General features: G+C 71.5%; 58 protein-coding genes, 1 pseudogene and 1 riboswitch (2 of these 60 only partly in view). Of the genes and pseudogenes, 29 read left to right on the forward strand and 30 right to left on the reverse strand.

Annotated elements, in window-relative coordinates; translation table 11 throughout:
• Positions 1-509, forward strand: the final stretch of a protein-coding gene (locus EV684_RS01890; RefSeq protein WP_165908362.1) for a PAS domain S-box protein. Its footprint begins 4,099 nt before the window's first position; 509 of the gene's 4,608 nt are visible here — the last part of the coding sequence; its start codon lies beyond the left edge, outside the window; it ends in the stop codon at positions 507-509.
• 47 nt (positions 510-556) lie between these two features.
• Positions 557-721 (forward strand): hypothetical protein, encoded by a 165-nt coding sequence (locus EV684_RS23885; RefSeq protein WP_165908363.1) that lies wholly within the window; start codon positions 557-559, stop codon positions 719-721.
• A gap of 18 nt (positions 722-739) precedes the next feature.
• Here the strand turns inward: EV684_RS23885 and EV684_RS01895 are convergent, their stop codons facing one another.
• From EV684_RS01895 to EV684_RS01905, 3 genes and pseudogenes are all read right to left on the reverse strand, one after another.
• On the reverse strand, positions 740-1,168 hold the full coding sequence (locus EV684_RS01895; protein WP_132644502.1) for a VOC family protein: 429 nt from the start codon (positions 1,166-1,168) through the stop codon (positions 740-742).
• Between the two features lie 144 nt (positions 1,169-1,312).
• Positions 1,313-1,534 carry a hypothetical protein gene (locus EV684_RS01900; RefSeq protein ID WP_132644503.1) on the reverse strand — a complete coding sequence of 74 codons (222 nt, stop codon included), beginning with the start codon at positions 1,532-1,534 and terminating at the stop codon, positions 1,313-1,315.
• Positions 1,531-1,824, reverse strand: a pseudogene (locus tag EV684_RS01905) (DUF2188 domain-containing protein). Before EV684_RS01905 ends, EV684_RS01900 begins: the two are co-directional and overlap by 4 nt.
• 32 nt (positions 1,825-1,856) lie before the next feature.
• Here EV684_RS01905 and EV684_RS01910 point away from each other — a divergent pair.
• Both EV684_RS01910 and EV684_RS01915 read left to right on the forward strand, forming a co-directional pair.
• Positions 1,857-2,924 (forward strand): XRE family transcriptional regulator, encoded by a 1,068-nt coding sequence (locus EV684_RS01910; protein ID WP_132644504.1) that lies wholly within the window; start codon positions 1,857-1,859, stop codon positions 2,922-2,924.
• A gap of 6 nt (positions 2,925-2,930) precedes the next feature.
• Positions 2,931-3,425, forward strand: a complete 495-nt coding sequence (locus tag EV684_RS01915) for a type II toxin-antitoxin system VapC family toxin (protein ID WP_132644505.1) — start codon at positions 2,931-2,933, stop codon at positions 3,423-3,425.
• A gap of 24 nt (positions 3,426-3,449) precedes the next feature.
• On the opposite strand, the gene glmS is transcribed toward EV684_RS01915, so the two are convergent.
• The gene (gene glmS, locus EV684_RS01920; protein ID WP_132644506.1) at positions 3,450-5,300 is read right to left on the reverse strand and encodes a glutamine--fructose-6-phosphate transaminase (isomerizing); all 1,851 of its coding nucleotides are present in this window, start codon (positions 5,298-5,300) and stop codon (positions 3,450-3,452) included.
• Positions 5,301-5,437: 137 nt separating this feature from the next.
• Here glmS and EV684_RS01925 point away from each other — a divergent pair, with 137 nt between their 5' ends.
• On the forward strand, positions 5,438-5,929 hold the full coding sequence (locus EV684_RS01925) for an Lrp/AsnC family transcriptional regulator (RefSeq protein ID WP_132644507.1): 492 nt from the start codon (positions 5,438-5,440) through the stop codon (positions 5,927-5,929).
• A 76-nt stretch (positions 5,930-6,005) separates the two neighbouring features.
• Entirely contained in the window at positions 6,006-6,944 is a 939-nt protein-coding gene (locus tag EV684_RS01930; protein ID WP_132644508.1) for a YcjF family protein, read from the forward strand.
• 8 nt (positions 6,945-6,952) lie between these two features.
• Here EV684_RS01930 and EV684_RS01935 read toward each other — a convergent pair whose 3' ends face one another.
• From EV684_RS01935 to EV684_RS01960, 6 genes are read right to left on the reverse strand one after another with little or no spacing between them, the layout of a single operon-like run.
• Positions 6,953-8,134: a class I SAM-dependent rRNA methyltransferase gene (locus EV684_RS01935; RefSeq protein ID WP_132644509.1), complete on the reverse strand. Its 1,182-nt coding sequence runs from the start codon at positions 8,132-8,134 to the stop codon at positions 6,953-6,955.
• A gap of 35 nt (positions 8,135-8,169) precedes the next feature.
• A complete protein-coding gene (gene xerC / locus EV684_RS01940; RefSeq protein WP_132644510.1) occupies positions 8,170-9,111 on the reverse strand; it encodes a tyrosine recombinase XerC in 942 nt (313 codons plus the stop codon).
• An 8-nt stretch (positions 9,112-9,119) separates the two neighbouring features.
• Positions 9,120-9,785, reverse strand: a complete 666-nt coding sequence (locus tag EV684_RS01945; protein WP_132644511.1) for a DUF484 family protein — start codon at positions 9,783-9,785, stop codon at positions 9,120-9,122.
• A complete protein-coding gene (gene dapF / locus EV684_RS01950; RefSeq protein WP_132644512.1) occupies positions 9,782-10,627 on the reverse strand; it encodes a diaminopimelate epimerase in 846 nt (281 codons plus the stop codon). The genes EV684_RS01945 and dapF overlap by 4 nt, the downstream gene beginning before the upstream one ends.
• 7 nt (positions 10,628-10,634) lie before the next feature.
• Positions 10,635-11,525: a lysophospholipid acyltransferase family protein gene (locus EV684_RS01955; RefSeq protein WP_132644513.1), complete on the reverse strand. Its 891-nt coding sequence runs from the start codon at positions 11,523-11,525 to the stop codon at positions 10,635-10,637.
• Positions 11,522-12,376: a lysophospholipid acyltransferase family protein gene (locus EV684_RS01960; RefSeq protein WP_132644514.1), complete on the reverse strand. Its 855-nt coding sequence runs from the start codon at positions 12,374-12,376 to the stop codon at positions 11,522-11,524. Before EV684_RS01960 ends, EV684_RS01955 begins: the two co-directional genes overlap by 4 nt.
• Positions 12,377-12,590: 214 nt before the next feature.
• On the opposite strand from EV684_RS01960, the gene metK reads away from it, so the two are divergent.
• The 4 genes from metK (at position 12,591) to EV684_RS01980 (ending at position 17,212) form a co-directional block, all read left to right on the forward strand.
• Positions 12,591-13,772: a methionine adenosyltransferase gene (gene metK, locus EV684_RS01965; protein WP_132644515.1), complete on the forward strand. Its 1,182-nt coding sequence runs from the start codon at positions 12,591-12,593 to the stop codon at positions 13,770-13,772.
• A 673-nt stretch (positions 13,773-14,445) separates the two neighbouring features.
• Positions 14,446-14,763 (forward strand): helix-turn-helix domain-containing protein, encoded by a 318-nt coding sequence (locus EV684_RS01970; protein ID WP_132644516.1) that lies wholly within the window; start codon positions 14,446-14,448, stop codon positions 14,761-14,763.
• Positions 14,760-16,088, forward strand: a complete 1,329-nt coding sequence (locus EV684_RS01975) for a type II toxin-antitoxin system HipA family toxin (RefSeq protein ID WP_132644517.1) — start codon at positions 14,760-14,762, stop codon at positions 16,086-16,088. Before EV684_RS01970 ends, EV684_RS01975 begins: the two co-directional genes overlap by 4 nt.
• Before the next feature lie 68 nt (positions 16,089-16,156).
• Complete coding sequence (locus EV684_RS01980; protein ID WP_165908364.1) at positions 16,157-17,212, forward strand: S66 family peptidase; 1,056 nt, start codon at positions 16,157-16,159, stop codon at positions 17,210-17,212.
• Positions 17,213-17,224: 12 nt separating this feature from the next.
• On the opposite strand, the gene EV684_RS01985 is transcribed toward EV684_RS01980, so the two are convergent.
• The 3 genes from EV684_RS01985 to purT form a co-directional block, all read right to left on the reverse strand.
• Complete coding sequence (locus EV684_RS01985; RefSeq protein ID WP_132644519.1) at positions 17,225-17,596, reverse strand: response regulator; 372 nt, start codon at positions 17,594-17,596, stop codon at positions 17,225-17,227.
• Positions 17,597-17,634: 38 nt separating this feature from the next.
• Positions 17,635-18,594 (reverse strand): chemotaxis protein CheX, encoded by a 960-nt coding sequence (locus EV684_RS01990; RefSeq protein WP_165908365.1) that lies wholly within the window; start codon positions 18,592-18,594, stop codon positions 17,635-17,637.
• A 167-nt stretch (positions 18,595-18,761) separates the two neighbouring features.
• The gene (gene purT, locus EV684_RS01995; protein WP_132644521.1) at positions 18,762-19,967 is read right to left on the reverse strand and encodes a formate-dependent phosphoribosylglycinamide formyltransferase; all 1,206 of its coding nucleotides are present in this window, start codon (positions 19,965-19,967) and stop codon (positions 18,762-18,764) included.
• Between the two features lie 138 nt (positions 19,968-20,105).
• Here purT and EV684_RS02000 point away from each other — a divergent pair, with 138 nt between their 5' ends.
• Positions 20,106-20,603 carry a hypothetical protein gene (locus tag EV684_RS02000; RefSeq protein WP_132644522.1) on the forward strand — a complete coding sequence of 166 codons (498 nt, stop codon included), beginning with the start codon at positions 20,106-20,108 and terminating at the stop codon, positions 20,601-20,603.
• Here EV684_RS02000 and EV684_RS02005 read toward each other — a convergent pair whose 3' ends face one another.
• The gene (locus EV684_RS02005) at positions 20,604-21,428 is read right to left on the reverse strand and encodes an HAD-IIB family hydrolase (protein WP_132644523.1); all 825 of its coding nucleotides are present in this window, start codon (positions 21,426-21,428) and stop codon (positions 20,604-20,606) included.
• 30 nt (positions 21,429-21,458) lie between these two features.
• On the opposite strand from EV684_RS02005, the gene ppk2 reads away from it, so the two are divergent.
• From ppk2 to EV684_RS02025, 4 genes are all read left to right on the forward strand, one after another.
• Positions 21,459-22,622 (forward strand): polyphosphate kinase 2, encoded by a 1,164-nt coding sequence (ppk2, locus tag EV684_RS02010; protein WP_132644524.1) that lies wholly within the window; start codon positions 21,459-21,461, stop codon positions 22,620-22,622.
• A 60-nt stretch (positions 22,623-22,682) separates the two neighbouring features.
• Positions 22,683-22,762: riboswitch (S-adenosyl-L-homocysteine riboswitch) on the forward strand.
• 84 nt (positions 22,763-22,846) lie between these two features.
• Positions 22,847-24,283, forward strand: coding sequence for an adenosylhomocysteinase (ahcY, locus tag EV684_RS02015; protein ID WP_132644525.1), 1,437 nt, complete (start codon positions 22,847-22,849; stop codon positions 24,281-24,283).
• A gap of 133 nt (positions 24,284-24,416) precedes the next feature.
• On the forward strand, positions 24,417-25,259 hold the full coding sequence (gene metF, locus EV684_RS02020) for a methylenetetrahydrofolate reductase [NAD(P)H] (RefSeq protein ID WP_132644526.1): 843 nt from the start codon (positions 24,417-24,419) through the stop codon (positions 25,257-25,259).
• A 139-nt stretch (positions 25,260-25,398) separates the two neighbouring features.
• Complete coding sequence (locus EV684_RS02025) at positions 25,399-26,001, forward strand: OmpW/AlkL family protein (protein ID WP_132644527.1); 603 nt, start codon at positions 25,399-25,401, stop codon at positions 25,999-26,001.
• Positions 26,002-26,053: 52 nt separating this feature from the next.
• On the opposite strand, the gene EV684_RS02030 is transcribed toward EV684_RS02025, so the two are convergent.
• Positions 26,054-28,738: a S8 family serine peptidase gene (locus EV684_RS02030; RefSeq protein ID WP_132644528.1), complete on the reverse strand. Its 2,685-nt coding sequence runs from the start codon at positions 28,736-28,738 to the stop codon at positions 26,054-26,056.
• 73 nt (positions 28,739-28,811) lie between these two features.
• The gene (locus EV684_RS02035) at positions 28,812-29,411 is read right to left on the reverse strand and encodes a 5-formyltetrahydrofolate cyclo-ligase (RefSeq protein WP_132644529.1); all 600 of its coding nucleotides are present in this window, start codon (positions 29,409-29,411) and stop codon (positions 28,812-28,814) included.
• A 54-nt stretch (positions 29,412-29,465) separates the two neighbouring features.
• Here EV684_RS02035 and EV684_RS02040 point away from each other — a divergent pair, with 54 nt between their 5' ends.
• A complete protein-coding gene (locus tag EV684_RS02040; RefSeq protein WP_132644530.1) occupies positions 29,466-29,822 on the forward strand; it encodes a TfoX/Sxy family protein in 357 nt (118 codons plus the stop codon).
• Here EV684_RS02040 and EV684_RS02045 read toward each other — a convergent pair whose 3' ends face one another.
• Complete coding sequence (locus tag EV684_RS02045) at positions 29,823-30,164, reverse strand: DUF2917 domain-containing protein (RefSeq protein WP_132644531.1); 342 nt, start codon at positions 30,162-30,164, stop codon at positions 29,823-29,825. It abuts the gene before it with no gap.
• Between the two features lie 95 nt (positions 30,165-30,259).
• Between EV684_RS02045 and EV684_RS02050 the strand changes: the two genes are divergently transcribed.
• From EV684_RS02050 to EV684_RS02070, 5 genes are read left to right on the forward strand one after another with little or no spacing between them, the layout of a single operon-like run.
• Entirely contained in the window at positions 30,260-31,189 is a 930-nt protein-coding gene (locus EV684_RS02050; RefSeq protein ID WP_132644532.1) for a LysR substrate-binding domain-containing protein, read from the forward strand.
• A gap of 49 nt (positions 31,190-31,238) precedes the next feature.
• Positions 31,239-33,263 (forward strand): lytic transglycosylase domain-containing protein, encoded by a 2,025-nt coding sequence (locus EV684_RS02055; RefSeq protein WP_132644533.1) that lies wholly within the window; start codon positions 31,239-31,241, stop codon positions 33,261-33,263.
• A 3-nt stretch (positions 33,264-33,266) separates the two neighbouring features.
• Positions 33,267-34,223 carry a complex I NDUFA9 subunit family protein gene (locus EV684_RS02060; protein WP_132644534.1) on the forward strand — a complete coding sequence of 319 codons (957 nt, stop codon included), beginning with the start codon at positions 33,267-33,269 and terminating at the stop codon, positions 34,221-34,223.
• A gap of 27 nt (positions 34,224-34,250) precedes the next feature.
• Entirely contained in the window at positions 34,251-34,934 is a 684-nt protein-coding gene (locus EV684_RS02065) for a glutathione S-transferase family protein (RefSeq protein WP_132644535.1), read from the forward strand.
• Positions 34,931-36,157, forward strand: coding sequence for a multifunctional CCA addition/repair protein (locus EV684_RS02070; RefSeq protein WP_132644536.1), 1,227 nt, complete (start codon positions 34,931-34,933; stop codon positions 36,155-36,157). The genes EV684_RS02065 and EV684_RS02070 overlap by 4 nt, the downstream gene beginning before the upstream one ends.
• 7 nt (positions 36,158-36,164) lie before the next feature.
• Here EV684_RS02070 and EV684_RS02075 read toward each other — a convergent pair whose 3' ends face one another.
• Positions 36,165-36,356 (reverse strand): DUF2905 domain-containing protein, encoded by a 192-nt coding sequence (locus EV684_RS02075; protein ID WP_132644537.1) that lies wholly within the window; start codon positions 36,354-36,356, stop codon positions 36,165-36,167.
• A 5-nt stretch (positions 36,357-36,361) separates the two neighbouring features.
• Entirely contained in the window at positions 36,362-37,447 is a 1,086-nt protein-coding gene (locus EV684_RS02080) for a class I SAM-dependent methyltransferase (protein ID WP_132644538.1), read from the reverse strand.
• Between the two features lie 18 nt (positions 37,448-37,465).
• Between EV684_RS02080 and EV684_RS02085 the strand changes: the two genes are divergently transcribed.
• From EV684_RS02085 to EV684_RS02100, 4 genes are read left to right on the forward strand one after another with little or no spacing between them, the layout of a single operon-like run.
• Positions 37,466-38,269 (forward strand): SDR family oxidoreductase, encoded by an 804-nt coding sequence (locus EV684_RS02085; RefSeq protein WP_132644539.1) that lies wholly within the window; start codon positions 37,466-37,468, stop codon positions 38,267-38,269.
• A gap of 7 nt (positions 38,270-38,276) precedes the next feature.
• Positions 38,277-38,669, forward strand: a complete 393-nt coding sequence (locus EV684_RS02090) for a dihydroneopterin aldolase (protein WP_132644540.1) — start codon at positions 38,277-38,279, stop codon at positions 38,667-38,669.
• 8 nt (positions 38,670-38,677) lie between these two features.
• Positions 38,678-39,601: a tRNA 2-thiocytidine(32) synthetase TtcA gene (gene ttcA / locus EV684_RS02095; RefSeq protein WP_132644541.1), complete on the forward strand. Its 924-nt coding sequence runs from the start codon at positions 38,678-38,680 to the stop codon at positions 39,599-39,601.
• The gene (locus EV684_RS02100) at positions 39,598-40,209 is read left to right on the forward strand and encodes a DUF4136 domain-containing protein (protein WP_132644542.1); all 612 of its coding nucleotides are present in this window, start codon (positions 39,598-39,600) and stop codon (positions 40,207-40,209) included. The genes ttcA and EV684_RS02100 overlap by 4 nt, the downstream gene beginning before the upstream one ends.
• A gap of 10 nt (positions 40,210-40,219) precedes the next feature.
• On the opposite strand, the gene EV684_RS02105 is transcribed toward EV684_RS02100, so the two are convergent.
• Complete coding sequence (locus tag EV684_RS02105; protein ID WP_242478563.1) at positions 40,220-41,092, reverse strand: DUF6279 family lipoprotein; 873 nt, start codon at positions 41,090-41,092, stop codon at positions 40,220-40,222.
• A 13-nt stretch (positions 41,093-41,105) separates the two neighbouring features.
• On the opposite strand from EV684_RS02105, the gene glmU reads away from it, so the two are divergent.
• Positions 41,106-42,482 (forward strand): bifunctional UDP-N-acetylglucosamine diphosphorylase/glucosamine-1-phosphate N-acetyltransferase GlmU, encoded by a 1,377-nt coding sequence (gene glmU / locus EV684_RS02110; RefSeq protein ID WP_132644544.1) that lies wholly within the window; start codon positions 41,106-41,108, stop codon positions 42,480-42,482.
• Positions 42,483-42,526: 44 nt separating this feature from the next.
• On the forward strand, positions 42,527-44,002 hold the full coding sequence (locus tag EV684_RS02115; protein WP_132644545.1) for a sensor histidine kinase: 1,476 nt from the start codon (positions 42,527-42,529) through the stop codon (positions 44,000-44,002).
• A gap of 26 nt (positions 44,003-44,028) precedes the next feature.
• On the opposite strand, the gene EV684_RS02120 is transcribed toward EV684_RS02115, so the two are convergent.
• Genes EV684_RS02120 through tsaB form a run of 3 tightly spaced genes read right to left on the reverse strand, consistent with a single transcriptional unit; the run spans position 44,029 to position 46,110 of the window.
• A complete protein-coding gene (locus EV684_RS02120; protein ID WP_132644546.1) occupies positions 44,029-44,868 on the reverse strand; it encodes a uracil-DNA glycosylase in 840 nt (279 codons plus the stop codon).
• Complete coding sequence (gene rimI, locus EV684_RS02125; RefSeq protein ID WP_132644547.1) at positions 44,858-45,328, reverse strand: ribosomal protein S18-alanine N-acetyltransferase; 471 nt, start codon at positions 45,326-45,328, stop codon at positions 44,858-44,860. Before rimI ends, EV684_RS02120 begins: the two co-directional genes overlap by 11 nt.
• Positions 45,325-46,110, reverse strand: coding sequence for a tRNA (adenosine(37)-N6)-threonylcarbamoyltransferase complex dimerization subunit type 1 TsaB (tsaB, locus tag EV684_RS02130; protein WP_132644548.1), 786 nt, complete (start codon positions 46,108-46,110; stop codon positions 45,325-45,327). Before tsaB ends, rimI begins: the two co-directional genes overlap by 4 nt.
• A 31-nt stretch (positions 46,111-46,141) precedes the next feature.
• Between tsaB and dacB the strand changes: the two genes are divergently transcribed.
• Both dacB and EV684_RS02140 read left to right on the forward strand, forming a co-directional pair.
• Positions 46,142-47,563: a D-alanyl-D-alanine carboxypeptidase/D-alanyl-D-alanine endopeptidase gene (dacB, locus tag EV684_RS02135; RefSeq protein WP_132644549.1), complete on the forward strand. Its 1,422-nt coding sequence runs from the start codon at positions 46,142-46,144 to the stop codon at positions 47,561-47,563.
• On the forward strand, positions 47,560-47,841 hold the full coding sequence (locus EV684_RS02140) for a SemiSWEET transporter (RefSeq protein ID WP_132644550.1): 282 nt from the start codon (positions 47,560-47,562) through the stop codon (positions 47,839-47,841). The genes dacB and EV684_RS02140 overlap by 4 nt, the downstream gene beginning before the upstream one ends.
• A 72-nt stretch (positions 47,842-47,913) precedes the next feature.
• On the opposite strand, the gene EV684_RS02145 is transcribed toward EV684_RS02140, so the two are convergent.
• The 7 genes from EV684_RS02145 to EV684_RS02175 all read right to left on the reverse strand — a co-directional run.
• Complete coding sequence (locus tag EV684_RS02145; RefSeq protein ID WP_132644551.1) at positions 47,914-48,558, reverse strand: OmpW/AlkL family protein; 645 nt, start codon at positions 48,556-48,558, stop codon at positions 47,914-47,916.
• 34 nt (positions 48,559-48,592) lie between these two features.
• A complete protein-coding gene (locus EV684_RS02150) occupies positions 48,593-49,792 on the reverse strand; it encodes an SGNH/GDSL hydrolase family protein (RefSeq protein ID WP_242478564.1) in 1,200 nt (399 codons plus the stop codon).
• A gap of 127 nt (positions 49,793-49,919) precedes the next feature.
• Entirely contained in the window at positions 49,920-50,885 is a 966-nt protein-coding gene (locus EV684_RS02155) for an SGNH/GDSL hydrolase family protein (RefSeq protein WP_132644553.1), read from the reverse strand.
• Positions 50,886-50,925: 40 nt separating this feature from the next.
• A complete protein-coding gene (locus EV684_RS02160) occupies positions 50,926-51,900 on the reverse strand; it encodes an L-threonylcarbamoyladenylate synthase (protein WP_132644554.1) in 975 nt (324 codons plus the stop codon).
• Positions 51,901-51,908: 8 nt separating this feature from the next.
• The gene (locus tag EV684_RS02165; protein ID WP_132644555.1) at positions 51,909-53,072 is read right to left on the reverse strand and encodes a 5-(carboxyamino)imidazole ribonucleotide synthase; all 1,164 of its coding nucleotides are present in this window, start codon (positions 53,070-53,072) and stop codon (positions 51,909-51,911) included.
• The gene (purE, locus tag EV684_RS02170) at positions 53,069-53,581 is read right to left on the reverse strand and encodes a 5-(carboxyamino)imidazole ribonucleotide mutase (RefSeq protein WP_132644556.1); all 513 of its coding nucleotides are present in this window, start codon (positions 53,579-53,581) and stop codon (positions 53,069-53,071) included. Before purE ends, EV684_RS02165 begins: the two co-directional genes overlap by 4 nt.
• A gap of 19 nt (positions 53,582-53,600) precedes the next feature.
• A protein-coding gene (locus tag EV684_RS02175; RefSeq protein ID WP_132644557.1) for a hypothetical protein crosses the window boundary here: on the reverse strand, positions 53,601-53,856 show its end. Its footprint extends 848 nt past the window's final position; 256 of the gene's 1,104 nt are visible here — the last part of the coding sequence; its start codon lies off the right edge, out of view; it ends in the stop codon at positions 53,601-53,603.

Below are 53,856 nucleotides of genomic sequence, written 5' to 3' on the forward strand. Positions count from 1 at the left end.
ACGACCACATCGCCAAACCCGTCGAGGCGATGACGCTTTACGAAACCCTGCTGCGCTGGCTGCCGCCGGGCGAGGCCGCCGCAGCCGCCGCCGGCGCGACACGCGGCGGCGCGGCCGGCCTGGCCGCGTCGCTGCAGGAGACCGGGGCGCTGGACGTGCAGGCGGCCCTGCGCCACACCGCGGGGAACACCCGGGCGTTGGCGCGCGTACTGCAGCGTTTCGTCGAGCGTTATGGCCAGGGCATCCCGGCCTGGCGCACGGCGCCGGCCGATGATCAGCGCCGGCCCTGGCAGGACCAGGCGCACTCGCTGCGCGGCGCCTGCGCGACCGTCGGCGCCACCGCGCTGGCCGACGAGGTCGGCCGCTTCGAGGCGGCGCTGGCAGGCGGGTCAGGCTCCGACGACGAACTGCTGGCGCAGGCGCGGGCGATCGACGGGCAGCTGATCGATCTGGCTGAACGCGTCGCGCAGGCGCTGGCGCAGGGCGGCGGCACGACCGCGGCCGGCTGAGCTTCAGGCGACAGGCGCCCCGCTCGCGCAGCAGCGGCGACCAGCTCATGGCGCGGCGCGAAGCCGCGGCCGCCGAACGCGAGGGCAGGCCCGTGCGCACTTTGCGCGAAGTGGACTTCCTGCTCGGCGTGCACGACGAGGCCCGCATGGGGGCACTGCGCCTTCGGACGATGAGCTGGCCGAGCCGGCGCAGGGCATTGGAGGCGCGGTGATGCCGCCCGCCGCCGCGGTCAGAACTCGATCACGACCGACGCAGCGCTGCGTTTGGCTTCACCGTGATAGACGGCTTCGATGTTGTTGCCGTCCGGGTCCAGGACAAAAGCCGCGTAATAACCAGGATGGTAGGCACGCTCGCCGGGAGCGCCATGGTCCTGGCCGCCATGGGCGAGTGCGGCCTTGTAGAACTTGTCCACCATCGCCCTGTCCTGCGCCTGGAAGGCCAGGTGATGGCGCCCGGTCAGCACCCCCAGCGCAGCCGGGCTGTCGACGGCGGTGACGAAGAGCTCGTCGGCCCAGAAGTAGCCTTCGCCCGTGCCGCCCATCGGCACGCCGAGCGACTCGAGGATGGCGGCGTAAAAGGCTTGACTGGCCGGGAGATCCCGCACCACGAGTTGGATGTGATCGATCAATCGGCCACGATGCAGGGCCTGCGTTTCCATGGACAGCTCGCGTGATTCAGTCGACAAAGACTGGTGACGAGCATAGCGCTCGAGGGTGGCTATCCAGCGTCGGCGAAGGCGGCGCTGATGGGGAATGACAGAGCACCACCCACACATCTTGGAGCCTTTCGCCCATTAGCCCCATCAGCAGTTGAGGGCGGCCTGAGCCGCCTCGATCGCCGCCTCGGTACCCTGCAGATTGATGGTCTTGAGGGTGCCATCGGCCTCGCGCTCGACCTTCACCGCGACGCCACCAAAAGGCACCGCCGCTGGGCGTACCTTCTCGGTCAGGTCCTTCTCGACCTCCGCCATGGCTTCACGCAGCACGGCGTCCACATCCGGCATCTGGAAGTCGAACCTGATCACTTGGCGTCCTTCGGCGGGCAGGGATCGTTGCCGTAGGAATCACGGGCCCGGATGCGCCCGTCCTGCCCGTGGATCAGCAACTCGCCCTGCCCCTGCCGAGCCATCTACCGTCCGGCCTGGATGGCCTGGGCCTGGGTGTCGAACACCTGCGTCGCCCGCTGCCCGCCTTCGCGCAGCGTGCCCCAGCCGTTGTCACGCTGGACGACATGAACGTTGTTCCGGTTAGCCATCACGAACCTCCGGTCGGAGAAGTTGACGCGAGAGAGTTTACAAACAACAATCCTCATCATCAATCTGTAAACCAAAGGCCGCGGAGAACACCATGATCGGAAACCGACTCAAGAGAGCGCGAGAGGCTCTCGGGTTGTCGCTGCGCGAGCTGGAAGCGGCCATCCAGGGACAGGTCTCGGCGCAGGCCATCGGCAAGTACGAACGCGACGAGATGATGCCCAGCTCCACCATCCTGCTGGCCATGGCCAAGGCCCTGCGCGTCTCGCCCGAGTACCTGCTGAGCGAGCGCGAGATCGAGCTGACGGGCGTGGACTTTCGCAAGGCGCCGCATGCCGGCGTCAAGGAGGAGCGCGCCGTGCAAGCGTCCGTGCTGGATCAGGTCGAGCGCTACCTGGAACTGGAAGAGCTGCTGCCCGGCGTGGAGCAGGCCTGGGCTGCACCCGAAGACGAGGCGTTCGACATCGCACGCGTCGAGGATGCGGAACAGGCCGCCGACGCCTTGCGCCGCCTGTGGAAGCTGGGCATCGACCCGATCCCCTTCATGGCCGAACTGCTGGAAGACAAGGGCGTCAAGGTGATCGCCCTGGACCTGCCGGAGAACGTGTCGGGCTCCAAAGCGTTCGTGCAGCGGCCCGACCGCCAGGACGTGCCGGTGATCGTGGTGAATCAGGGCCACAACGGCGAGCGGCAGCGGTTCACGCTGGCCCACGAACTGGCGCACCTGGTGCTGCGCTTCAGCGGCCTCAGCGACGCCGAGCAGGAGAAGGCCGCCGACCGCTTTGCCGGCGCGTTCCTGATGGCCCGTGACATGGTGTTCAGGCTGCTGGGCCCGCACCGGACGTCGATCTCGATCGGCGAGCTGGCCGAGCTGAAGAAGCTGTTCAAGGTCAGCATCGCGTCACTGGCGGTGCGATGTGCCCAGCTGGGGATCATCACCAAGGCGGTCTACGGCCGCCTGTGGGCCCAGATCAAGGATCTGGGCTGGAACAGCCAGGCCTCCGGTGAACCGGGCATGCTGATGCCCGAAGTGCCGCAGCGCATGGAGCGCCTGTGTCTGCGCGCCGTCGCCGAGGGCGCCATCTCGGAGGCACGCGCGGCCGAGCTGCTGCGTATCAGCGTGCGTGAACTGGACCGCCGGCTGGCGGGGCAGCCTGGCTGACCGGCCATGATCATCCTGGTCTCGGACACATCCGTCCTGATCGACCTGGAGCGGGGTGGGCTCCTGGAGCCTGCCTTCTCCTGCGACCTGACGATGGTGGTGCCGGACCTTCTGTTTGCACGCGAGCTGGAGGCAGAGAACGGCCCCTTGCTGCGCACGCTCGGCCTGGGCGTCGTGGCGCTGAACCCCGACGAGGTCGACTTCGCACAGCAGCTTCGCAAGCTGCGCCCCGGTCTCTCGTTGCCGGACTGCTTTGCCCTCAGCTGCGCCCGACGCCAGGGCCACGCCCTGGTGTCGGGTGACAAGCTTCTGCGGGCCGAGGCCCAGGCGCGCCACTGCGTCGTCTACGGCTTGCTGTGGGTCCTGGACCAGATGGAAGCATCAGGCAAGGTCGGGGCCGCGACGCTGCATGAAGGGCTCTCGCGCATATGGGCTCACCCGCGCCGGCGGCTGCCGAAAGCCGAGGTGATGGAGCGACTTCATCGCTGGTCGCCTGGCTGACGGCGGTGCCGCCAGCGCAGCCCCTCACTCCACCGTCACCGACTTAGCCAGATTCCTCGGCTTGTCCACATCCGTCCCCCGCGCACAAGCCGCGTGGTACGCCAGCAGCTGCAGCGGCACCACGTGCAGGATCGGCGACAGCCGCCCGTAGTGCTCGGGCATGCGGATGACGTGCACGCCGGGTTCGCTGGCGATGTGGGTGTCGGCGTCGGCAAAGACGTAGAGCTGGCCGGCGCGGGCGCGCACTTCCTGCATGTTGCTCTTCAGCTTCTCCAGCAGCGCGTCGTTCGGCGCCACCGTCACCACCGGCATCTGCTCGGTCACCAGGGCCAGCGGGCCGTGCTTCAGCTCGCCGGCCGGGTAGGCCTCGGCGTGGATGTAGCTGATCTCCTTGAGCTTCAGCGCGCCTTCCAGCGCAATCGGGTAGTGCAGCCCGCGGCCCAGGAACAGCGCGTTCTCCTTGCGCGAGAAGTCTTCGCTCCAGGCGATGACCTGCGGCTCCAGCGCCAGCACGGCCTGCAGCGCCAGCGGCAGGTGGCGCAGCGCCTTCAGCTCCGCGGCTTCCTGCTCGTCGGTCAGCCGGCCCTTCACCTGCGCCAGCGCCAGCGTCAGCAGGTACAGCGCGACGAGCTGGGTCGTGAAGGCCTTGGTGCTGGCGACACCGATCTCGACGCCGGCGCGCGTGACGTAGGCCAGCTCGCACTCGCGCACCATCGCGCTGGTGGCGACGTTGCAGATCGTCAGCGTGTGCTTCATGCCCAGGCTGCGTGCGTGTTTCAGCGCGGCCAGCGTGTCGGCGGTCTCGCCGCTCTGGCTGATGGTGACGACCAGCGTGCGCGGGTCGGGCACGCTGTCGCGGTAGCGGTACTCGCTGGCGATCTCCACCGTCGTCGGGATGCCGGCCACCGACTCCAGCCAGTAGCGCGCGGTGCTGCCGGCGTAGTAGCTGGTGCCGCAGGCCAGGATCAGCACGCGGTCGACTTCCTTGAAGATGCGGTACGCGCCGTCGCCGAACAGCTCGGGGCTGATGCCGGGCACCGCGTCCAGCGTGTCGGCGATGGCCTTGGGCTGCTCGAAGATCTCCTTCTGCATGTAGTGCCGGTACGGCCCCAGCTCGGCGGCGCCGCTGTAGGCGGCGACGGTGCGCACCGGGCGCTCCACCGGGCGGTAGCGGCCCTGCTCGTCGGCGGCGCTGATCCACACCCGGCCCAGTTGCAGGTCGACGACGTCGCCTTCTTCCAGGTAGACGATGCGTTCGGTGACGCCGGCCAGCGCCATCGCGTCGGAGGCGACGAAGTTCTCGCCTTCGCCGACCCCCAGCACCAGCGGCGACCCCTGGCGCGCGCCGATCACGCGGTGCGGCTCGTCACGGCAGAAGACGGCGATCGCATAGGCGCCACGCAGCCGCGGCAGCGCACGCTGCACCGCTTCCAGCAGGTCGCCTTCGTAGTAGCGGTGCACCAGGTGGGCGATGACCTCGGTGTCGGTCTGGCTGGTGAAGACGTAGCCGCGCTGCTGCAGCTCGGCGCGCAGCTCGTCGTGGTTCTCGATGATGCCGTTGTGCACCAGCGCGATCCGGCCCGGGCCGTCGGCGCCGGGGCCGGACGAGAAATGCGGGTGGGCGTTGTGCACCAGCGGCGCGCCGTGCGTGGCCCAGCGCGTGTGGGCGATGCCGGTGGTGGCGGCGATGCCGTCACGCTCGACGTTGGCTTCCAGCTCGGCCACACGCGAGGTGCTGCGCGCCCGGCGCAGCTCGCCGTCCTGGTGCACGGCCACGCCGCAGGAGTCGTAGCCGCGGTACTCCAGCCGCTTCAGGCCTTCGATCAGGATCGGGACGATGTTGCGCGTGCTGACCGCGCCGACGATGCCGCACATGGGATTCGACCTTTTGAACTTCGGTGGCGGGATGCTAGGCCGGGGCGGATGAAGTTTTCGTTCATTGATGGCCGACTTGTGAACGATTCACCCACGCGAATGAGGTGCCGACCTTTTCTTTCATCGGAAGAACTACGATGGCATATCCTTTCGCCATGGATCTCGACGCCACCGACTACCGCCTGCTCGACCTGCTGCAAGACGACGCTTCGCTCTCCAACCAGGCGCTGGCCGAACGTGCCCACACCTCGCCGGCCACGGCGCTGCGGCGCGTGCGCCGGCTGGTCGATGGCGGTGTCATCGAGCGCCGCGTCGCCCTGCTCTCGCCCGAACGCCTGGGCGCCGGGCTGACGGCGCTGGTGGAGATCACGCTCGACCGCCAGGGCGCCGAGCACCTCGACGCGTTCGAAGCGCGTGTGGCCGCCGACGCCGCGGTGCAGCAGTGCTACCGCGTCTCGCCGGGGCCGGACTTCGTGCTCGTGGTGCATGCCGCCGACATGGCCGGTTACCACGCGCTGGTGCAGCGCCTGTTCACGCAGGACGCCAACGTGCGCAACGTGAAAGCCTTCTTCAGCGTCAAACGCGCCAAGTTCGACCCGCGGCTGCCGCTGCCGGCGCCGGCACGCTGAGCGCCAAGCACCCGCGGCGCAGCGGACAAAGCACGCTCGCTAGAGTGCGCGCGTCACCACCTGTCACCACCGCCCGATGAACACCGCCGACACCCGCGCCGTCCTGACGATCGCCCTGCTCGCCGCCTTCGCCGACGGCCGCAAGCACGAACGCGAGCGCGAACAGATCCGCCGCATCGCCGAAGGCCTGGCGCACGACGCCGCCGTCGACCTGCCCTCGCTGGTGCAGGACGTGCTGCTCAAGCGCGTGGACGTCGCCGCTGCCGCCGCGGCGCTGGGCAGCGCCGAGGCACGCCAGCTGGCCTACGAGATGGCGGTGGGCGTCTGCGACGCCGACGGCGCGCAGAGCGATGCCGAACGCGCCTTCCTCGCCGACCTGGCGCAGCGCCTGGGGCTGGACGTCGGCGAGGCCGACGCCTACGCCGCGCAGGCCGACACGCTGGCCGCCGAGGCCGTGCCGGCCAGCGCCGCGCCAGCCGCGGCCGCCGCGGCCGCCCGGCCGGCCGTCGACGAATCCGAGCTCGACCGCGCGATCCTCAACGCCGCCATCCTCAACGGCGCGCTGGAGCTGCTGCCCGAGTCGCTGTCCACGCTGGCCATCATCCCGCTGCAGATGAAGCTGGTGCACCGCGTCGGCCTGGCCTACGGCTACCCGCTGGACAGCGGCCACGTGAAGGACTTCCTGGCCACCGCCGGCGTGGGCCTGACCTCGCAATACCTGGAGCAGGCCGGGCGCAAGCTGCTCGGCGGGCTGCTGGGCAAGGGGCTGTTCGGCGGCCTGGGCAAGCAGGCCGTCAGCTCGGGGCTGAGCTTCGCGACGACCTGGGCGCTGGGCCAGGTCGCCAAGCGCTACTACGCCGGCGGGCGCACGTTCTCCACCGAGATGCTGCGCAGCACCTACACCGACCTGCTGCAGCAGGCGCGTGGGCTGCAGGCGCAGTACGGCCCGCAGATCCAGCAGCAGGCGCGCACGCTCGACACCACCAAGGTGATGGCGCTGGTGCGCGGGCGCTGAACGCCGCGCTACTGCTTGACGATCGCCAGGCCCTTCAGGTACTCGCCCTCGGGGAAGAACAGCGTCGTCGGGTGGTCGGGCGCACTTTCCAGCCGCGCCAGGATGGCGCCGTCGACGCCGGCGTCCATCGCCGCGCCGGCGACGATCTTGTGGAACAGGTCGGCGCTGATGCCGCCCGAGCAGCTGAAGGTCAGCAGCAGGCCACCCGGCTCCAGCAGCTTCAGCGCCAGGCGGTTGATGTCCTTGTAGGCGCGTGACGCGCGTTCGGCGTGCGCGGCCGTGGGCGCGTACTTGGGCGGGTCCAGCACGATGGCGTCGTAGCTGCGGCCGGCCTTGATCTCGTCGCGCAGGAACTGGTTGACGTCGGCGTCCTGCGTCTGGCTGCGCGCGCCGTCGAAACCGTTCAGCTCGACGTGGGCACGCACGCGCTCCAGCGCCGGGGCCGAGGAGTCGATGCTGGTGACGTGGCGGGCACCGCCGGCCAGCGCCGCGACGCTGAAGCCGCCCGTGTAGCTGAAGCAGTTCAGCACCCGGCGTGCGCCCTGCTGGCGCACCATCTCGGCAAAACGCGCGCGGTTGTCGCGCTGGTCGAGGTAGAAGCCGGTCTTGTGGCCGGTGGCCACGTCCAGCGACAGCTTCCAGCCGTGTTCGCGGATCGTCAGCTCGGTGCCGCCGCCGCCGCGCAGCCAGCCGGTGACGGGCTCCAGGCCTTCGAGCGAACGCACGCTGGAGTCGGAGCGCTCGTACAGCCCGCGTGCGCCGGTCTGTGTCATCAGCGCGTCGGCGATCACGTCCTTCCAGCGCACGCTGCCCACCGACAGGAACTGCACCGACAGCAGGTCGCCGTAACGGTCGACGACCAGGCCCGGCAGGCCGTCGGCTTCGCCGTGCACCAGGCGCACGCCGTCGCTGGCCACCGGCAGGCGCGCACGCAGCGCCAGCGCACGCGCGATGCGGCGCTCGAAGAAGTCGGCGTCGATGCGCTCGCTGGCTTCGAAGCTCCAGGCGCGCACGCGAATCGTCGAGTTCGGGCTGTAGGCGCCCCAGGCCAGGAAGCTGCCGTCGGCGGCCTCCACGCGCACGGTCTCGCCGGCGTCGGCCTTGCCCTTCTCGATGCTGCCCTGGAACACCCAGGGGTGGTGGCGCTGCAGCGAGCGCTCCTTGCCTTCGCGCAGTCTGATCGTTTTCATGGGCGCGATTGTCGCCGCGCCCGGCCGTGCGGCCTTCAGCCGCCTTCGGGCGTCTTGCGTTTGGCGCGTGGGTGCGCGGCGTCGTAGGCGCGCGCCAGGTGCTGGAAGTCGAGCTGGGTGTAGACCTGGGTCGTCGAGATGCTGGCGTGGCCCAGCAGCTCCTGCACCGCACGCAGGTCGCCGCTGCTCTGCAGCAGATGGCTGGCGTAGCTGTGGCGCAGCATGTGCGGGTGCACGTGCGTCGGCAGCCCCGCCTGCAGCGCGATCTGCTTGAGCCGGGCGCGCAAGGCGCCTTGCGACAGGCGCTCGCCGCGCCGGCTGACGAAGAGCGCCGGCTCGCCGGCGGCGGCCAGCTGCGCCCGCAACGCCAGCCAGGCCGCCAGCGCTTCCAGCGCCTTGGCGCCCACCGGCACGCTGCGGCGTTTGCGGCCCTTGCCCAGCACGTGGGCGCTGGCGTCGTCGACGTCGATCCAGCCCGCCGCCGTGGCCGAGGGCGCCAGGTCCAGCGCCAGCAGCTCGCCGATGCGCAGCCCGCAGCCGTAGAGCAGTTCGACGATGGCGTGGTCGCGCGCCGCCAGGCGGGCGTCGCCGTCTTCGTTCTCGTGTTCGGCCAGCGCCACCGCGTGGTCGACCGACAGCGCCTTGGGCAGCGGTTTGGGCGCCTTGGGCGCACGCAGGCCGTCGACCGGGTTCGCCGGCACCAGGCCTTCGCGGCCCCACCAGCGGTATAGCCCGCGCCAGGCCGACAGCACCAGCGCGATGCTGCGCGGCGCCAGGCCGCTGGTGCGCAGCTGCGCCATCCAGCGGCGCACGTGGTGCGGCTGGGCGGCGCGCAGTTCGACGCCGTCGGCGGCGGCCGAGGCCGCCAGCCGGCCGAGGGCGTCGCGGTACAGCGTCAGCGTGCGCGCCGACAGGCGGCGCTCGACGCTCAGGTGGTCCAGCCAGCGCTGCGCGTCGTCGGGCAGCGTGGCGTCCATCGTCGGGATCAGGCCGTCAAACGGGACAAGGCTGCGCCCGCGGTGTCGCCGATGCGCACCAGGAACTCGGTGCCCATGTCGGCGCTGTAGCGTGTCGGGTCGGGCGAGCCCAGGATCAGCAGGCCGAAGCTGCCGCCCGCCGTACGCAGCGGGATCAAGGCCACCGAGGCGATGGCGCTGGGCTCGGGCAGCCAGCCGACGGCCTCGAAGCCGGCGTTCACGCCGCAGTAGGGCTGCGACAGGCTGTCGGCGAAGCTCTTCACGTCCTCGCTGACCGCCTCGCTGAAGCGCTGGCCTTCGTGCGCCGGGGCGACGTTCCACAGCCGCAGCGCCGCCTGCGGGATCATGAACTGGTGCTGCAGCTCGTCGACCAGCACCGCGGGCAGCGCGGCGGCGTCGGCGGTGACGAGCAGCGCGCGTGTCCAGCGGTGCAGGCGTTCGGCGATGCCGACGTTCTCCTGGCTGTGCCGGATCATCTCGACGATGCGCATCTCCAGGCCCTTGATGCGGTCGCGCAGCATTTCCATCTGCCGCTCCTGCAGCGAGACGGCACGCTGGCCGTGCGGGCTGGTGAGCTGCACGCTGGACAGCAGCTCGGCGTGGCGCTCGAAGAAGCCGGGCGTGTTGGCCAGGTACTCGGCGATGTCGTTCTCGGTGATGCCCTGGAGGTTCACAGCTCGATTTCTCCTTCGAAGACGGTCACGGCAGGGCCCGTCATCAGCACCGAGGCGCTGTCGTCGGGCCACTCGATCAGCAGGTCGCCACCGCGCGCGTGCACCTCGACGCGCCGGTCCAGCCAGCCCAGGCGGATGCCGGCGACGACCGCGGCGCAGGCGCCGCTGCCGCAGGCCAGGGTCTCGCCGGCGTCGCGTTCATAGACGCGCAGCCGCACCTCGGCGCGCGACAGCAGCTGCAGGAAGCCGGCGTTGACGCGGCGCGGGAAGCGCGCATGGCTCTCGATGCGCGGGCCGACGGCGGCCACCGGCGCGCTGTCGACGTCGTCGACGCGCATCACCGCGTGCGGGTTGCCCATCGACAGCACCGCCACCTCGACGCCGGCGTCGGCCAGCGGCCAGAGCTCGACGCCGTTGACGAGGCGCGGCGTCAGCCCGCTGGCGTCGAAGGGCACACGCGCCAGGTCGAAGACCGGGCGGTTCATGTCCACGCGCACGCGGCCGTCGGCGGCCAGCGACAGCTCGAGCAGGTTGTTGACGGTCTCGACGCGGATCGTCGTCTTGTCGGTCAGCCCGTGCTCGACGACGTAGCGCACGAAGCAGCGCGAGCCGTTGCCGCACTGCTCGACCTCGTCGCCGGTGTTGTTGAAGATGCGGTAGCGGAAGTCGACGCCCGGCGTCGCGCTGCGCTCGATGACGAGGATCTGGTCGGCGCCGACGCCCAAGCGCCGGTCGCCCAGCCGGCGGATCTGCTCGCGCGACAGCGCCAGCGGCGCGCCGCTGGCGTCGAGCACGACGAAGTCGTTGCCGGCGCCGTGCATCTTGGTGAAGCGCAGTCGCATCGCCGGATTATCGCTTCGGGTACAGCTTGGGCTCGCCCTTGGGGCGGGTCTTGAAGCGCTTGTGCACCCACAGGTACTGCGAGGGGTTGCGCAGGATCTCGCTCTCGATCCACTCGTTCATGCGGCGCGCGTCGGCTTCGGGGTCGCCGGCGGGCCAGTCGGTGAACGGGGGCAGGAAACGCACGCGGTAGCCGGCGCCGCCGGGCAGGAACTCGGCGACCACCGGCTGCACGATCATCTTCAAGGACGCAGCCATCTTGGCCGGCGCCATCAGCGTCGCCGCCGGCACGCCGAAGAAGGGCACGAAGACCGCCTCGCGGCGGCCGAAGTCCATGTCGGGCAGGTTGAAGAACGCGGCGCCGCGCTTGATCGCGCGGATCAGCGGCAGCACGCTCTCGTGGCGCGAGAAGACCTCGCCCTGCTTGAAGCGCAGCCGGCCGGCGCGCATCGCGGCGTCGAAGGCGGGGATGCTCTGGCGCTGGTAGATCGAGGCCACCCAGCGCTTCTGGAACAGCTGCGTCGCGGCGCCGGCGACGTCCAGCGCCATGAAGTGCGGCACCAGCCACATCACCGGGCGCTCGCTCTCGTCGGCCAGGTGCACCTCGCCCTCGACGTGGATCAGGCGCTTCAGGCGCTCCGGGCTGGCGTACCAGAGCAGGCCGCGCTCGATGAGGCTGCGGCCCAGCCAGCCGAAGTGCTCGCGCGCGATGCGCTCGCGCTCGGCGGCCGGCCTGTCGGGGAAACACAGCTCCAGGTTGCGCAGCGCGATGCGCCGGCGCTGGCCGGCGAAACGGTAGAACAGGGCGCCGAGGCCGCGGCCGAGCGCGGCCTGCACCCCCAGCGGCAGCCAGTGCAGCAGCCAGACGAGCGCCAGCACGGCGCGGGCGAACAGGTTCATGAGGACGCGACGCGACGCGGCGCCTTGTAGCGGTGGTAGCCCCACAGGTACTGCGTGGGCTTGAGTCGGATGACGGCTTCCATCGAGCGGTTGACGGCGCGCGCGCAGGCTTCGTCGTCGCCGCCTTCGGGCAGCGGCTCGGGCATCGGCATCACGCGCACGACGTAGCCCGCGCCCTGCGGCAGGCGCTCGGCCCAGACGATGGCGATCTCGGCGCCGGTCTGCTGCACCAGGCGCGCGGCCAGCGTCATCGTGTAGGCCGGCTTGCCGAAGAACGGCACCCAGACGCCCTGGCCTTCGGGCGGCACCTGGTCGGGCAGCAGGCCGACGGTCTCGCCCTTCTTCAGTGCGCGCAGCATCTGGCGCACGCCGGACAGCGTGGCCGGCGCGGTGGCCAGCGCCGGGCGCGCGCGCGCGGTCTCCTCCAGTTCGCGCAGCAGCTGCTTGCGCGCCGGACGGTAGAGCACGGTGATCGGCTGGCGGGCGCCGAAACGTTCGGCATAGGCCTGCGCGGCGATCTCGAAGCTGCCCATGTGCGGCGTCAGCAGCACCAGGCCCTTGCCGCGGCCGAGCAGCGACTCCATCAGCTCGGCGCCTTCCCAGCGCACCGGGTCGGCGATCGGCTGCTCGCGCGGGCGCAGCCACAGGCGCGGCACTTCCATCACCAGGCGGCCGGCGTCGGCCACCGCTTCGCGGCGTTCGGCCGGCGTCAAACCGGCCAGCGCGGCATTGGCGCCGAGGCGGCGGCGGTAAGTCGGTGAAAACCAGTAGGCCAGCCAACCGAGAAAAGCGCCCAGGATGTGGAGGAAGCGCAAGGAACGGCGAGATAGCCAGCGAACCAGGAAATGCATGCTTGTATGATCCGCGCGTCGCCGAGTTAACAGGACAACTTGCGGGGCGACGCGGGAGCCGAAGGATACCGAGGCACCGCCGGGCACGACGCCGCTTCGGGTGGTGCTGGCTCAACAAATCCGCTAAAGCGTTCGCCGCGGCTCCAGAAGTTATCTGCCCCCGACGATCGCGAAGTCAGGGTTCGACAGACAGATAGACAGGAGCTTTTCAGCAGTGGCGAACGAATTCCTCTTCACCTCCGAGTCCGTCTCCGAAGGCCATCCCGACAAGGTGGCCGACCAGATTTCGGACGCGATCCTCGATGCGATCTTCAAGCAGGACCCGCGCAGCCGCGTCGCTGCCGAGACCCTGACCAACACCGGCCTCGTGGTGCTGGCCGGCGAGATCACGACCAACGCGCACGTCGACTACATCCAGGTCGCACGCGACACGATCAAGCGCATCGGCTACGACAACACCGACTACGGCATCGACTACAAGGGCTGTGCGGTGCTCGTCGCCTACGACAAGCAGAGCAACGACATCGCCCAGGGCGTGGACCACGCCAGCGACGACCACCTGAACACCGGCGCCGGCGACCAGGGCCTGATGTTCGGCTACGCCTGCGACGAGACGCCCGAGCTGATGCCCGCGCCGATCTACTACGCGCACCGCCTCGTCGAGCGCCAGGCCGAGCTGCGCAAGAACGGCAAGCTGCCCTTCCTGCGCCCCGACGCCAAGAGCCAGGTGACGATGCGCTACGTCGACGGCAAGCCGCACTCGATCGACACGGTCGTGCTGTCGACCCAGCACCACCCCGACCAGAGCGAGACCGCCACCAAGCTCAAGGCCAGCTTCTACGAGGCGATCATCGAGGAGATCATCAAGCCGGTGCTGCCCAAGGAATGGCTGCAGGACACGCGCTACCTGGTCAACCCGACCGGCCGTTTCGTCATCGGCGGCCCGCAAGGCGACTGCGGCCTGACCGGCCGCAAGATCATCGTCGACACCTACGGCGGCGCCTGCCCGCACGGCGGTGGCGCGTTCTCGGGCAAGGACCCGTCCAAGGTCGACCGCTCGGCCGCCTACGCCGCGCGCTACGTCGCCAAGAACGTGGTCGCCGCCGGCCTGGCGCGCCAGTGCCAGGTGCAGGTGGCCTACGCCATCGGTGTCGCCAAGCCGATGAACATCACGGTCTACACCGAAGGCACCGGCGTCATCTCCGACGCCGAGATCGCCAAGCTGGTCGAGACCCACTTCGACCTGCGCCCCAAGGGCATCATCCAGATGCTCGACCTGCTGCGCCCGATCTACGAGAAGACCGCGGCCTACGGCCACTTCGGCCGTGAAGAGCCGGAGTTCAGCTGGGAGAGAACCGACAAAGCGGCAGCCCTGCGGGCGGCCGCCGGCCTGTAAGGCCGCCGCGCGAAGCGCGGTGTCGGTTCTCGGGCTTCGCTCATATCGCGCCAGCGATGTGAGCGAAGACCAACGCACGGATAAAGCTGCGGCGCTGCGCGCCGCAGCCGGGCTGTAAGCCCGCCGCGCGCAGCGCGGTATCCGAGCGCCAGCGCAGGCTGACTTCGCGCCAGCGAAGTCAAGGGCCGCAAGGCCCGGCCGGAGCTTGAGAACCGACAAGGCTGCGGCGCTGCGCGCGGCTGCCGGTTTGTAAACCAGTCGGCGCATACGACGAAGGCGGCCTGCGGGCCGCCTTTTTCATGGCTTCGGCCTCGCCGGAGCCCCCGTCTGGCCGCGACATCCAGCCTGCCCCGGCGCGCACCAAGCATCCAAGCGCCTCGATTCGGGACCCGCAAGCTCTGCAGCCAGACCGATGAAGAAGCACATGCGCAGTGGAGGCCTCCCTTAGGCCAACAAATGCCGTATATGCTATATCACAGACAGGCTCCCCGCCTGTGTGTGCGGGAGGCTCTTGCCACGATATGCCGTATTTGCTATTTTTAATCGTGTCGAGAGCGCCAACCTTGTGGGGGCTCAAGAGAGAAATAAGCCGCAGTCATCAACGTGGCGGCGAGAATCTTGATAGCAAATACAGCATTCTCGGGCCAATGTCATCCCAGCAGAGACATAGCAAATGAAGCATCAACTCTCGAGCCTAGCCGACCTCGGCCGTGAGGTGGCGCGACTGCGCAAGGCCAAGGGCCTGACGCAGAAAGAGCTGGGCGCCCTTACCGGGATGGGGCAGTCGACGCTGGCTCGATTCGAGACGGGCCAGGTCGCCGAGTTCGGAGCCCGAAAGCTCCTTCGCCTGCTGGAGGTGCTGGGCCACGGGCTGGCGGTCACCGAAGAGAGGCCGCAGTTCACCCTGGATGACGCACTGCGCGTGCGGCGCAGCGAGGCCGCACACGACAACCCGGGTTCTGCCACGACGAGCTTCAAGGAGCCGCTTTGAAGCTCACCGTCTTCGTCCAGAACAAGGCCGTGGCGACGCTGGAGTCGCCCGACAACTTCGAGCACGTGCTCACCTACCATCCCGCCGTGGCCGCCGAGGACTTCGTGTCCTTGCTCATGCCCGTGCGGACGAAGTCCTACGCCTACCCGGAACTGCATCCTGTGTTCCGGATGAACCTGCCCGAGGGCTACCTGCTGTCGGTCCTGCAGGAACAGTTGGGCCCCCACATCGGGGCCTCGCCGCTGAGCCTGCTTTCGGTGGTGGGCCGCAACGCGATTGGCCGCGTCAAGGTGGCGCCCGAGGGTGCTGACCCCGTCGCTCCGGCGCCGGCATTCGAGCTGCGCGACATCCTGCGAGGCGACAACTCCGAGGCGGCCTTCGTGGAACTGGTACACCGTTATGCGCAGAGCGGCGTGTCCGGCGTCGTGCCCAAGTTCCTGGCGCCCGGCGCCAAGGAGCTTCCCGAAGGCCATGACAAGTCGACCCTGGCCACGGAGCACTTCATCATCAAAGGCACCACGGAGAAGCTGCCTGGGGTGGCGCTCAACGAGCACTTCTGCATGCGGGTGGCGCAACTCGCCTTCGAACATGCCGCCAAGACCGAAGTGTCTGACGACGGGCAGGCGCTGGTGGTCCACCGTTTCGACTATGCCGCGGACGGGAGCACCCGGCTGGGCATGGAAGACCTTTGCAGCTTGCTCGCCCTGCGCCCCGAGCAGAAGTACGAGTCGACCTGGGAGAAGGTCGCCAAACGCATCAAGGACGTCACGCCACCGGCCCGTCAGGCGCAGGCACTGTCGCATCTGGGTGACCTGCTGCTGCTGACCTATGCCTTGCGCAACGCGGACTGCCACACGAAGAACATCGCGCTGCTCTACTCCGGCAGCGAAGACGTCCGGCTGGCGCCCGTCTACGACATGCTGACCATCACGGTCTACGACGACTACTGCAAGAACCCGCCGGGCATGTCGGTGCATGGCCGCAGCACCTGGCGCCCGGGCAAGGCGCTGGAGCTGTACCTGCAGACGCATTGCGGCCTGAAGCCGCAGGACATCGAGCGGCGGGTGGAGCGGCTGTGCCAGGCCGTCGTGGACGTGTCGCCCGAGGTGGTGCGCGCCAGCCGCACGTTCAAGAACTTCGAGCGCGTCGGGCCGCGCATGCTGCATGCCTGGAATGACGGTCTCAACAGCCTGCGGCTGCGCAAGACCTGGAGCCTGCCGTCCTTGGCGCCGTTGCTGCAGGCCGAAGGCCTTGCCGACGTGGACAGGCCCAAGGAGCCGTCCCCGGAGAAGCTGGGGCGTTCGCCGCTGCCGCTCATGAGTTGATCCGCCGCATGGGTCGACGGGTGGATCGCCAAGCGTCGCCGGCACGAGTACGCCGGCATCATCGGCTGATGGCCACGATCTACCCCGCCCCGCTGCACCCCGGCAGCCGCATCGCCGTCACCGCGCCGAGTTCGGGCGTCGCACCGCGCCTGCATGCGCGACTGGAACTGGCACTGAGCGTGCTGCGCGCCCGCGGCTTCCTCGTCGAGGAAGGCCGCTGCCTGCGACAGCAGCAGGACGACGCCAGCGCCCCGGCCACCGAACGCGCCGCCGAACTGATGGCGCTGCTGCTGCGCGAGGACGTCGACGCCATCGTGCCGCCCTGGGGCGGCGAGCTGGCCATCGAGGTGTTGCAGCGACTGGACTGGGCGGCGCTCGGCCGGGCGCGGCCGAAGTGGCTGCTCGGCTACTCCGACACCAGCACGCTGCTGCTGCCGATCACGCTGCATCTGGGCTGGGCGACGGCGCACGGCCCCTGCCTGATGGACCTGGTGCCGGGCCAGGACGACCCGCTGACGGCCTCGCTCTTCGAGCACCTGGCGACGCCGGCCGGCGGACGCTTCGTGCAGGCCGCGTCCAGCCGCTGGCAACGCCAATGGACCGACTTCGCCTCCGCGCCGCAGCAGCCCTACCAGCTGAGCGAAACCACGGTCTGGCGGCCGGTGAACGCAGCGGCCGCCAGACCGCTGGACCTGCAGGGCCGGCTGATCGGTGGCTGCATCGACACGCTGATGCATCTGGCCGCATCGCGCGACGGCGACGTGCCGGGTTTCGTGCTCCGCGCCGCCGCGCGCGGCGAAGCCACGCTGCTGTACCTGGAGAACGCCGAGCTGTCGCCACCGGCCCTGGTGCGCGCCTTGCGCGGGCTGCGCGCGGCCGGCTGGTTCGACGGCGTCGCGGCCGTGCTGATCGGGCGCAGCGGCGCCGAGCCGGTCGACGACCCGCAACGCCTGGACGACGCCCGGGCCGTTGACCAGTCGCTGGCCGACCTGACCTGCCCGGTGCTCGCCGACCTGGACATCGGCCACCGGCCGCCGCAGTGGCTGCTGATCAACGGCGCGATGGCGCGGCTGCGCTGGGACGGCCGCAGCGCCGCAGGCACGCTGGAGCAGACCCTGGCCTGACGCGCCGCGTGTTCAGCTCAGGCCGCAGAACTTGCGGAACGGCGCCAGCACCGCGTCGCCGCGAAAGGGCTTGACGATCCAGCCGGTGACGCCGGCCTCGCGCCCGCGGGCGCGGATGGCGGCGTTGTCCTCGGTCGTCAGCATGATGATGCGCACGTCCTTGTTGCCGAACTCGGTGCGGATCTTCTGCGCCATCGTCAGCCCGTCCATGTTGGGCATGTTGACGTCGCTGACGATCAGCCGGATGCCGGGGTCCTGCTGGAGCTTGGCGATGCCGTCGCGGCCGTCGCTGGCCACGGTGACTTCGAAACCGTTCTGGATGAGATAACTGGAGACGATCTCGCGCATCGTGCTCGAGTCGTCGACGACCAGGACATGGGCCATGGGACGGGATCCTCGCGCCGCGCGGCGCGCTCGGGGTTTCAGAAGAGTTCGAGTTCGCCGGTGCCGCCGGGTTTGTCGCCCGGGCTGGCGTATTCGGTGAAACGTTCGGGCGACCACAGCAGGTTGAAGATCAGCCGCTGCACGATGATCAGCGGCGGCAGCCCCGGGCGGCGCGGGTCCGACAGCTTGTAGCGCACGCACAGCTGCGGGTCTTGCGAGCCGAAGGAGATGTACTTCTGCTCGTGGTTGATGACGATCGGCACCTGGGTCTGCTCGTTGGCGAAGGCCTCGGGCGGGATGTAGCGGTTCTTGAACGCGCCCCAGATCAGGTTCGTCGTCTCGCCCAGCAGGTGGTTGAGCTCGCGGAAGTTCAGGTCGCCGCCGACGCCTTCGTAGCCGAAGCCCTGCAGCATGCCCTGGCGCAGCGCGCTCTCCTCCGTCTGCAGCATCATGTAGCCGCGGCACCAGGTGCTCTCCAGCGCGATCAGCGTCGACACCTGGCCGAAGATGATGCGGTCGTGCACGACGTACGGCGGCTCGTTGTCCACCTGGGCGTGCGGGAACATCGAACGGATCGCGCCGGCCGTCAGCTCGACGACGCCGTTGACCAGCTCGGTGGGGTAGCGCAGGCTGAACAGGCTGCATTCGACCGCCTCGCGCAGCGTGTCGAGTTCGGTCCAGGGGTGGCTGGCGGCACGCGCCTGGGCCTCGGCCAGTGGTGTGTCGCCGGTGCGGCGCAGGAAGATCGGCAGCTCCGGGCGCAGGCGGTGGATGGCCACCGCGAGGTCGAGCGCGCCGCCGCTCTCGCAGGGCAGGTCCTCGGCCAGCATCACGCCGCCCAGGTCCTTGTGCTGCGACAGCGTCGGCAATGCGTCGGTGGCGCTGCGCGGCAGCACGACGAGCCCGAGCGACTGCGCGAAGTCCCACAGCGTCTGGTAGTGCCGGGGATCGTGTTCGAGCAGCAGCACCTTGGCTGCGAGCGTGGGGGCGTCGGACATGGGCGGGCGCTCGGCAAAACAACGGGCGGCGCGGCGGCAGGCCGGCCGGTCTGCAACGCACATCGGCCCTGCCGAGGCTCAGCTTGAGGCGGGTCGCCCCCAGGCACCACGCGCGAGCGTGGCGTTGTCCACGGCCGGCGCGCCCCGCGCACGCCGGCCGGCGGCGATCAGGCCTGGCGCGGCTTGACGCGCGAGGCGGCGAGCTTGGCGCGCTCGCGCGCCGTGTCGACGTCGTCGGCGTGCACCAGCGCCACGCCCATGCGGCGCTTGCTGAAGCTCTCGGGCTTGCCGAACAGGCGCAGTTCGCTGCCCGGCACGGCCAGCGCGTCGGCGACGCCGTCGAAGACGATGCCGGCGGCGTCGACACCGCCGTAGACCACGGCGCTGGCGCCCGGGCTCTTCAGCGTCGTGTCCACCGGCAGGCCGAGGATGGCGCGGGCGTGCAGCTCGAACTCGTTCTGCCACTGCGTGGCCATCGTCACCATGCCGGTGTCGTGCGGGCGCGGGCTGACTTCGCTGAACCAGACCTGGTCGCCCTTGACGAAGAGCTCGACGCCGAACAGGCCCAGGCCGCCCAGGTCGTCGGTGATCTTCTTGGCGATGTCGCGTGCGGCGGCCAGCGCCGCCGGGCTCATCGGGTGCGGCTGCCAGCTCTCGACGTAGTCGCCGCTGACCTGCACGTGGCCGACGGGAGCGCAGAACTGCGTCTGCGGCTGGCCGTCGGCACCCAGTGCGCGCACGGTGAGCAGCGTGATCTCGTAGTCGAAAGCGATGAAGCCCTCGACGATGATGCGGCCGCCGGCGACACGGCCGCCGGCCATCGCGTAGTCCCAGGCCTTCTTCACGCCGTCGGGGCCGTCGATCTTGCTCTGGCCCTTGCCGCTGGAGCTCATCACCGGCTTGACGACGCAGGGATAGCCGATGCCGCCGTCGATCGCGGCCTGCAGCTCTTCCAGCGAGTCGCAGAAGCGGTAGGGGCTGGTCGGCAGGCCCAGCGTCTCGGCGGCCAGGCGGCGGATGCCTTCGCGGTCCATCGTCAGGCGCGCGGCGCGCGCCGTCGGGATGCAGCGGATGCGGCCTTCGGCTTCCATCTGCTCGAGCACCGGCGTCGCGATGGCCTCGATCTCGGGCACGACGAGCTGCGGCTTCTCGGCTTCCAGCAGCGCGCGCAGCTGCTCCGGGTCGCTCATCGTGATCGTGCGCGCGTGGTGCGCGACCTGCTGGCCGGGCGCGTTCTCGTAGCGGTCGACGGCGATGGTCTCGACACCCAGGCGCTGCAGCGCGATCAGCACCTCCTTGCCGAGTTCGCCGCTGCCCAGCAGCAGGACGCGGGTGGCGGACGGAGACAGCGGCGTGCCGAGGACGGTGCTCATGACGGATGGGGCGGAAGTCGGACGGAGGGCCCGGATTGTCGCCGCAGGCACGCCCGGGCCCGCTTGTCGCGCGGCACAACGCGACCTTTGCCCGGCTTTTCCCGCTCAACGACGTCGCCGGAAGGCCGAAACCCTGTCATGGCCCACCTCGACGACCTCTTCGGCGCCCCGCTGCACGAGCACCGCGGCGACCGCCAGCACCGCTTCATGGAGTCGGCGGACATCAACATCGTCTTTCGCGAGCTGTTCCGCCCGCTGCAGGCCAACGTGCGCCGCGGCATGACCATCGAGGGCCAGCTGTACGGCATCGAGATGGACCCCTGCATCCCCGGCGAGCTGCTGGGCTCGACCTGGATCGCGCCGGTCGCCGGCACCGCGTCGGACCCGGAGCGCCTGGCCGACGACGGCCTGCGCCGCGCGACGCTGGCGCAGCTGCTGGCCGAACCGCGGCCCGAGGCGCTGTTCGTCTACGTCTGCGAACGCAAGATCAAGCGCCGCGCCGTGCTCTACGTCGAGCTGGCCTCCGAGGACGGCCAGTACGCCGCCGAGTACCCGATCCGCTCGGCACGCGGCTGGCACCACCGCGAGCTCGTCGAGGCGCCGTACCGCCGCCTGGGGCCGCGGGCGCTGGCCTGATCAGCGCCCGAAGCCGGCGATCACCGCGCGCGCGACCTCGGCAAAGCCGGCGCCGCGTTCGCCGCGCGTGATCCAGCGCGGCCAGGTGTGCAGCTGCGCGGCGAAACGCCGCAGGTTGGCGACGCCGACCGAACGTTCGAAGGCCCCGAACATCAGCTGGTCGTTGGTCGAGTCGCCGACGTAGACCCAGCGGCCGATCTCGCCGGCCAGCTCGCGCCCGTAGAGCCGGCGCAGCATCCAGTGCGCCGCGCTCAGCTTGGTGTGGGTGCCGATCCAGCCGTTGACGTGGATCGAGCTGACGGTGGCCGTGAGCCCTTCCTCGTGCATCAGGCGCACGACGGTCTCGATCTGCGCCTCGTCCAGGCGGGCGAACTCGGAATGGTCGACGGCGATGTCGGTGACGCGGCCGTCGCTGTCGCGTGCCAGCGTCGCGCCCGGCACTTCGCGCAGCACGCGCGCCGCGGCGGCGCGCAGGCGCGCGGCATTGCGCACACGTTCGGCCGCGGGCTGGGCGAACTCGATGCGGGCGCCGTCGCCGTCGGGGATCAGCGCCGCGCCGCCGTTCTCGGCGACCATCGCCTCCAGCGGCCAGGCGCCCAGCAGCGGCAGGCACCAGCCCAGCGGGCGCCCGGTGATCGCGATCACCGGCACGCCGGCGGCACGCAGATCGGCCAGCGCGGCGGCGGCCGGCGGGTCGATGCGGCCGTCGGCGGTCAGCGTATCGTCGATGTCGGTGAAGATGCCGAGGCTGCCGTGAAGTGCGGCGGGAACGAGGTCGACGGCTTGACTCAAGATAATTGACAGCTCGGCTGGACGGTCGATCATGGGCAGGTCGAAACGTCGCGAGCGCGTCTCATGGCCCAGGATTCTGCCGCAAGCCCCCTGCCCCCCAAGCCGGCGCGACGCCCCCGGCGCCCGCGCGCCGTCGCCGCTGGCGACACCGCGCCGACGCTGTCGGCGCCGGCCATCGAGGCCCACGCCGTGCAGCGCGCCGCCGAGCGCCACCAGACCGCCACCGCGATGGCGCTGAAGGACGTGCTGGCCGCGCACGCCGCCGGCGACGCCGGCCCCGACGGCGAGTGGCTGCGCCAGGTCCAGGCGCTGGTCGCCGGCGCCTCGCCCGACGAGGCCAAGGCGCTGCGGCGGCTGCTGTTCGCACGCGAGACCGCCGTGAGCGAAGGCGTCGACCCCGACCTCGAACTGCGTCCCGGCTGGCGCGACGGCGGCTACCCGTACAAGAACCTGATGTCGCGGCGCAGCTACGAGCGCCAGAAGTACCGGCTGCAGGTCGAGCTGCTGAAGCTGCAGGCCTGGGTCAAGGAGACCGGCCAGCGCGTCATCATCCTGTTCGAGGGCCGCGACGCCGCCGGCAAGGGCGGCGCGATCAAACGTTTCATGGAGCACCTGAACCCGCGCGGCGCGCGTGTCGTGGCGCTGGAGAAACCCAGCGACGTCGAACGCGGCCAGTGGTACTTCCAGCGCTACATCCAGCACCTGCCGACGCGCGGCGAGATCGTGCTCTTCGACCGCAGCTGGTACAACCGCGCCGGCGTCGAACGCGTGATGGGCTTCTGCTCGGACGCCGAGTACGACGAGTTCATGCGCCAGGCGCCGGAGTTCGAGCGCCATCTGGTGCGCAGCGGCGTGCACCTGTTCAAGTTCTGGTTCTCGGTCAGCCGCGACGAGCAGCGCCGCCGCTTCAAGGAGCGCCGCGCGCACCCGCTCAAGCAGTGGAAGCTGTCGCCGATCGACGTCGCCTCGCTGGACAAGTGGGACGACTACACACGCGCCAAGGAATCGATGTTCCTGCACACCGACACCTCGGACGCGCCGTGGATCGTCATCAAGTCGGACTGCAAGAAGCGCGCGCGCCTGAACGCGATGCGCTACCTGCTGCACCGGCTGCCGTACTCGAACAAGGACCTGGGCACGCTGGGCACGGTGGACACGCTGCTCGTCGGGCGCGCGGCGATCGCCAGCTTCAGCGCGGAAGAGTTCACGCGCGCCAGCGAGTCCTGAGCTCCGCCGCGAGCCGGCGCGCTATCGCGCCGGCCCGGCCCGTGGCTACAATCGCGCACCGTTTCCGAGGAGCGTTGCAACCTCACCCGCTTGAGGCCAGGCTCGGAAATCTCACCCCCTTGCAACCGCGCTCACCCGCACGACTGTCGTCGTGGGTGGTGGGCGATCCGCTTGAACCTCCCTGACGCCGGCCGCGCGGGTTCCAACCGAACTGGAGCCCCGTGATGAACGCCGTCCTGAAAGCACAGCACCACCCCGATTACGCGATCGCCGACCTGACGCTCGCCGCCTGGGGCCGCAAGGAACTCAACATCGCCGAGTGCGAGATGCCCGCGCTGATGGCCATCCGCAGCGAGTACGCCCAGAGCCAGCCGCTCAAGGGCGCCCGCATCACCGGCAGCCTGCACATGACCATCCAGACCGCGGTGCTCGTCGAGACGCTGCAGGCGCTGGGCGCGCAGGTGCGCTGGGCCTCGTGCAACATCTTCTCGACCCAGGACCACGCCGCCGCGGCGCTGGTCGAGCGCGGCACGCCGGTCTTCGCCTACAAGGGCGAGAACCTCACCGACTACTGGGACTACACCCACCGCATCTTCGAGTTCGGCCCCGCCGGCACGCCGGGCGAAGGCCCGAACATGATCCTCGACGACGGCGGCGACGCGACGCTGCTGATGCACCTGGGCAAGCGCGCCGAGAAGGACCTGTCGCTGCTGGACAAGCCGACGAGCGAGGAAGAGACCTGCCTGTTCGCCGCGATCAAGGCCAAGCTCGCCGTCGACCCGACCTGGTACAGCCGCAAGAGCGCCGAGATCATCGGCGTCACCGAGGAGACGACGACCGGCGTGCACCGCCTGAACGAGATGTCGGCCAAGGGCACGCTGCTGTTCCGCGCGATCAACGTCAACGACTCGGTCACGAAGAGCAAGTTCGACAACCTCTACGGCTGCCGCGAGTCGCTGGTCGACGGCATCAAGCGCGCCACCGACGTGATGGTCGCCGGCAAGATCGCCGTCGTCGCCGGCTACGGTGACGTCGGCAAGGGCAGCGCTCAGGCGCTGCGCGCGCTGTCGGCCCAGGTCTGGGTGACCGAGATCGACCCGATCAACGCGCTGCAGGCGGCGATGGAAGGCTACCGCGTCGTGACGATGGACTGGGCCGCCGACAAGGCCGACATCTTCGTCACCGCCACCGGCAACAAGAGCGTCATCACCTTCGACCACATGGCGAAGATGAAGCACAACGCGATCGTCTGCAACATCGGCCACTTCGACAACGAGATCGACGTCGCGTCGCTCGAGGCGAAGTGCCAGTGGGAAGAGATCAAGCCGCAGGTCGACCACGTCATCTTCCCCGACGGCAAGCGCATCATCATGCTGGCCAAGGGCCGCCTGGTGAACCTGGGCTGCGCCACGGGCCACCCGAGCTACGTGATGTCGAGCTCGTTCGCGAACCAGACGATCGCCCAGATCGAGCTGTTCACGCACAGCGACTACTACGAGGTCGGCAAGGTCTACGTGCTGCCCAAGCACCTGGACGAGAAGGTCGCCCGCCTGCAGCTGAAGACGCTGAACGCCGAGCTGACCGAGCTCACCGAGGAGCAGGCGGCCTACATCGGCGTGCCCAGGCAAGGGCCCTACAAGCCCGACACGTATCGGTACTGAGTCCCGGCTCAGCCCCCAAGGGGGCACCGCCAGCGGCCCGGCCGAGCCGGGCCGCGGCCGTTGCTGGATGGGCCGCTGTCCGCCACGAGGTGAACACGGCCCGTTTCTCTCTTGCCCGCACGCGAGTTCGCCCATGAGCACCACGCCCGTCAGCTTCGAGTTCTTCCCGCCGAACACGCCCGTCGGCGCCGACAAGCTGCGCACCGTCGTCCAGGACCTGGCGGCGGTGAAACCCGAGTTCTTCAGCGTCACCTACGGCGCCGGCGGCACGACGCGCGAGCGCACGCTGGAGACCGTCAAGGCCATCGCCGCGATGGGCCACGAGGCCGCGCCGCACCTGTCCTGCGTCGGCAGCACCGAAGCCAACATCGCCGAGATCCTGGCCACCTACCGCGAGCAGGGCATCCGCCGCATCGTCGCGCTGCGCGGCGACCTGCCCAGCGGCACCGCGACCGCCGGCGAGTTCCGCTACGCCAGCGAGCTCGTCGAGTTCATCCGCCGCACCCAGGGCGACGACTGGTTCATCGAGGTCGCCGCCTACCCCGAGTACCACCCGCAGCAGCGTTACGCGCGCCGCGACCTGGAGCACTTCGCCAACAAGGTCGGCGCCGGCGCCAACTCGGCGATCACGCAGTTCTTCTTCAACCCCGACGCCTACTTCCACTTCGTCGACGAGGTGCACAAGCTCGGCGTGCGCGTGCCCATCGTCCCGGGGATCATGCCGATCCACAACTACGCGCGCATCGCCCAGTTCGCCGCACGCGACGGCATCGAGATCCCGCGCTGGGTGGCGCTGAAGATGGAAGGCTTCATGGACGACGCCGCGTCGGTGCGTGCCTTCGGCGTCGAGGTCGTCACGCGGCTGTGCGAACGGCTCATCGCCGGCGGGGCAACGGCGCTGCATTTCTACACGCTGAACCAGTCGGCGCTGTCGCTGGAGATCTGCCGCAAGCTGAGCTTGGCTCAAGCCGACTGACGTCGGTCAAGAGCAACACCGGAGCGGCCGTGCAGGGATTTGCCCTTAAGGGTTTGCGCCAGCGCAAAGTTGACGTTTGTGGGGACGCGCCAAATTGATCCAGGCCATGTGGCCAGATCAAAAGCTGAGGAGTTTCTCCATGTTCAAGCGCACCGCGCTCGCTCTCGTTGCCCTGACGGCCGGTCTGGCCGCTCCGATGGCCCAGGCCCAGTCCGAGGACAGCGGCTCGTGGATCGTGCGCGCCCGGGCGCTGTACCTGGACTCCGCCAACAAGGACAGCACCGGCCTGGACCTGAGCGTCAACAACAAGACCTTCCCTGAAGTCGACATCACGTACTTCTGGACGCCGAACCTGGCCACCGAACTGATCCTGACCTACCCGCAGAAGCACGACCTGAAGGCCGGCGGCAACAAGATCGGCACGCTCAAGCACCTGCCGCCGACGCTGACGCTGCAGTACCACTTCACCAACGTGCCGGGCTTCCGTCCGTACGTCGGCGCCGGCGTGAACTACACGCGCTTCATGAGCCTGGACCTGCCGGACGGCGTGGACGTCGACCGCAACAGCTTCGGCGGCGCGCTGAACGTGGGCTTCGACGTCCCGATGGGCGGCGGCTGGCTGTTCAACGTCGACGTGAAGAAGACCTACATCCGCACCGACGTGTCCGTCGGCGGCGACAAGATCGGCACCTTCAAGGTCGACCCGATGCTCTACAGCATCGGCATCGGCAAGCGCTTCTGATGCTTCCCGCGGCCCGGCACAGCCCGGCCGCGTGGTCCCTGTCCTTGACGTCCTAACGTTTCCTGGAGGCCGCCCGCGAGGCGGCCTCCGCGTTTGCGATGCCGAGCGCCGACAGCAGGAAGTCCAGCCCGCTGCGGTCGGCGCTCAGTTCGAGCGGCGTCAGCGAGGCGCCCAGCACCGGCCAGGCGCCGCAGGCCTCGCCGCTGGCGCAGACGATGCCGTCGTTGTCGTAGTCGCTGCCCGCCAGGATGGCGACCGAGCCCGCGGGCACGTCGCCGATGCGGTAGCGGTACACCCCGCCGGACGCACGCACGACGGCCTGCTGCACCACCTCGTCGCTGGCGCTGTCGTAGACCAGCACGTAGATCGGGCCGATGTCGGCGGCCGCCGAAGCATCGAGCTTCTGGATGCTCAGCGGGATGGTCAGCGTGCGCCGGCTCGTCGTCACCGTGACCCGCGGCGTGTAGACCCCCGCGGCCAGGCCGCTGCGGTCGACGCTGACGCGGTAGCGGCCCAAGCCGGCGGCGTCGACCGAAACCGCGGCGACGGTGACCGCGGCGCTGTCGTCGGCCACCGCGGTGACGGTCTCGTCGGTGGCCGCCGTGACACGCAGCGTGAACTCCAGACGGGTGGTCGCGGTGCCGAAGTCCAGCGCCGAGGGTTGCGCCTCGACGACGCCCTGGATCCCGGGCGCCGTGCCGCCGTTCTTCAGCGTCAGCGCTGCCCGCACCGCCTTGGCAGCGTCGACGATGCCCCAGCCGTACAGGTTGTCGTGGCCGGTGGCGCCGGCATCGTCGCAGAGCTGGCCGTCCTGCAGCAGCGCGTCGACCTGCGCCGGGGTGATCTCCGGGTAGGCCCAGCGCATCAGCGCCAGCACGCCGGCGACGTGCGGCGTCGCCATCGACGTGCCCTGGTACTGGCCGTAGGTCGGCGTGCGCACGCCGGCGGCGTCGAAGCTGGCCAGCGTGCTGTAGACACCGTCCGGCAGCCCGCTGCCGGTGGTCGCCACACGCATGTCGCCGCCGGGGGCGGCGAGCGCGAGCTCGGGGCCGCCGTTGGCGTAATAGGCGATGCCACGCTGGGCATCGGTGGCCGTCACCGCGAGCACGCCGGCGCAGTTGGCCGGGTAGTCGACCGCAGCGACGCTGCCGCTGTCGCGGTCGGACTCGTTGCCCGACGCGGCGACGATCATCGTGCCCTGCGCACGCACCTGGGCGATCAGCGACACGGTCGCGCTGTCGCAGGCGGCGCCTTCGGCGCCCAGGCTCAGGTTGGCGACATCGGCGCGCCGCGCCGGCAGCCGGCCGGAGTCGTTGGCCAGCCCGGCGGCGTAGCGCAGGCCCTGCAGGATGTCGTAGAAGGTGCCCTCGCCTTCCTTGCCGAGCACGCGGATCGCCATCACCTGCGCCATCGGCGCGACGCCCGCGACCCCGGTTCCGTTGTAGGTGGCCGCGGCGACGGTGCCGGCGACGTGGGTGCCGTGGAACGAGGGTTGCGAGTCGGCGCTCTGCAGGTCGTCGGGGTTCGAGTCGATGCCGTTGCCGTCGCCGGCCGACGCCGCGTCGCGCACGAAGTCGTACCCCGCCGTGATCTGGCCGGCGAAGTCGGGATGGTCGGCGACGATGCCGGTGTCGAGCACCGCGACGATGGGCCGCTGCGTCGGCTGCGGCGACAGCGCGACCAGCGTGTCCATCGCCGCCGGCAGCGCGATCTGCTCGTAATGCCAGCGCTGCAGCGAATAGCGCTCGTCGTTGGGCGGGAAACTGCCCACCAGCGCCGACGCGCGCACCGGCCGGTTGACGGTGACGTAGTCGAAGGCGCCGCTGGCCGCCAGGCGCTTGGCGTACTGCAGCGTCTCGACCTGCAGCCGCGAGTCGGCCGACAGCCGGTCCATCCAGACCGGGCGCCGCGCCGCACGCAGCGCCGCTTCACCGGCGCCGGCCAGCGCGAGCAGGCCGCGGCGGCGCGACTTCTCGTCGCCGGACAGCGCCATCAGCCCGAGACGGCCGGGCGCCACCCCGCCCTTGAGCAGCGACAGCGGCTGCGCCGCCACCAGCGCCCCGGCGGCGCGCGCGCGGCCGCTGCCTTCGGCCAGACCGGTGATGATCTGCCCCGGCACGACGCTGCGCGCCGCGGCCGACAGCGTCGAGTTGGCGCACGAGCCGGACGCGCCGGCGGCGGCGATGCGCAGGTTGTAGAGCGACGCGCCTTCATAGGCCTCGACCTGCACGATGTACTCGCCGGCCCCCGTCACGCGCACGCATTCGGACAGCGAGACCCCGTCGGACACGCCGACGAGCACGTCCTCGTCGCCGACGCGGCGATAGACGTACAGGTCCAGGTCGTTGGCCGCGGTGTCGGCACTGAAGTCCAGCTGCAGCGTCTGGCCGGCGGCCAGCGTCACGCGGAAGAAGTCGCTCGGGTCGCCGGCGTCGTAGTTCGCGCCCTCGGCCCCCGTCGCGGCCAGGTTGACGGTGCCCATCACCTGGCTGGTCGCGGCGATCAGCTGCGCGGCAGCCGAGTCGTCGTTGGGGACACGCGCCTGGTTGGGATCGTTGGTGTCGCCGTCGACGACGAGGTTGGCCGACACCGACAGCGTGCCGGAGACGGTGTAGCCGTCCGCGCCGTCGTCGCCCCCACCGCCACCACCGCCGCAGGCGGCCAATGTCGTCAGCGTCGCAAGCAGGAGCGCCAGACGCGCCCGGTGCAGCCGGCGGCTGCGGTATTCGTCGCCCATGTCGTCCTCCCGTGCAGTGGGCACGGCGAGCGCGATGATAGGCAGGCTGGCCCGAGGGCCGGTAACACGAGGCTCAGATGTCGGGGTGCTGCCAGTGCACGCCATCCTCCGTGAGCACGACGTCCAGCGGCACGTCGTGCGCCTCGGCCTCGAGCCAGGGCACGAAGCCGTGGGCATAACCGACACCCACGGTCAGCGGCCGCGGATCCAGCGTGGCCAGCGTGCGGTCGTAGAAGCCGCCGCCGTAGCCCAGGCGCACGCCGCCAGGGCCGAAACCGACGCAGGGCACGAGCAGCAGCCCGGGCTCGAACTGCTCGGTGTCCTTGGGCTTGGGGATGCCGTAGGCGTCTTCTTCCATCGGGCAGCCGGGGTACCAGACGTGAAAGCGCAGCTGCTTGGTCTCGCGGTCCATCACCGGCAGGCCGATGCGGCGGTCGGGCTCGGCCTCGCTCCAGCGGTACAGCGCCGGCAGCGCGTCGAACTCGCCCTTGATCGGCCAGTACGCGCCGATCGTGTTCTCGCCCCGGCCGATCAGCCAGACGCGCAGCACCTCCTGCAGGTGCACCGAACGCTGGTGGCGGTCGACGAGCGACTGCCGTTCGGCCTGGAGCTGGCGCCTCAGCGTCTTCTTGTCGCGGGAGGGCTGCAGCGGCAGCGAGAACGGCAGGTCCATGGCCCGGATTGTGACGCTTGCCGCCGTGCAGCAGGAGCCTAGACTGATGACGTCATGCGCGAGAACCCGTTCGCACAACACTGCCGGGAACTGCTGGCGCCGCTGGGCGCGGTGCGCGTGCGCCGCATGTTCGGCGGCCACGGCTTCGACATCGACGGGCTGTTCGTCGCGCTGATCCTGGGCGAACAGCTCTATCTGAAGACCTGCGCGGCGACCGAGCCGGATTTCGAGGCCGCCGGCGGGCAGCCGTTTCGTTACCGACGTGCCGGACGCGAGATGCAGCTCGGCTTCTGGACCCCGCCGGCCGAGGCGCTGGAAGCGCCCGAGGCGATGCGCCCCTGGGCCCAGCGTGCGTTGCAGGCCGCGCTCGCGGCGCGGGCACCGAAAGCCCGGGCGCCGCGCCGGCGCTGATCAGGCGGCGTGCGCCGCGCCCCAGGGTGCGTGCCAGCGGCCCGGGCGGGCCGGCGCGCGCGCCGGCGTCTTGCACGGCGCCTCGAGCAGCTCGACCTGCGCCGAGGGCCAGCCTTCGATGACCCACTCGCTGCCGCAGGGCAGTTCGTGGCGATCGCCGGCGCTCAGCCAGACGTCGGCTTCGTACGGGCCGGCGCCGCTGCGTGTCAGCCAGACGCGGCCTTCGGAGACGACCAGCCAGCGCGGCTGGTTCACCGCCGGCAAGCGCATCGCCGTGGCCGGCGCGACGGCCCACTCCCAGGGCGCTTGCTGATGCGGATTGCTCATGACGGCTTGCGACATCTCGGACTCCAGATTCGACTGCTTGGCCTGCATTTTCGGCAGCGCCCGGTGCGCGGTCCAATCGAAAATCCGCGCCGCATTGATAATCAGCGCGCATGAATCGCCGCCGCCAACGTCCGCTGTCCATCGGCCCGCTGCGCGCCTTCGAAGCGGTCGCGCGCCGGCTCGGTTTCCGCGCCGCCGCCGACGAGCTGCACCTGTCGCAGCCCGCGATCAGCCGGCAGATCCGCTCGCTGGAGGACGAGATCGGCGTGCCGCTGTTCCTGCGCGGCACGCGCCACGTCGAGCTCACCGGCGCCGGCGAAGCCCTGCTGCGCACCGTCGCGCCGCTGCTCGACCGCCTGGACGCCACCGTGCACCAGATCCGCAGCGCCCAGGGCCGGCGCCAGGTGAACCTGACGACCTGGCCCTCGTTCGCGTCGATGTGGCTGCTGCCGCGGCTGCAGCAGTTCCAGCGCGAGCAGCCGGGCATCGACATCCGCGTCTCGGCGGTGGACGCGATCGTCGACCTGGACGACCCCGAGCTGGATCTCGCGCTGCGCTACTGCCACCCCGACGACGCGCCAGCGGGGTCGACGCTGATGTTCGGCGAGGTCCTGACGCCGGTGGCCAGCCCCGGCCTGGGGCCTCTGACGCAACCGGAGGACCTGGCGCAGATGACGCTGCTCGAGGAGGACTCGCAGGTGCCCAGCGTCGAATACCTGAGCTGGCGCCACTGGCTCGCCGCCAAGGGCGTGCCCGCCCTCGAACCGCGCGGCTGGCTCTACCTGAACTACACCTACCAGCAGATCCAGGCCGCGACCGCCGGCCAGGGCGTGGCATTGGCGCGCATGGCGTTGGTGCGCGAGTCGCTGGAGCGCGGAGAACTCGTCGAACCCTTCGGCCCGGCCGGCCGGCTGCGCTCGCCGTTCGCCTACTGGCTGGTGCGCTGGCCCGCACGCCGCGAACGGCCCGAACTCGCCGCCTTCGAGGACTGGGTGCTCGAGCAGGCGCAGGCCACGCGCGCCGGGCTGGACGCCGTCTGATGCTGCGTCCGCCACGGACGGTTACTCGCGATCCGCTAGATTGCAGGCCATGAACGCCCTGCACCGCCTCATCCGCCGGGCCCCCGTGCTCACCGCCGCCGCCGCGCTGGCCGCCGCCTGCGTGCTGCCGGCAGCACGCGCCCAGACCGGCGACGACCTCGTGCTCGACGCCCGCGCCGCGGCGCAGAAGGGCGACCGCGCCCGGCTGTCGGCCCTGCGGACCGCGGCGCTGTTCGCCTCGCATCCGCTGGCACCCTGGGTCGACTACTGGGACCTGTCGGGCCGGCTGCGCGAGGCCGACGTCGCCGAAGTCGAGGCCTTCTACCGCCGCTGGAGCGGCCAGTACGTCGAGGACCGGCTGCGCAACGACTGGCTGCTCGAACTCGGCAAGCGCCGCGACTGGGAGAACTTCGCCCGCGACGTGCCGCGTTTTCGCATGAACGACGACCGCGAGGTGACCTGCTACACCCGGCTCGTCGAGCACCAGGCCGGCCGCGACGTGCGACCGGCCGCGCTCGAAGCCTGGTACGCCCAGCGCGAGGCCGACGACGGCTGCGCGCTGCTGGCACAGACGATGTTCGCCGCCGGCCGCTTCGGCGTCGAGGACGTCTGGCAGCAGGCGCGCCTGGCTTTCGAACTGGAACGCCAGAACTCGGCGCGGGGGCAGCGGTCGCTGCGGGCGGCGGTGGCGCTGCTGGGCCCGGAACTCGCACGCGCGGTCGACGACGCGGTGGCGAACCCGGCGCGCACGCTGGCCAGACCCGACACGCCGCCGTCGGTGGCGCTGATGGCGCTGCTCAAGCTCGCCTCCAACGACCCGCCGGCCGCCGCGGCGCAGCTCGCCTCCGGCGGCTGGGAGCAGCGCCTGGGCCGGCGCGACGCCGCCTTCGCCTGGGCCTTCGCCGGCAAGTGGGCGGCGGTGCTGCAGCAGCCGCAGTCGATGGACCACTACCGCCGCGCCTGGACGCTGGCCGGCTCCTCGGCCACCGGCTGGAGCGACGACACGCTGGCCTGGGGCGCGCGCGCGGCGCTGCGCGCGGGCGACGCGCCCGACCGCTGGACGCTGCTGGCGCGGGCGATCGACGCGATGAGCCCGGCAGAACGTGCCGACGCGGCCTGGGTCTACTGGCGCTCGCGCGCGATGGCCGCCGGCGCCGCGGCCGGCAACGCCGGCGACGCCGAACGCGCCGCCGCGCGTGCGATGCTGCAGTCCATCGCCGGCCAGATGCACTTCTACGGCCAGCTCGCCGCCGAGGACCTGGGCCTGCCCTTCGTGCTGCCGCCCCCGCCGCGCACGCTGCAGGCGAGCGAGCGCGAGGCGGCGCGCTCCCACCCCGGCTTTGCCCGCGCACTGCAGCTGATCGACCTGGGCCTGCGCAGCGAAGGCCAGCGCGAATGGAACTTCTCGCTGCGCGGCATGGGCGAGCGCGAGCTGCTGGCCGCCGCGCAGATGGCCTGCGAGCGCGAGGTCTGGGACCGTTGCATCTTCACCAGCGACCGCAGCAAGGCCGAGATCGACATCGCCCAGCGTTTCCCGACGCCGCACCGCGCCGAGCTGACGCAGACCGCGCGCCGCGTCGGGCTGGACCCGGCCTACGCCTTCGGGCTGATCCGCCAGGAGTCGCGCTTCATCACCGTCGCGCGCTCCAGCGTCGGCGCCAGCGGGCTGATGCAGGTGATGCCGGCCACCGCACGCATCGTCGCGCGCCGCATCGGCCTGGACTACAAGCCGGCGATGCTGACCGACCCGGACACCAACCTGCTGCTGGGCACGAGCTACCTGAAGATGGTGCTGGACGACTTCGCCGGCTCGCAGCCGCTGGCCACCGCCGGCTACAACGCCGGCCCGAACCGCCCGCGGCGCTGGCGCGACGCGCCGGCCGTCGAGCCCGCCGCCTGGATCGAGGCGATCCCGATCGGCGAGACGCGCGACTACGTGAAGAAGGTGCTGTCCAACGCCGTCTACTATTCCGCCGTGCTGGGCGGCACGTCGCCTTCGCTGAAGGCCCGGCTGGGTGGACCGATCGGCCCGCCCGCCCCGAATGCTCCTCCCGTCGATCGTGATCTCCCCTGAACCATGAAGAACGTTCTCGTCCTCGGTGGTACCGGTTTCGTCGGTCGCGCGCTCGTCGAGCGGCTGGTCGAACGCAACGGCGGCGGCGGTGGCCGCATCATCGTGCCGACACGCCGCCTCTCGCACGGCGTCGTGCTGCGCTCGCTGCCCACCGTCGAGCTCGTCGAGGCCGACGTGCACGACGAACGCACGCTCTCGCGCCTGGTCGCACAGGCCGATGCGGTGATCAACCTGATCGCCATCCTGCACGGCAGCCGCACGCAGTTCCAGCGAGTGCACGTCGAACTGCCGCGGCGCATCGCGCACGCCTGCGCCGCCGCCGGCGGCCGGCGTGTCGTGCACGTCAGCGCGCTGGGCGTCGGCGCCGGCGGGCCGTCCAACTACCTGCGCAGCAAGACCGAGGGCGAAGCGGCACTGCAGTCGCCCGGCGTCGCGCTGACCATCGTGCGGCCCTCGCTGATCTTCGGCACCGAGGACCGCGTGCTCAACGTCTTCGCCGAGCTGCAGGCGATGGCGCCGTTCGTGCCGCTGCCCGGCGGCGGCGCGAAGATGCAGCCGGTGTGGGTCGAGGACGTCGCCACGGCCGTCGTGCGCTGCCTGGACGACAACACGACGATCGGCCAGGTCTACGAACTGGCCGGGCCCAAGGTCTACACGCTGTCGGAGATCGTGCGCCTGGCCGGGCGCTGGTCGGGCCACGAGCGGCCGCAGTTCCCGCTGCCCGAGGCCGTCGGCCGGCTGCAGGCGCTGCTGATGGAAACGATGCCGGGCACGCCGCTGATGTCGCGCGACAACCTCGACTCGATGCGCGTGGCCAACGTCGCCAGCGGCAAGCTGCCGGGTCTCGAAGCGCTGGGCATCACGGCGGCGGCGATGGAAGCGATCGCGCCCGCCTACCTGGGCGGTGCCTTCGGGCGTGCACGCTACGACCGCTGGCGCGGGCATGCGCGCCGCGGCTGAGCGGCTCCACCCACCGAGGAACCGACGATGGCCCTGCAACTGGTGATCGGCAACAAGAACTACTCGTCGTGGTCGATGCGGCCCTGGGTGCTGATGCGCCAGCTCGGCATCGCCTTCGAGGAACGCAAGCTGCGTTTCGACTTCGCCGACGACTCCGACTTCCGGCGCCAGGTTGCCGCGGTCAGCCCGGCCGGGTTGGTGCCGGTGCTGCTGGACGACGGTCTCGCGGTCTGGGACACGCTGGCAATCACCGAGTACCTGGCCGAGAAGTTCCCCGGCCTCGGTGTCTGGCCTGCCGATGCACGCCGGCGCGCCCGCGCGCGCAGCCTGTGCGCCGAGATGCACGGCGGCTTCGGCGCCTTGCGCCGCCACTGCGCGATGAACATCGAAGCCGCGCTGCCCGACGTCGGCGAACGCCTGTGGGCCGAGCAGCCGGCGCTGCAGCACGACGTCGCGCGGCTGGAAACGATGTGGGCCGAGGCGCTGGACGCCAGCGGCGGCCCCTTCCTGTTCGGCGACTTCGGCGCCGCCGACGCCTTCTACGCGCCGGTCTGCACACGCATCGTCACCTACGCGCTGCCGGTGTCCGACTCGACCCGCGCCTACGTGCGCCGCGTGCTCGCCGCGCCCGGCACGGCGTCCTGGGTCGCCGACGCGCTGGCCGAGGCCGACTTCATCGCCGACGAGGAACCGTACCGCAGCGGTCGATGAGCGCACGTTTCTACGTCGTCGGCGGCGCGGTGCGCGACGCACTGCTGGGCCTGCCGGCGAGCGACCGCGACTGGGTCGTGGTCGGCAGCACGCCGCAGGAACTGGTCGCCGCGGGTTTTCGCCCCGTCGGCCGCGACTTCCCGGTCTTCCTGCATCCCGAGACCGGGGAGGAGGTGGCGCTGGCGCGCACCGAGCGCAAGTCGGCGCCGGGCTACCGCGGCTTCACGATCCACGCCGACCCCTCGGTGACGCTGGAAGAGGACCTGCTGCGCCGCGACCTGACGATCAACGCCATCGCCCGCGCCGAGGACGGCACGCTGGTCGACCCGCACGGCGGCCAGCGCGACCTGCAGGCGCGAGTCTTGCGCCACGTCTCCGAGGCCTTCGTCGAGGACCCGGTGCGGCTGCTGCGCCTGGCGCGGCTGGCGGCGCGTTTCACCGATTTCACGGTCGCGCCCGAGACCGAGGCGCTGCTCGAGCGCCTGGTCGCCGACGGCGAGGTCGACGCGCTGGTGCCCGAACGCGTCTGGCAGGAGCTGTCGCGCGGGCTGATGGAAGCGCGGCCCAGCCGCATGTTCGAGATCCTGCGCCGCTGCGGCGCGCTGGCACGGCTGCTGCCCGAGCTCGACCGGCTGTGGGGAGTGCCGCAGCCGCCAGAGCACCATCCTGAAGTCGACTGCGGCGTGCACACGATGCTGGTGCTGGACATGGCGGCCCGGCTGCAGGCGCCGCTGACGGTGCGCTGGGCCTGCCTGATGCACGACCTGGGCAAAGGCACGACGCCGGCCGAGGTTCTGCCGCGCCACCTGGGCCACGAAGGCCGCAGCGCGGTGCTGGCGCAGGCCGTGGCCGAACGCTGGCGCGTGCCCAACCCCTGCCGCGAACTGGCCGACTTGGTCGCGCGCGAACACGGCAACATCCACCGCAGCGCCGAGTTCGGCGCCGCCGCCGTAGTCCGCCTGCTCGAACGCTGCGACGCCTTCCGCCGCCCCGAGCGTTTTGCCGAGGCGCTGCTGGCCTGCGAATGCGACGCGCGCGGGCGCACCGGCCACGAGGACCGGCCCTACCCGCCGCGCGAACGCCTGGCGGCGTTGCTGGAGGCCGCACGCGGTGTCGACACCGCCGCGGTGGCCGCCGCGGCCGCCGCCCGCGGCGCCAAGGGGCCGCAGATCGCCGCGGCGATCCAGCTCGCGCGCGCCGACGCCGTCGGCGCGGCGCTGTAGCGGCGGTTCAGACGACCAGCGAGATCAGCCCGACGATCAGGCTCAGCACCAGCGAGCTGGTGATCGGCACGAACCAGTCGCGCCCGCCGACACGAAACCGCAGGTCGCCCGGCAGCCGGCCCAGCCCGAACCTGGAGAACCAGTGCTGCAGGCCGTTGAAGATCAGGCAGGCGACGATGAAGACCAGCAGCCAGCGCATCGCGGCTACAGCGTGTGGGTGCGGTCGCCTTGGGCGAAGCCCAGCGGCTCGAAGCCCGGCAGCCCGCGCGCGAAGCCGATCACCTTGAACAGCTCGCCCATCTCGTGCTCGGTGAGGAGTTTCTGGGCGTTCGCGATCGTGCGCGCGTCGGCGCCCTCGAGCAGTTCGAGCAGCCCGCAGTTGGCGAGGAAACGCGCCTGCGAGGTGTAGCCGACGACGTCCAGCCCGGCGTCCTGGCCGGCCAGCGCGACGGCGCTGAAGTCGACGTGGGCGGTGATGTCCTTCTCGCCGACCTCGACCAGCGGGTCGGTGTCGGCGCGGTGCGCGCGATGGCACATCAGCGTGCCGCCGCGGCGCTGCGGGTGGTAGTACTCGCGCTCGGGGAACCCGTAGTCGGCGAAGAAGGCCGCGCCGCGCGCCAGCCGCGTCGCCAGCGTCGCGACGAAGGCCGGGGCCTGCAGCGGCAGCTCGACGGTGGTCCCGGGCAGGAAACCGGTCTCGACCGGCGGCCTCAGCCCGGTGGGCCGGTCGGCCCAGGCGAAGGCGTCGCCGTCGGCGACGACACCGCGCTCGAACCAGCGCTCGCCGTCCCAGTGCAGGAGCTGCACCGGCATCGCGTCGAGCACCTCGTTGCCGACGACGACACCCTCGATCGCTTCCGGCAGCGTGTCGTGCCATTGCACACGCGGCGCAAACGGCGCCAGCCGCCCGGCCTGGCGCGCACGCAGCGTGCCCGACAGGTCGACGACGTGGTAAGCCGTGTCCGGCGGCAGCGCGGCCAGCAGCTGCGCGGCGAAGGCGCCGCTGCCGGCGCCGAACTCCCAGACCTCGTGCGCACCGGCGGCGGCCAGCGCCTGCGCCACCTGGCGCGCGAACGCGGCGCCGAACAGCGGCGACAGCTCCGGCGCCGTGACGAAATCGCTGCCCGAGGCCGGCATCGTGCCGAACACCGGGGCACCCCGGGTGTAGTAGCCCAGCCCCGGCTCGTACAGTGCCGCGGCCATGAAGCGGTCGAACGGCCACCAGCCGCCGTCCGCACGCAGACGCGCGGCAATGCGCGCCGATAAACTGTCGGGTTCGCCTGTGGTCACGCGGGCATTGTAGGAAGCATGGGAACAGCTCAGCTCGGAGCCCACGTCGGCGGCGCAGGGTCAGCGCGCAGCGGCCGTCCGGTGGCGCTCGTCACCGGCGCTGCGCGCCGCATCGGCCGCGCCATCGCACTCGAACTCGGCGCCCACGGCTGGGACGTCGCCGTGCACCACCGCGACTCGGCCGCCGACGCCGAGGCCGCGCTGCGCGCGCTGGCCTCGGTCGGCGCGCGCGGCCAAGCCTTCGCCGCCGACCTCGCCGTCGAGGCCGAGTGCGAAGCGCTGCTGCCGGCGGTGCAGGCCGTCTTCGGCCGCGTCGACGCGGTCGTCAACAACGCCTCGCTGTTCGAGTACGACACGGTGGAGGACTTCGGCTACGCGGCGATGGAACGCGCCTGGCGCGCCAACGTCGCGCCGGCCGTCGTGCTGGCGCGCTCGCTGGCGCGCGCCGGCGGCGGCGTGGTCGTCAACCTGCTCGACCAGAAGCTCTGGAACCCGAACCCCGACCACCTCTCGTACACGCTGGCCAAGGCCGCGCTGCGCGAGGCGACGACGCTGCTCGCCCAGGCGCTGGCGCCGGCGGTGCGTGTCTGCGGCGTCGCGCCCGGCGTCACGCTGCCCTCGGGCGACATGGACGCCACCGAATTCGCCGAGGCGCACACGATGACGCCGCTGGGCCGTTCCTCCACGCCCGCCGACATCGCGCGCGCGGTGCGTTTCGTCCTCGAATCGCCGGCCATCACCGGCACCACCCTCCTCGTCGACGGGGGCCAGCATCTGCAGGCCCAGGCGCGCGACGTGCTGTTCCTCGCCCGCCAAGGCTGACCCCACCATGCAGAGCCTCCCCTTCTCCACCACGCTGCGCGACTGCCGGCGCCTGTTCCTGCGCGAGCACGAGATCCACGTCAACATCGGCGTGCACGACTTCGAGAAACAGGGCGAGCAGCGCATCGTCATCAACGTCGACCTCTGGGTGCCGCTGGCGGTGTCGACGCCGCGCGAGGACCGGCTCGACGAGGTGCTGGACTACGACTTCATCCGCCGCACCGTCGCCGAACGCGTCGCGCGCGGCCACATCCACCTGCAGGAGACGCTGGCCGACGACCTGCTGCGCTCGCTGATGGCGCACCCGATGGTGCGCGCGGCGCGTGTCTCCACCGAGAAGCCCGACGTCTACCCCGACTGCGCGGCGGTCGGCGTCGAGGTCTTCGGCTGCAAGGAATGAACACGACCATGGACACGATCACCCCCGACGCCGCGGCGGCGAAGAAGGCCGCCTTCGAGGCCAACAAGCTGTCCAAGCGGCTGCACCGCCTGGTCGGCCAGGCGATCGGCGACTTCAACATGATCGAAGCCGGCGACCGCGTGATGGTCTGCATGTCCGGCGGCAAGGACAGCCATGCGCTGCTGGACATCCTGCTGTCGATGCGCGAGCGCGCGCCGATCGACTTCGAGATCGTCGCCGTCAACCTCGACCAGAAGCAGCCGGGCTTTCCGGCCGAGGTGCTGCCGGCCTACCTGAAGAGCCGCGGCGTCGAGTTCCACATCGAGGAGCAGGACACCTACTCGATCGTCAAGCGCCTGGTGCCCGAGGGCCAGACCATGTGCAGCCTGTGCTCGCGGCTGCGCCGCGGCGTGCTGTACCGCGTGGCCAGCGAGATCGGCGCGACCAAGATCGCCCTGGGCCACCACCGCGACGACATGGTCGTCACGCTGCTGATGAACATGTTCTTCGGCAGCCGCATGAAGGGCATGCCGCCCAAGCTGGTCAGCGACGACGGCCGCCACGTCGTCATCCGGCCGCTGGCCTACGTCGCCGAGACCGACCTGGAACGCTGGGCCGAGCACCGCGCCTTCCCGATCATCCCGTGCTCGCTGTGCGGCAACCAGGAAAACCTGCAGCGCGTGCTGACGAAGAAGATGATCCGCGAATGGGAACGCCAGTACCCGGGGCGGATCGACAACATGTTCACCGCGATGGGCAACATCGTCCCGTCGCACATGATGGACCGCAAGCTCTATCCTTTCGAGACGCTGCGCGCCACCGGGGTGGCCGACGCGGACGGCGACAAGGCCTTCGACGAGGAGCCCTGCACGCCGCCGCCGCCGGCACCGGGCGCGCTGCGCATCGCCCCGGACTCCGAGGACACGCCATGAAGACCTGGATCGGCGCCGCGGCCCTTGCCGCCGCGGCCCTGCTCGCCGGCTGCGCGGGCCTGAACAGCGTCACCGCCGACGTCTCGAGCTACGGCTCCTGGCCCGCCGAACGTGCGCCCGGCAGCTACGCCTTCGACCGTCTGCCCTCGCAGCAGGCGCGCGCCGCCGAGACCGAGCGCCTCGAACTCGCCGCCCGTCCGGCGCTGGAGAAGGCCGGTTTCACGCCGGCCGCCGCCGGCCAGGCGCCCGACGTGCTGGTGCAGGTCGGCGCCCGTGTCACGCGCGCCGAGCAGATCCTCTGGGACGACCCGATGTGGTGGCGCGGCGGCTGGGGCTACTGGCGCCACTCGCCGTGGTATGGCCCGGGCCCGTACTGGGGCCCCGGGTACATGGACCGCGTGACGCGCTACGAAGGCGAGGTCGCCGTGCTGCTGCGCGACCGCGCCAGCGGCCAGCCGCTGTTCGAGGCCCGCGCCAGCCTGGACAGCAACCGCGGCTTGGACGACCCGACGCTGGCGGCGATGTTCTCCGCCGCGCTGCTGGACTTCCCGAAGACCGGCGTCAACCCGCGCCGCGTCGTCGTGCCGCTGGCGCCCGACGCGCGCTGATCCCCGCGCCTCAGGGCACGGCGGCCACCGGCGCGGCGGCCGCTGCGGCCAGCGCACGCAGGTCGCCCTCCCAGCCGGCGAGCCGGTCGCGCGCGTGCTCGCGCTGCGCCGGCGTCGTCGCGTTGTGCACGCGGGCGGCGAAGCCGCAGTTGTAGGCGTCCAGCCGGGCCTGGAACTCGCGGTACGCCGGGTCGGCGGAGCGTTCGGAACGCGAGGCCAGCGTGCGCAGCGCGGCCAGCGTCGTGTCGGCGTCGGCACGTTCGGCGACCAGCCGGCGCAGCGTCTGCACCACCTCGCGCTGGCGGCGGTCGCGCTCGGCGATCCAGGTTTGCGGATCCCAGGGCGAGTCGGCCACGCCGTCGGCGACGACGCGCCGCTGGGCGGCGTCGAGCCGGCCGTAGAGCTCCTCGAAACGTTCGACCCCCCGCTCGACCGAGGCGTTGCGGCGCTCGGCGGGATCGGGCTGCAGGTACTCCTCGCGCATCTCGTCCAGGCGCTTGGCGTAGCGCTGCTCCAGGTGGCGCAGCTGCGGCTCGCCCAGGCCGGCAACCAGCGGCACCGCCTCGCGCAGCGCACGGTCGACGGCCGCCGCCGGCGTCTCGCGCAGGCGATCGGTCCAGCGGCAGACGGCCTCGGGCGTCGTGGCCTGCGGCAGCGCCGCGCCGGCTTCCTGCAGCAGCGCGGCGTAGCGCGGCAGCTCGTTGGCGCGGTGCCAGGCGAACCAGCGCGCGATCGCCGCGTGCACCGCCGGCGCCTGGCGCGAGTCGAAGTCGACGTAGCCGTCGAGCCACCACCACGCGAGCCGGGGGCCGTTGTCGTAGCCCAGGCGCAGCGTGCTGCAGCCGGCGAGCACCAGGGCCACCGCGATAATCGCCGCTTTCAACAGGGACCGTCTCATGGCATTGAACGTCGTCGTGATGGCCGCGGGCAAGGGCACGCGGATGAAGTCGGCGCGGGCGAAGGTGCTGCACCGGCTCGGCGGTCGCAGCCTATTGCAGCATGTCCTGGATGCCGCCGCGCCGCTGGGGGCGATGCGCACCGTCGTCGTCACCGGCCACGGCGCCGAGCAGGTCGAAGCCGCCGCGGCGGCCAGCGGCGCGGTCTTCGTGCGCCAGCAGCCGCAGCTGGGCACCGGCCACGCGGTGCAGCAGACGGTGCCGGCGCTGGACGACGCCGCCGACACCACGCTGATCCTCAACGGCGACGTGCCGCTGATCCGCCCCGAGACCGCCGCCGCGCTGGCCGCGGCCTGCGGCGGCGGGCGCCTGGCGCTGCTGACCGTCGAACTCGCCGACCCGAGCGGCTACGGCCGCATCGTGCGCGACGCCGCGGGCGCGGTGACGGCGATCGTCGAGCACAAGGACGCCAGCGAGGCCCAGCGCACGATCCGCGAGGTCTACACCGGCATGATGGCCGCGCCGACCGCGCTGCTCAAACGCTGGGTGATGGCGCTGAAGGACGACAACGCCCAGCGCGAGTACTACCTGACCGACATCGTCGGCATGGCGGTGGCCGAAGGCGTGGCGGTGGTCGCCGCGGCGGCTTCGGGCGAGACCGAGGTGCTGGGCGTCAACAGCCCGGCGCAGCTCGCCGACCTGGAGCGCCGCCTGCAGCGCCAGCGCGCCGAGGCGCTGATGGCCGCCGGCGTGCGCCTGGCCGACCCGGCGCGTCTCGACCAGCGCGGCACGCTGGAATGCGGCCAGGACGTCGAGATCGACGTCAACTGCGTCTTTGAAGGCCGCGTCGTGCTCGGCGACGGCGTCTCGATCGGCGCCAACTGCGTGATCCGCGACGCCGAGATCGGCGCCGACGCGGTGCTGCACCCGTTCACCCACGTCGAAGGCGCGAGCGTCGGCGCCGGCGCGCTGGTCGGGCCGTTCGCGCGGCTGCGCCCGGGCGCCGAGCTCGGCCGCGAGGTGCACATCGGCAACTTCGTCGAGGTGAAGAACTCGACGCTGGCCGACGGCGCCAAGGCCAACCACCTGGCCTACCTGGGCGACGCGACCGTGGGCCCGCGGGTCAACTACGGCGCCGGCAGCATCACCGCCAACTACGACGGCGCCCACAAGCACCGCACGGTGATCGGCGCCGACGTGCACGTCGGCTCGAACTGCGTGCTCGTCGCCCCGGTGACGATCGGCGACGGCGCCACCATCGGCGCCGGCTCGACGATCGGCAAGGACGCGCCGGCCGGCCAGCTGACGGTGGCACGCGCGCGCCAGGCCAGCCTGCCGGGCTGGCAGCGGCCGAAGAAGGCGCCGAAGAAGGCCTGACGCGTCGCAGGCGCGCGGTTTGCCCCCATGCGCGTCGCCCCGCCATGGGTGGGGCGGGCCGCGAGGAGGGCAGGCTGGACACCATCGTCGCCGATGCGCTGCATTTGCAGCGTGTTCTGTTCGAGCATTCGCCCGACGCGATGGTGCTGTGCGCCGGCGACGGCCGCGTGCTGCTGTGGAACCCGGCGGCCGAGGCTCTCTTCGGTTACGCCGAGGCCGAGGCCGTCGGCCAGCGCTGGGACGAACTCGTCGTGCCCCCGGGTGCCGTGCCCGAGGAGCAAGGCCGCCGCCAGCGCGCCCATGACGGCAACGTCACCGCGCGTGCGCTGCTGCGCCGGCGCCAGGACGGCACGCTGCTGCACGCCGACAGCGCGCTGCGTGCGGTCTTCGGGCCCGACGGAGCGGTGCAGGGCTACACGATCAGCGAGCGCGACGTCACCGCGCTGACGATCGCGCGCGACACACGCCTGGTCGAGGAGCGTTTCCGCGACCTGCTGGAGTCGGTGCCCGACGCCATCGTCGTCGCCAACGAGATCGGCCGCATCGTGCTCTTCAACGGCCAGTGCGAGCGCCTGTTCGGCTACGGCCGCGCCGACATCGTCGGCCGGCCGATCGAGACGCTGCTGCCGGCACGGCTGCATGCCGCGCACGTCGCCCACCGGCTGCGCTACCGCGAGCGCCCGACGGTGCGCCGGATGGGCGCCGGGCTGGCGCTCTTCGGCCTGCGGGCCGACGGCACCGAGTTCCCGGTGCAGATCAGCCTGAGCCCGCTGGCCGTTGGCGATGCGCACTACGTGATGAGCGCGATCCGCGACATCTCGGACCAGAAACGCTTCGAGCAGGCGCTGCAGGACCAGAACATCGCGCTGACGGCCGCCAGCCAGGCCAAGGACCGCTTCCTCGCGACGATGAGCCACGAGCTGCGCACGCCGCTGAACGCGATCCTCGGCTTCTCGGGGCTGCTGCTGATGCAGCGCGCCGGCACGCTCAACGACGAGCAGCGGCGCCAGCTCTCCATCGTGCGCCAGAGCGGCGAGCAGCTGCTCGCGCTGATCGAGCAGCTGCTCGCGCTGGCGCAGCTGCAGTCCGGCACCGCCGCACCGGCACCGGAAGCGCTGGACCTGGCGGCGCTGCTGCGCGTGCTGGCGCCGATGCTGGCGCCGCTGGCCGAACACGCGGGCTGCACGCTGGCGAGCACGGCCGACGGACCGGCCATCGTCGACGCCGACCGGCCCGCCGTCGAACGGCTGCTGCGCACGCTGGCCGCGCAGGCGCTGCGCGAAGGCAGCGGGCCGCAGCTCGTGCTGGCACTGCGTCGCGGCCCGGACGGCATCGGGCTGGACATCGGCCGGGGCGCCGGCGCGGGCGCGACCGAACGCCCCTGTGGCGGCAGCGCGGACGGCAGCGGGCTGGCGCACGAACTGGCCACGCGGCTGGCCGAACGCGCCGGCGCACGCCTGGCCTGCCGGCGTGGCGCCGACGGCGGCGCGTTCTACACGCTGGGCTGGCCGGCGGGCTGAGCGCGATTTGAGGCGCGACGGCTGACTCAGCTGCCGCCGCGTTCGGCCACCTCGGCGGCCAGGCACAGGTCGTCCCAGGCGCGCGCCTTGTCGGGCAGGTTGCGCAGCAGGTAGGCCGGGTGATAGGTGACGACCAGCGGCACGCCCTGGTAGCGGTGCACGCGGCCGCGCAGCTTGCCGATCGGCTCGCTGCTGCGCAGCAGCGCCTGCACCGCGAAACGGCCCATCGCGAGGATGATGCGCGGCTGCACCAGCTCGATCTGGCGCACCAGGAAGGGCTCGCAGCGCTGCAGCTCCTCGGGTGCCGGGTTGCGGTTGCGCGGCGGGCGGCACTTCAGCGTGTTGGCGATGTAGACACGCTGCGCGGGCTCGCCTTCGGCCGCGCGCGACAGCGCCAGCGCCCGCAGCATCGCGTCGAGCAGCTGCCCGGCCGGACCGACGAAGGGTTCGCCGCGCAGGTCCTCCTGCTCGCCCGGCGCCTCGCCGACGATCATCCAGCGAGCCTGCGGGTGGCCGACGCCGAACACGGTCTGCGTGCGGCTCTGCGACAAGGCGCAGGCGGTGCAGCCGGCGACCGCCTCGCGCAGCGGCTGCCAGTCCAGGCCCGAGACGGCGCCCAGGTCGACGGCGGCCGGCGGCGTGACGGCCGGCCGAGGCGGCGCGGCCGCCGCCGGGCCTGCGGTGGGCCGCGGCTCGGGCCTCGGCGGCGCGGCGACGGGCAGCGACACCGGCGCCGCGGCCTCGACGGCGGGCGCTGGCGGCCCGGCGGCAGGTTCCGCGATCGGCACTTCGGCCTCGCCGGCCGGCGGCTGCCACAGCCGCAAGCCCATCGCCCGCAGCATCGCGGCCTGGCGCTCAGACCACATCGCCGGCCTCCTGCGGCACGCGCCGGTTCATCACCATCGCGTCTTCACGCCCCTGGGCCGCCGGGTAGTAGCCACGCCGGCGCCCGACGGGCTGGAAGCCGCGGCGCAGGTAGACCGAGATCGCACGTTCGTTGCCGGCACGCACTTCCAGCCAGACGATCGGCAGGACCAGCGTGCGGCAGCGCGCGTCCAGCTCGTCCAGCAAGCGCCGGCCCCAGCCGTGGCGCTGCAGCGGCGGCGCGACGGTGATGTTCAGCAGGTGCATCTCGTCGACGCCGACCATCGCGATGTAGTAGCCGACGAGCACGCCGGCGTCCACCAGCACCCAGGCCTCGTAGCCCGCGGCCAGCGAGTCGACGAAGTTGCCGCGGGTCCACGGGAACTCGTAGGCCGTGGCCTCGACGGCGACGACGGCGTCGACGTCGGCCAGCGTCATCGCGCGCAACAGCGGCAGGCTCACCGCGGCGCCTCCGCGGCGTCCTTGGCGGCACGCAGGGCCTCGCGTTCACGGGTCGTCAGCGCGACCTTGTCGCGCAGATACAGCGGCAGCGCCTGCGCCGCGTCGACGCCCGCGCCAGCGGCCCAGGCGGCACGGGCCAGGCGCAGCAGCGCCGCCGGACGGTCGTGTTCGGTGGCCACGCAGGGGCGTCCCGGCGCCAGGCCCAGGCGTTCGCCGAAGGCGGTGACGGCGCTGCCGGCCACCACGCCGGTGCTGCCGGCGGCCATCACGGCGAACGCCTCCAGCGTGTACAGCGCCGGCGCGACGACTTCGTGCCAGCACCCGTCGGCCCAGCGCCAGCGCGCGGCGTAGACCTCGTCCATGCGCGCGTCCATCGCGACGTCGACCTCGAAGCCGGCGGCGTTGGGCGCGAGCTGGGCGCGCGCGTCCTCGGCGACGATCAGCAGGCTGTCGACCGGCAGCACCGGGCAGCCGATGCCGAACGCCAGGCCCTGGGCGACGGCGCAGCTGGTGCGCAGCCCGGTGAAGGCGCCCGGGCCGCGGCCGAAGGCGACGGCGTCCAGCTCGGCCAGGGCCAGGCCGGCACGCTCGAGCAGCGCCTGCACCGTGGGCAGCAGCGCCGCGGACGCGAGCGCGCCGCCGGCCTCGTCGGCGGTCCAGGCGCCGTGCGGCGCGGCGAGCGCGACGGCCATGCGTTCGGTGGAGGTGTCGAAGGCGAGCAGACGCGCCGTCTCGGGGCTCGCCGCGGCCACGGTGCCGGGCGGGGGGGACGGATCGGGCATCGGGCGAGTTTAGCCGTGCGATCATCGCCCGATGACCCTGCCGCGTGCCCTCGCCTGCACGGCGCTCGTGATCGCCGCGCTGGGCGCGCGTGCGCAGGCGCTGCCCGCCGAAGCCCGCGCCGCGCTGGAACGCGCCGGCGTGCCGGCCTCGGCGCTGGCCGTCGTCGTGCGCGAGCTGCCGTCGGGCGGCACGCGCCTGGCCTGGCAGCCCGAGCTGCCGCTGAACCCGGCTTCGGTGACCAAGCTGGTGACGACGCTGGCGGCGCTGGAACGCCTGGGCACCGGCTGGACCTGGACCACGCCGGTGTGGCTGCAGGGCGAGATCCGCGACGGCGTGCTCGAGGGTTCGCTCGTGCTCCAGGGCCGGGGCGACCCGCAGCTGAGCGCCGAGCGGCTGCGCGCGGCGCTGCGCCGCGTGCGCCAGATGGGCGTGCAGGAGATCCGCGGCGACATCGTGATCGACGGCTCGGCCTTCGTCGCCGCCGAAACGGCGCCGGGCGACTTCGACGGCGAGGCCACCCGGCCCTACAACGTGCAGCCGGCCGCGCTGATGGCGAGCTTTCGCAGCGTCGGCTACACCTTCGTGCCCGACCCGGCGGCGGGCGTCGCACGCGTGCTCGCCGACCCGCCGCTGGCGCGCACCGCGGTGCAGCCGACGGTGCCGCTGGGCGCCGGCCCCTGCAGCGACTGGCGCACGACGCTGGGCGCGAGTTTCGGCCCGGCGGTGCGTTTTGGCGGCCGTTATCCGGCCGCCTGCGGCGAACTCGCCTGGTACGTCGCCGACCCCGACCCGGCGAGCTACGACACGCGCCTGCTCGAGGCGCTGTGGGCCGAGGCCGGCGGCCGCCTCGGCGGGCGCGCCCGCGCCGGCCTCGCGCCGCGCGACCTGGCGCCCAGCTTCGAGCTGCGCTCGCCGCCGCTGGCCGATCTGCTGCGCGACATGAACAAGCTCAGCCAGAACACGATGGCCGAGCAGATCACGCGCACGCTGGCACTGCAGCGCCGCCCCGACCTGGCGGCCGACGCCGCCGGCGCGCGCGCCGCCCTCGCCGAATGGCTGGACCAGGCGCTCGGCCCGCTGCCGCCCGGCACCGTGATCGACAACGGCTCGGGGCTGTCGCGCACGACGAGGCTCAGCGCCGGGCTGCTGGCGCGCCTGCTGGAACGTGGTTTCGCCAGCCCGGCGATGCCCGAGTTCGTCGCCTCGCTGCCGGTGGCCGGCATCGACGGCACGATGCGCCGCGCCCGGGCGCTGACGCCGGGCCGCGCGCACCTGAAGACCGGCTCGCTGCGCGACGTCGCGGCACTCGCCGGCTACGTGTTCTCCGACAGCGGGCGACGCTACGCCTTCGTCGCGCTGCTGCAGCACCCGAACGCGGCCGCCGCCCGCCCGGCTTTCGAGGCGCTGCTGCAATGGACCGCCCGCGACGCCCCTCCCCTCGCCACGCCATGACGCTCACCGACACGATCGGCTACCTGGCCGCGACGCTGACGACCGCGGCCTTCGTGCCGCAGGCGCTGCTGACGCTGCGCACACGCGACGTCAGTGGCATCTCGCTGGGCATGTACGCGGTGTTCACCGCCGGCGTCGCGATGTGGCTGGCCTACGGCATCGCCATCGGCGAGTGGCCGATCATCGCGGCCAACACCGCGACGCTGGCGCTGGCCGCGACCATCCTCGGCCTGAAGGTGTCGATCGAACGGCAGCGACGGCGCGACGACGGGGCCTGAAACGGCGAGGCCCGCGCGGCTTGCCGGCGGGCCTCGTGCGGCGGGAGCGCGGCGCGCCCCCGGCAGCAGGCGTCAGAAGCTGTAGCTGACGCCGCCGGTGAAGACCACCGGGCGGTAGTCCACCGTGGTCTTGATGACCGCCGCGCCTTCGCCGACCAGTTCGCTCTTGACCTTCAGCACCGCGACGCTGGCGAACAGGCCCCAGGTCTTGTCGAGCTTGTAGGAGAAGCCGGCTTCGGCCGTCGGCCCCCACGAGTCCTCCATGTGGATCTTCCAGCCGTAGGGCGACTTGCGCTTGGAGAAGTGCGTGTAGTTGATGCCCAGGCCGACGTAGGGGCGGAACTTGTCGCTCGGCTGGCCGAAGTGGTAGTTGAACAGCAGCGTCGGCGCCACCGAACGCGCCTCGACCACCTTGCCCAGGTAGTCCACGGAACCGTCGGCGTAGCCCTCGATCTTCGGCGGGATGCCGAGCACGAGTTCGATGCCGATGTTCGGCGACACCATGCGTTCGTAGATGAAGACCGCCGTGGTCGCATCGGTGGTGTTGGCATCGGCGCCGGCAGGCACACCCAGGCCGGACACGCCGTTGGTCTGGGCGTGGGTGTCGTAGCGCGTGATGCCGGCCTTGAACACGTTGACCGGGTAGTCCTGCGCCTGGGCCAGGCCGGCGCCGGCGGCCAGCGCCATCACCGCCAGCGCGCGAATCGTCTGCTTCATGTCGTGATTCCTTGTCTTGGCGTTCGCGCCGTCGTCATTCGGCGGCGATCCAGCCGAACTTGCGCAGTTCGGCCAGGATCTGCGTGGCGTAGTAGGCGTGGCCGCCGGTGGTCGGGTGCACGCCATCCGCGAAGAACCAGGTCGACGGGTCGGCACCGTCGGTCAGGCCGTTGTAGGGCATGCCGGTGGTCGCGTTGCAGAACAGCGAGGAGCCACCGGTCTCGGCGCCGGTGATGAGGTCCATCTTCGTCGCCGAGCACGCCGGCGTCGTGATGTTCGTGAAGCCGTAGGTCGCCGGAGCGGCATTGACGGCCGCGCCGATGGCGGCCATGTCGATGATCTGCACCGGCTCGCCTTCCAGCCCTTCGTTGAGCCACAGGTTGAAGGTCTCGGTCAGCGTCTTCAGCACGCCCTGGATGCTGGCCGGGTAGGCCTGGAACTGCGGCGTCAGCGCCGAGTTCGGCAGGTTGCCGACGGCGACGTACTTGCCGCCGTTGGCCAGGATCTTGTCCTTGACGTAGCCGGCAAGTTCGAAGGCGGCTTCCTTCATGCCCTCCTGCGCCGCGCTCTGCGCGTCGTAGAGCAGCTTGTTGCCGCGATCGGCGCTGATCTCGCCCATGGCGACCTGGGTCTGGATCGCGGTCGCCGTGGCGACGAAGGCCTGCAGCTGGACGAAGGCGTCGTTGTTGCCGGCCCAGACGATGATCAGGTCGCTGTCCTTGAAGCTGCCGAAGCGCTCGAGATGGCGGTCGATCTGCGTGACCACCGGCACCGTCAGCGCGCCGTCCTCGTGGCCGATGCCCTCGGCGTCGGTGACGCGCGAGCCGCCCTGGCCGTAGGCCGTGCAGGTGCCGGCCAGCGCCGCGCTCTGCAGCGCCGCCGGGCAGGCCACCGACGTGCCGGCGAAGCCCATGTCGGCGGGCGTGATCGTGATGCCCAGCGTCGCGGCGACACGTTCGACCCAGATGAGGTCGCCGCTGGCCGAGTCGTTGTTGGTCGTGAACTTGCCGCCGAGGTACGGCGCCGAGCCGTCGCCGGCCAGCGAGGTCGCCGGCGAGTAGGTGCCGACGTCGCTCAGGCTGTCGCCGAAGCTCACCACGGCGCTGAACGTGCCGACCGTGGTCGGGGCACCGGAAGGGCCGTCGCTGCCCGGATCGGGATTGCCGCCGCCGCCGCACGCCGCCAGCAACGCCGCGCTGATGGCGGCCGCGAGCACGCCCCTGCGCATCTTCATCATGTCTGCCCCGCTTTCTTCCTGTATTCGAACGCCGTGACGAACGTTCGTTCTAATTTGGCGAGGCGACTATAAGCGCCCAGGGGTCAACCCTGGTCAGCGGAAACCCGTGGCCGGCAGCGAGGCGTCAGAAGGGGTTGTCTTCGGCCCGCGCGATCGCCAGGCGGCCGATTTCATAGTGGGCGCGCGGGCTCAGGTGCCAGTCGTCGGCCCAGAGGTGGGTGTTGTTGCTGGCGTCCTCGATCAGCGTCTGGCTGTTGCAGTCCGGCAACTCGGCGGTGCTCAGACAGGCCGCCAGCTTCACGTTGTCGAGGTCGAAGCTGCCCGGCGACTTCTTCATCAGCTTGGTGCGCGTGTTCGACTGCACGAGGCCGATGTAGCGGCCGTCGATCAGGATGTTGGTGCCGAGCGCCTCGTTGAAGGCGTCGACCAGCGCGGTGATCAGTTCGGCGCGGTCGATGTCGGTGTTGGCCGCCTTCTCGGTCAGCGCGTACGGCGACAGGCCCATGTCGGGCAGGTCCGACAGCAGCACCTTGCCGCCGAGATCGACGATGCGGTTGACCTGCTTGGCCAGCGCCTTGCCGCGTTCGGCGGCTTCGTCCTTCAGGTCGGTCGCGGTGCGCGTCGGGTACTGCTTGTACAGCGCCAGGATGTCGTTGGCGCCGAGCATCACGGTCGTCAGGTCATCGCTGCGGAAGCCGCCGGCGGCGACCTGGGCGTCGATCTGGGCCTCCAGGTCGGCGACGACCGCACCATCGGCAGCACGGAAGAACGCCTTCACGACCTCGTCGTCGGGGTTGCACTCCTCGAAGGCGAAGTCGTAGTGGGACGCCACGCGCTGCACCCAGATCGGGTTGGACTTGCAGGCGAAGGTCTCCACGTCGGTGGTCTCGTCGACCGTGACGTAGTTGATCGTCCAGCGCTTGCCGTCGGCGTCGAGCAGGCTGTTCTCGTCGCCGAAGGCGATGACCCGGCCGGGATCGAAGGCGTCGTACTGCGAAGTGCCGCCGCCGCAGGCCGCGAGCGCCGCGGCGAGGGCGACGCCGCCGAGAACACGGCGCAGGGTTCGGCCGCGATTCAGGAAGAGGGACATGTGGACTCCGGGAAACGGATTCAGCGCGCAAGGCGGTGGTTCAGGCGGCGGCAGCGCGGGTAAGGCGGTCGCGAACGCCGTCCCATTCGGGACCCGCAGGCGGCTGCTCGACCCAGACGACCGAGGCACCGGCGGCGTCGAAGCCGCGCAGCGCCGCGAAGAGCTCGTGCGCCGCGGCGGCGGGATCGGCCGGCATCGGCCGATGGCGCACGCCGGAAACCGGCGACGGAACGACGCGGGAATATACCGCGACCCCCGGCGGCGCCGGTTTCGCGAGCATGCCCGTCAGTGACGCCGTGTCGAACAGGCGCACCCGCGCCGCCGGCGCGTAATGCGACTCCAGCGTGCCCGAGGCGCGCGGCGAGTCGGCATCGGGCGCGGCCAGCGGCGAACCGATGACCGCTTCGATCTCGCGCCGGTCCAGCGCGCCCGGGCGCAGCAGCGCGGGACGATCGCCCGAGCAGTCGACGATCGCCGACTCGATGCCCACCGGGCAGGCACCGCCGTCGACGATCAGCAGGCCGTCGCCGAACTCGCCCAGCACGTGCTGCGCGGTCGTCGGGCTGACGCGGCCGAAGCGGTTGGCGCTGGGCGCCGCGACGCCGGCCACGCCGAGCCGGGCGGCCTCGCGCAGCAGCGCCAGCGCCACCGGGTGCGAGGGCATGCGGATGCCGATCGTCGGCTGGCCGCCGGCGGCAGCTTCGCCGCGGCCTTCGCGCCGGCGCAGGATCAGCGTCAGCGGCCCGGGCCAGAAGCGCGCCATCAGCGCCTCGGCCACCGGGCCGGGGGCCTCGGCGAACTCGGCCACCGCCGCGGCGTCGGCCACGTGCACGATCAGCGGGTGGTCGTCGGGCCGACCCTTGACGGCGAAGACCGCCGCGGTGGCGATGTCGTGGTCGGCACGGGCGCCCAGACCGTAGACGGTCTCGGTGGGGAAGGCGACCAGGCCGCGGTCGCGCAGGCGCTCGGCGGCGCTGGTGATGGCCGCGGGCCTGGTTCCGTCGAGGATCGGCATCGTCGTCCTCAGAAGGCCGGCAGGCCCAGGCGCGCGCAGACCGCCAGCGCGGTCTCGCGCGCGGTGGCGGCGTCGGCCGCGGTCACCGTCAGGTGGCCCATCTTGCGCCCCCGCCGCGCGTCGGTCTTGCCGTACAGGTGCAGCGCGACGCCGGGCAGCGCCAGCACGCCGGCCCAGTCGGGCGTGCGCGGCTCGGCGGTGTCGTCCGGGAACCAGAGGTCGCCGAGCAGGTTGAGCATCACCGCCGCCGAATGCAGGCGCGGCGCAGCCAGCGGCAGGCCGGCCAGCGTGCGCAGCTGCAGCTCGAACTGCGAGACGTCGCAGGCGTCCAGGCTGTAGTGGCCCGAGTTGTGCGGCCGCGGCGCCATCTCGTTGGCCACCAGGCTGCCGTCGGCGAGCACGAAGAACTCGACGCAGAGCACGCCGACGTAATCCATCGACGCGGCCAGCCGGCCGGCGCAGTCGACGGCCCGGGCGGCGAGCTCGGCGCTGACGCCCGGCGCCGGCACCTGGGTGACGGCGAGGATGCCGTCGCGGTGCAGGTTCTGCTGCACCGGCAGATTGACGATCGCGCCGTCGCGCCCACGCGCGACGATGACGCTGAGTTCCAGCGCCAGCGGCAGGCGTTTCTCGAGCACGCAGGCGGCACGGCCCAGGCGCTGCCAGGCGGCGGCCAGTTCCTCGGCCGTCGCGACCGAGGCCTGGCCCTTGCCGTCGTAACCCAGGCGCGCGGTCTTCAGGATGCCGGGCAGCAGGTCGGCCGCCGCGGCGAGGTCGGCTTCGCGGTCGATCGTCGCGAACGGCGCGCAGGGCACGCCCGAGCGCTGGAAGTGGCGCTTCTCGGCGGCGCGGTCCTGGCAGATCTCGACCGCGGCGGCAGCCGGCGCGACCGGCACCCGTTCGGCCAGCGTGCGCAGCGAGTCGGCCGGCACGTTCTCGAACTCGGTCGTCACGGCGTCGCAGGCCGAGGCCAGCTCGGCCAGGCCGGCGGCGTCGGTGTAGGCCGCGGCGACGTGCCGGTGGGCGACGAGCCCGGCGGGGCTGGTGGCGTCGGGCTCGAGCACGACGGTGCGGTAGCCCATCGCCTGGGCGGCGTGCACGAACATGCGGCCGAGCTGGCCGCCGCCCATCACGCCGAGCGCGGCACCGGGAAGCAGGACGGGCGCGCTCACTTCAGGTCGGCCGTCATCGCGCGCGCGGCCTCGGTCTGGCGCACGCGGAAGGCGGCGAGCTTCGCCTGCAGCGCCTCGTCGTCGGCGGCGAGCATCGCGATCGCGAACAGCGCCGCGTTGGCCGCGCCGGCGGCGCCGATCGCGAAGGTCGCCACCGGGATGCCCTTGGGCATCTGGACGATGGAGTACAGCGAGTCCACGCCCTGCAGATGGCGGCTGGCGACCGGGACGCCGAGCACCGGCACCGTGGTCTTGGCGGCGACCATGCCGGGCAGGTGCGCGGCGCCGCCGGCGCCGGCGATGATCGCGCGCAGGCCACGCTCGCGCGCCGTCTCGGCGAAGGCGAACATCTCGTCGGGCATGCGGTGCGCCGACAGCACACGCGCCTCGTACGGGACGTCGAATTCCTGCAGCAGCTCGGCCGCGCCGCGCAGCGTCTCCCAGTCGCTGGAGGAGCCGAGGACGATGGCCACGCGCGCCGGGCGCGCCGGGGTGTCGGGGGAACTCAAGTGGGCGATTCCTTGCAGATCAGGTCGCCAGGCGCGACAGGCTCAGGCCCGCCAGCGCCGCCTTCAGGCGACCAATCTCGGAATCGTACCTTCCCTGGACATCGGCGAGCGCGGCGGTCCAGGCCGCCGCTTGCTCGGCGCGGCCCAGCGAGCGCGCCAGCGCGGCGTGCTGCAGCAGGAACAGCAGCTGGTCCTCGAGCGCCAGTTCGGGATGCATCGCGGGGTCCAGCGCCTCGAAGGCCGCGTGCGCGTCACCGGTACGGCCGGCGGCGGCC

It is taken from the genome of Rubrivivax gelatinosus, from assembly GCF_004340905.1.
GTDB lineage: Bacteria > Pseudomonadota > Gammaproteobacteria > Burkholderiales > Burkholderiaceae_C > Rubrivivax > Rubrivivax gelatinosus.

Bases quoted from the DNA above. Each gene is read 5' to 3' on its own strand.
- EV684_RS23885 (WP_165908363.1), top strand. From the start codon at position 557: ATGGCGCGGCGCGAAGCCGCGGCCGCCGAACGCGAGGGCAGGCCCGTG.
- EV684_RS01895 (WP_132644502.1), bottom strand. From the start codon at position 1,168: ATGGAAACGCAGGCCCTGCATCGTGGCCGATTGATCGATCACATCCAA.
- EV684_RS01910 (WP_132644504.1), top strand. From the start codon at position 1,857: ATGATCGGAAACCGACTCAAGAGAGCGCGAGAGGCTCTCGGGTTGTCG.
- EV684_RS01915 (WP_132644505.1), top strand. From the start codon at position 2,931: ATGATCATCCTGGTCTCGGACACATCCGTCCTGATCGACCTGGAGCGG.
- glmS (WP_132644506.1), bottom strand. From the start codon at position 5,300: ATGTGCGGCATCGTCGGCGCGGTCAGCACGCGCAACATCGTCCCGATC.
- EV684_RS01925 (WP_132644507.1), top strand. From the start codon at position 5,438: ATGGCATATCCTTTCGCCATGGATCTCGACGCCACCGACTACCGCCTG.
- EV684_RS01930 (WP_132644508.1), top strand. From the start codon at position 6,006: ATGAACACCGCCGACACCCGCGCCGTCCTGACGATCGCCCTGCTCGCC.
- EV684_RS01935 (WP_132644509.1), bottom strand. From the start codon at position 8,134: ATGAAAACGATCAGACTGCGCGAAGGCAAGGAGCGCTCGCTGCAGCGC.
- xerC (WP_132644510.1), bottom strand. From the start codon at position 9,111: ATGGACGCCACGCTGCCCGACGACGCGCAGCGCTGGCTGGACCACCTG.
- dapF (WP_132644512.1), bottom strand. From the start codon at position 10,627: ATGCGACTGCGCTTCACCAAGATGCACGGCGCCGGCAACGACTTCGTC.
- EV684_RS01955 (WP_132644513.1), bottom strand. From the start codon at position 11,525: ATGAACCTGTTCGCCCGCGCCGTGCTGGCGCTCGTCTGGCTGCTGCAC.
- EV684_RS01960 (WP_132644514.1), bottom strand. From the start codon at position 12,376: ATGCATTTCCTGGTTCGCTGGCTATCTCGCCGTTCCTTGCGCTTCCTC.
- EV684_RS01970 (WP_132644516.1), top strand. From the start codon at position 14,446: ATGAAGCATCAACTCTCGAGCCTAGCCGACCTCGGCCGTGAGGTGGCG.
- EV684_RS01980 (WP_165908364.1), top strand. From the start codon at position 16,157: ATGGCCACGATCTACCCCGCCCCGCTGCACCCCGGCAGCCGCATCGCC.
- EV684_RS01985 (WP_132644519.1), bottom strand. From the start codon at position 17,596: ATGGCCCATGTCCTGGTCGTCGACGACTCGAGCACGATGCGCGAGATC.
- EV684_RS01990 (WP_165908365.1), bottom strand. From the start codon at position 18,594: ATGTCCGACGCCCCCACGCTCGCAGCCAAGGTGCTGCTGCTCGAACAC.
- purT (WP_132644521.1), bottom strand. From the start codon at position 19,967: ATGAGCACCGTCCTCGGCACGCCGCTGTCTCCGTCCGCCACCCGCGTC.
- EV684_RS02000 (WP_132644522.1), top strand. From the start codon at position 20,106: ATGGCCCACCTCGACGACCTCTTCGGCGCCCCGCTGCACGAGCACCGC.
- EV684_RS02005 (WP_132644523.1), bottom strand. From the start codon at position 21,428: ATGATCGACCGTCCAGCCGAGCTGTCAATTATCTTGAGTCAAGCCGTC.
- ppk2 (WP_132644524.1), top strand. From the start codon at position 21,459: ATGGCCCAGGATTCTGCCGCAAGCCCCCTGCCCCCCAAGCCGGCGCGA.
- ahcY (WP_132644525.1), top strand. From the start codon at position 22,847: ATGAACGCCGTCCTGAAAGCACAGCACCACCCCGATTACGCGATCGCC.
- metF (WP_132644526.1), top strand. From the start codon at position 24,417: ATGAGCACCACGCCCGTCAGCTTCGAGTTCTTCCCGCCGAACACGCCC.
- EV684_RS02025 (WP_132644527.1), top strand. From the start codon at position 25,399: ATGTTCAAGCGCACCGCGCTCGCTCTCGTTGCCCTGACGGCCGGTCTG.
- EV684_RS02030 (WP_132644528.1), bottom strand. From the start codon at position 28,738: ATGGGCGACGAATACCGCAGCCGCCGGCTGCACCGGGCGCGTCTGGCG.
- EV684_RS02035 (WP_132644529.1), bottom strand. From the start codon at position 29,411: ATGGACCTGCCGTTCTCGCTGCCGCTGCAGCCCTCCCGCGACAAGAAG.
- EV684_RS02040 (WP_132644530.1), top strand. From the start codon at position 29,466: ATGCGCGAGAACCCGTTCGCACAACACTGCCGGGAACTGCTGGCGCCG.
- EV684_RS02045 (WP_132644531.1), bottom strand. From the start codon at position 30,164: ATGTCGCAAGCCGTCATGAGCAATCCGCATCAGCAAGCGCCCTGGGAG.
- EV684_RS02050 (WP_132644532.1), top strand. From the start codon at position 30,260: ATGAATCGCCGCCGCCAACGTCCGCTGTCCATCGGCCCGCTGCGCGCC.
- EV684_RS02055 (WP_132644533.1), top strand. From the start codon at position 31,239: ATGAACGCCCTGCACCGCCTCATCCGCCGGGCCCCCGTGCTCACCGCC.
- EV684_RS02060 (WP_132644534.1), top strand. From the start codon at position 33,267: ATGAAGAACGTTCTCGTCCTCGGTGGTACCGGTTTCGTCGGTCGCGCG.
- EV684_RS02065 (WP_132644535.1), top strand. From the start codon at position 34,251: ATGGCCCTGCAACTGGTGATCGGCAACAAGAACTACTCGTCGTGGTCG.
- EV684_RS02070 (WP_132644536.1), top strand. From the start codon at position 34,931: ATGAGCGCACGTTTCTACGTCGTCGGCGGCGCGGTGCGCGACGCACTG.
- EV684_RS02075 (WP_132644537.1), bottom strand. From the start codon at position 36,356: ATGCGCTGGCTGCTGGTCTTCATCGTCGCCTGCCTGATCTTCAACGGC.
- EV684_RS02085 (WP_132644539.1), top strand. From the start codon at position 37,466: ATGGGAACAGCTCAGCTCGGAGCCCACGTCGGCGGCGCAGGGTCAGCG.
- EV684_RS02090 (WP_132644540.1), top strand. From the start codon at position 38,277: ATGCAGAGCCTCCCCTTCTCCACCACGCTGCGCGACTGCCGGCGCCTG.
- ttcA (WP_132644541.1), top strand. From the start codon at position 38,678: ATGGACACGATCACCCCCGACGCCGCGGCGGCGAAGAAGGCCGCCTTC.
- EV684_RS02100 (WP_132644542.1), top strand. From the start codon at position 39,598: ATGAAGACCTGGATCGGCGCCGCGGCCCTTGCCGCCGCGGCCCTGCTC.
- glmU (WP_132644544.1), top strand. From the start codon at position 41,106: ATGGCATTGAACGTCGTCGTGATGGCCGCGGGCAAGGGCACGCGGATG.
- EV684_RS02115 (WP_132644545.1), top strand. From the start codon at position 42,527: ATGGGTGGGGCGGGCCGCGAGGAGGGCAGGCTGGACACCATCGTCGCC.
- EV684_RS02120 (WP_132644546.1), bottom strand. From the start codon at position 44,868: ATGTGGTCTGAGCGCCAGGCCGCGATGCTGCGGGCGATGGGCTTGCGG.
- tsaB (WP_132644548.1), bottom strand. From the start codon at position 46,110: ATGCCCGATCCGTCCCCCCCGCCCGGCACCGTGGCCGCGGCGAGCCCC.
- dacB (WP_132644549.1), top strand. From the start codon at position 46,142: ATGACCCTGCCGCGTGCCCTCGCCTGCACGGCGCTCGTGATCGCCGCG.
- EV684_RS02140 (WP_132644550.1), top strand. From the start codon at position 47,560: ATGACGCTCACCGACACGATCGGCTACCTGGCCGCGACGCTGACGACC.
- EV684_RS02145 (WP_132644551.1), bottom strand. From the start codon at position 48,558: ATGAAGCAGACGATTCGCGCGCTGGCGGTGATGGCGCTGGCCGCCGGC.
- EV684_RS02150 (WP_242478564.1), bottom strand. From the start codon at position 49,792: ATGAAGATGCGCAGGGGCGTGCTCGCGGCCGCCATCAGCGCGGCGTTG.
- EV684_RS02155 (WP_132644553.1), bottom strand. From the start codon at position 50,885: ATGTCCCTCTTCCTGAATCGCGGCCGAACCCTGCGCCGTGTTCTCGGC.
- EV684_RS02160 (WP_132644554.1), bottom strand. From the start codon at position 51,900: ATGCCGATCCTCGACGGAACCAGGCCCGCGGCCATCACCAGCGCCGCC.